The sequence below is a fragment of the Bradyrhizobium sp. RD5-C2 genome (assembly GCF_019972155.1).
In the GTDB taxonomy this organism is placed as follows: Bacteria; Pseudomonadota; Alphaproteobacteria; order Rhizobiales; family Xanthobacteraceae; genus Bradyrhizobium.
Genome location: NZ_BOVL01000007.1, coordinates 259906 through 314461, shown reverse-complemented (window position 1 = coordinate 314461; position 54556 = coordinate 259906). Strand labels below are relative to the sequence as shown.

The 54556-nt window shown below is 64.6% G+C and carries 58 protein-coding genes, 1 tRNA gene and 1 pseudogene (1 of these 60 cut by a window edge); 23 read left to right on the top strand and 37 right to left on the bottom strand.

Annotation, left to right across the window (positions count from 1 at the left end):
* From era to rpoZ, 7 genes are all read right to left on the bottom strand, one after another.
* Window positions 1–773: the 5' portion of a GTPase Era gene (gene era, locus BraRD5C2_RS07070; RefSeq protein WP_223967570.1), read on the bottom strand. It extends 151 nt beyond the left edge of the window; the window shows 773 of its 924 coding nt (coding positions 1–773); the start codon lies at window positions 771–773; its stop codon lies off the left edge, out of view.
* Window positions 766–1587 carry a ribonuclease III gene (gene rnc / locus BraRD5C2_RS07065; protein WP_050422613.1) on the bottom strand — a complete coding sequence of 274 codons (822 nt, stop codon included), beginning with the start codon at window positions 1585–1587 and terminating at the stop codon, window positions 766–768. Before rnc ends, era begins: the two co-directional genes overlap by 8 nt.
* Complete coding sequence (gene lepB, locus BraRD5C2_RS07060; protein WP_092114761.1) at window positions 1584–2345, bottom strand: signal peptidase I; 762 nt, start codon at window positions 2343–2345, stop codon at window positions 1584–1586. The genes rnc and lepB overlap by 4 nt, the downstream gene beginning before the upstream one ends.
* 283 nt (window positions 2346–2628) lie before the next feature.
* Window positions 2629–3045: a holo-ACP synthase gene (gene acpS, locus BraRD5C2_RS07055; RefSeq protein WP_223967569.1), complete on the bottom strand. Its 417-nt coding sequence runs from the start codon at window positions 3043–3045 to the stop codon at window positions 2629–2631.
* Window positions 3042–3815, bottom strand: coding sequence for a pyridoxine 5'-phosphate synthase (locus tag BraRD5C2_RS07050; protein WP_223967568.1), 774 nt, complete (start codon window positions 3813–3815; stop codon window positions 3042–3044). The genes acpS and BraRD5C2_RS07050 overlap by 4 nt, the downstream gene beginning before the upstream one ends.
* A gap of 93 nt (window positions 3816–3908) precedes the next feature.
* Entirely contained in the window at window positions 3909–6197 is a 2289-nt protein-coding gene (locus BraRD5C2_RS07045; protein ID WP_223967567.1) for a RelA/SpoT family protein, read from the bottom strand.
* 217 nt (window positions 6198–6414) lie between these two features.
* Window positions 6415–6807, bottom strand: a complete 393-nt coding sequence (rpoZ, locus tag BraRD5C2_RS07040; protein WP_016844003.1) for a DNA-directed RNA polymerase subunit omega — start codon at window positions 6805–6807, stop codon at window positions 6415–6417.
* 360 nt (window positions 6808–7167) lie between these two features.
* On the opposite strand from rpoZ, the gene BraRD5C2_RS07035 reads away from it, so the two are divergent.
* Both BraRD5C2_RS07035 and BraRD5C2_RS07030 read left to right on the top strand, forming a co-directional pair.
* Window positions 7168–7800 (top strand): LabA-like NYN domain-containing protein, encoded by a 633-nt coding sequence (locus BraRD5C2_RS07035; RefSeq protein WP_028340981.1) that lies wholly within the window; start codon window positions 7168–7170, stop codon window positions 7798–7800.
* Window positions 7781–8440 carry a uracil-DNA glycosylase gene (locus BraRD5C2_RS07030; protein WP_223967566.1) on the top strand — a complete coding sequence of 220 codons (660 nt, stop codon included), beginning with the start codon at window positions 7781–7783 and terminating at the stop codon, window positions 8438–8440. Before BraRD5C2_RS07035 ends, BraRD5C2_RS07030 begins: the two co-directional genes overlap by 20 nt.
* A 55-nt stretch (window positions 8441–8495) precedes the next feature.
* On the opposite strand, the gene BraRD5C2_RS07025 is transcribed toward BraRD5C2_RS07030, so the two are convergent.
* Genes BraRD5C2_RS07025 through dapA form a run of 4 tightly spaced genes read right to left on the bottom strand, consistent with a single transcriptional unit; the run spans window position 8496 to window position 10968 of the window.
* A complete protein-coding gene (locus BraRD5C2_RS07025; RefSeq protein WP_223967565.1) occupies window positions 8496–9077 on the bottom strand; it encodes a peroxiredoxin in 582 nt (193 codons plus the stop codon).
* A gap of 49 nt (window positions 9078–9126) precedes the next feature.
* Window positions 9127–9600 carry an SsrA-binding protein SmpB gene (smpB, locus tag BraRD5C2_RS07020; RefSeq protein WP_097673428.1) on the bottom strand — a complete coding sequence of 158 codons (474 nt, stop codon included), beginning with the start codon at window positions 9598–9600 and terminating at the stop codon, window positions 9127–9129.
* A 1-nt stretch (window position 9601) separates the two neighbouring features.
* Window positions 9602–10018: a large conductance mechanosensitive channel protein MscL gene (gene mscL / locus BraRD5C2_RS07015; RefSeq protein ID WP_223967564.1), complete on the bottom strand. Its 417-nt coding sequence runs from the start codon at window positions 10016–10018 to the stop codon at window positions 9602–9604.
* 59 nt (window positions 10019–10077) lie between these two features.
* Window positions 10078–10968: a 4-hydroxy-tetrahydrodipicolinate synthase gene (gene dapA / locus BraRD5C2_RS07010; protein ID WP_223967563.1), complete on the bottom strand. Its 891-nt coding sequence runs from the start codon at window positions 10966–10968 to the stop codon at window positions 10078–10080.
* 309 nt (window positions 10969–11277) lie between these two features.
* Between dapA and BraRD5C2_RS07005 the strand changes: the two genes are divergently transcribed.
* From BraRD5C2_RS07005 to BraRD5C2_RS06980, 6 genes are all read left to right on the top strand, one after another.
* Window positions 11278–13764 carry a transglycosylase SLT domain-containing protein gene (locus tag BraRD5C2_RS07005; RefSeq protein WP_374707967.1) on the top strand — a complete coding sequence of 829 codons (2487 nt, stop codon included), beginning with the start codon at window positions 11278–11280 and terminating at the stop codon, window positions 13762–13764.
* A 249-nt stretch (window positions 13765–14013) separates the two neighbouring features.
* Window positions 14014–14106: transfer RNA gene (locus BraRD5C2_RS07000), tRNA-Ser, on the top strand.
* Between the two features lie 234 nt (window positions 14107–14340).
* On the top strand, window positions 14341–14622 hold the full coding sequence (locus tag BraRD5C2_RS06995) for a hypothetical protein (protein ID WP_223967561.1): 282 nt from the start codon (window positions 14341–14343) through the stop codon (window positions 14620–14622).
* Between the two features lie 159 nt (window positions 14623–14781).
* Window positions 14782–14952: a DUF3606 domain-containing protein gene (locus BraRD5C2_RS06990; protein ID WP_223967560.1), complete on the top strand. Its 171-nt coding sequence runs from the start codon at window positions 14782–14784 to the stop codon at window positions 14950–14952.
* A gap of 308 nt (window positions 14953–15260) precedes the next feature.
* A complete protein-coding gene (locus tag BraRD5C2_RS06985; protein WP_223967559.1) occupies window positions 15261–15941 on the top strand; it encodes a hypothetical protein in 681 nt (226 codons plus the stop codon).
* Window positions 15942–16077: 136 nt separating this feature from the next.
* Window positions 16078–16341 carry a hypothetical protein gene (locus BraRD5C2_RS06980; protein WP_223967558.1) on the top strand — a complete coding sequence of 88 codons (264 nt, stop codon included), beginning with the start codon at window positions 16078–16080 and terminating at the stop codon, window positions 16339–16341.
* A gap of 142 nt (window positions 16342–16483) precedes the next feature.
* Here BraRD5C2_RS06980 and BraRD5C2_RS06975 read toward each other — a convergent pair whose 3' ends face one another.
* The 3 genes from BraRD5C2_RS06975 to BraRD5C2_RS06965 all read right to left on the bottom strand — a co-directional run bounded on the left by BraRD5C2_RS06975 (window position 16484) and on the right by BraRD5C2_RS06965 (window position 20105).
* On the bottom strand, window positions 16484–16708 hold the full coding sequence (locus BraRD5C2_RS06975) for a hypothetical protein (protein WP_223967557.1): 225 nt from the start codon (window positions 16706–16708) through the stop codon (window positions 16484–16486).
* A 471-nt stretch (window positions 16709–17179) separates the two neighbouring features.
* Window positions 17180–18907: a hypothetical protein gene (locus BraRD5C2_RS06970; RefSeq protein ID WP_223967556.1), complete on the bottom strand. Its 1728-nt coding sequence runs from the start codon at window positions 18905–18907 to the stop codon at window positions 17180–17182.
* Between the two features lie 292 nt (window positions 18908–19199).
* Window positions 19200–20105: a DMT family transporter gene (locus BraRD5C2_RS06965; protein ID WP_223967555.1), complete on the bottom strand. Its 906-nt coding sequence runs from the start codon at window positions 20103–20105 to the stop codon at window positions 19200–19202.
* Window positions 20106–20201: 96 nt separating this feature from the next.
* Between BraRD5C2_RS06965 and BraRD5C2_RS06960 the strand changes: the two genes are divergently transcribed.
* Window positions 20202–20990: an AraC family transcriptional regulator gene (locus BraRD5C2_RS06960; RefSeq protein WP_223967554.1), complete on the top strand. Its 789-nt coding sequence runs from the start codon at window positions 20202–20204 to the stop codon at window positions 20988–20990.
* A 10-nt stretch (window positions 20991–21000) separates the two neighbouring features.
* On the opposite strand, the gene gcvA is transcribed toward BraRD5C2_RS06960, so the two are convergent.
* Window positions 21001–21903 (bottom strand): transcriptional regulator GcvA, encoded by a 903-nt coding sequence (gene gcvA, locus BraRD5C2_RS06955; RefSeq protein WP_223967553.1) that lies wholly within the window; start codon window positions 21901–21903, stop codon window positions 21001–21003.
* A gap of 195 nt (window positions 21904–22098) precedes the next feature.
* Between gcvA and BraRD5C2_RS06950 the strand changes: the two genes are divergently transcribed.
* From BraRD5C2_RS06950 to BraRD5C2_RS06935, 4 genes are all read left to right on the top strand, one after another.
* Window positions 22099–22605 carry a PaaI family thioesterase gene (locus BraRD5C2_RS06950; RefSeq protein WP_223967552.1) on the top strand — a complete coding sequence of 169 codons (507 nt, stop codon included), beginning with the start codon at window positions 22099–22101 and terminating at the stop codon, window positions 22603–22605.
* Window positions 22602–23864, top strand: a complete 1263-nt coding sequence (locus BraRD5C2_RS06945; protein ID WP_223967551.1) for an MFS transporter — start codon at window positions 22602–22604, stop codon at window positions 23862–23864. Before BraRD5C2_RS06950 ends, BraRD5C2_RS06945 begins: the two co-directional genes overlap by 4 nt.
* Window positions 23865–23922: 58 nt before the next feature.
* A complete protein-coding gene (locus BraRD5C2_RS06940; RefSeq protein WP_223967550.1) occupies window positions 23923–24645 on the top strand; it encodes an AraC family transcriptional regulator in 723 nt (240 codons plus the stop codon).
* Window positions 24646–24718: 73 nt separating this feature from the next.
* The gene (locus BraRD5C2_RS06935) at window positions 24719–25483 is read left to right on the top strand and encodes a sulfite exporter TauE/SafE family protein (protein ID WP_223967549.1); all 765 of its coding nucleotides are present in this window, start codon (window positions 24719–24721) and stop codon (window positions 25481–25483) included.
* A 95-nt stretch (window positions 25484–25578) separates the two neighbouring features.
* Here the strand turns inward: BraRD5C2_RS06935 and BraRD5C2_RS06930 are convergent, their stop codons facing one another.
* The 8 genes and pseudogenes from BraRD5C2_RS06930 to gatC form a co-directional block, all read right to left on the bottom strand.
* On the bottom strand, window positions 25579–25845 hold the full coding sequence (locus BraRD5C2_RS06930; RefSeq protein ID WP_223967548.1) for a hypothetical protein: 267 nt from the start codon (window positions 25843–25845) through the stop codon (window positions 25579–25581).
* Between the two features lie 1503 nt (window positions 25846–27348).
* A pseudogene (locus BraRD5C2_RS06925) lies at window positions 27349–27905 on the bottom strand (Asp-tRNA(Asn)/Glu-tRNA(Gln) amidotransferase subunit GatB); the annotation flags it as partial.
* Between the two features lie 33 nt (window positions 27906–27938).
* Window positions 27939–29420: an Asp-tRNA(Asn)/Glu-tRNA(Gln) amidotransferase subunit GatB gene (gene gatB, locus BraRD5C2_RS06920; protein ID WP_223967547.1), complete on the bottom strand. Its 1482-nt coding sequence runs from the start codon at window positions 29418–29420 to the stop codon at window positions 27939–27941.
* A gap of 118 nt (window positions 29421–29538) precedes the next feature.
* Window positions 29539–30900 carry a patatin-like phospholipase family protein gene (locus BraRD5C2_RS06915; protein ID WP_223967668.1) on the bottom strand — a complete coding sequence of 454 codons (1362 nt, stop codon included), beginning with the start codon at window positions 30898–30900 and terminating at the stop codon, window positions 29539–29541.
* A 165-nt stretch (window positions 30901–31065) separates the two neighbouring features.
* On the bottom strand, window positions 31066–31347 hold the full coding sequence (locus tag BraRD5C2_RS06910) for a hypothetical protein (protein WP_223967546.1): 282 nt from the start codon (window positions 31345–31347) through the stop codon (window positions 31066–31068).
* A 3-nt stretch (window positions 31348–31350) separates the two neighbouring features.
* Window positions 31351–32826 (bottom strand): Asp-tRNA(Asn)/Glu-tRNA(Gln) amidotransferase subunit GatA, encoded by a 1476-nt coding sequence (gene gatA, locus BraRD5C2_RS06905; RefSeq protein WP_223967545.1) that lies wholly within the window; start codon window positions 32824–32826, stop codon window positions 31351–31353.
* Window positions 32823–33065: a hypothetical protein gene (locus BraRD5C2_RS06900; RefSeq protein WP_223967544.1), complete on the bottom strand. Its 243-nt coding sequence runs from the start codon at window positions 33063–33065 to the stop codon at window positions 32823–32825. Before BraRD5C2_RS06900 ends, gatA begins: the two co-directional genes overlap by 4 nt.
* A 23-nt stretch (window positions 33066–33088) precedes the next feature.
* Window positions 33089–33376 carry an Asp-tRNA(Asn)/Glu-tRNA(Gln) amidotransferase subunit GatC gene (gene gatC, locus BraRD5C2_RS06895; RefSeq protein WP_207829947.1) on the bottom strand — a complete coding sequence of 96 codons (288 nt, stop codon included), beginning with the start codon at window positions 33374–33376 and terminating at the stop codon, window positions 33089–33091.
* A 362-nt stretch (window positions 33377–33738) separates the two neighbouring features.
* On the opposite strand from gatC, the gene BraRD5C2_RS06890 reads away from it, so the two are divergent.
* Window positions 33739–33915 carry a hypothetical protein gene (locus tag BraRD5C2_RS06890; protein ID WP_212318696.1) on the top strand — a complete coding sequence of 59 codons (177 nt, stop codon included), beginning with the start codon at window positions 33739–33741 and terminating at the stop codon, window positions 33913–33915.
* 27 nt (window positions 33916–33942) lie between these two features.
* Here the strand turns inward: BraRD5C2_RS06890 and BraRD5C2_RS06885 are convergent, their stop codons facing one another.
* From BraRD5C2_RS06885 to BraRD5C2_RS06875, 3 genes are all read right to left on the bottom strand, one after another.
* Window positions 33943–34257 (bottom strand): NIPSNAP family protein, encoded by a 315-nt coding sequence (locus tag BraRD5C2_RS06885; RefSeq protein WP_223967543.1) that lies wholly within the window; start codon window positions 34255–34257, stop codon window positions 33943–33945.
* A 102-nt stretch (window positions 34258–34359) separates the two neighbouring features.
* Window positions 34360–35436 carry an NAD(P)H-dependent flavin oxidoreductase gene (locus BraRD5C2_RS06880; protein WP_223967542.1) on the bottom strand — a complete coding sequence of 359 codons (1077 nt, stop codon included), beginning with the start codon at window positions 35434–35436 and terminating at the stop codon, window positions 34360–34362.
* Between the two features lie 17 nt (window positions 35437–35453).
* Window positions 35454–36434 carry an NAD(P)H-dependent flavin oxidoreductase gene (locus BraRD5C2_RS06875; protein ID WP_223967541.1) on the bottom strand — a complete coding sequence of 327 codons (981 nt, stop codon included), beginning with the start codon at window positions 36432–36434 and terminating at the stop codon, window positions 35454–35456.
* Between the two features lie 116 nt (window positions 36435–36550).
* Here BraRD5C2_RS06875 and BraRD5C2_RS06870 point away from each other — a divergent pair, with 116 nt between their 5' ends.
* The 3 genes from BraRD5C2_RS06870 (at window position 36551) to BraRD5C2_RS06860 (ending at window position 38928) form a co-directional block, all read left to right on the top strand.
* On the top strand, window positions 36551–37441 hold the full coding sequence (locus tag BraRD5C2_RS06870) for a LysR family transcriptional regulator (protein ID WP_223967540.1): 891 nt from the start codon (window positions 36551–36553) through the stop codon (window positions 37439–37441).
* A 75-nt stretch (window positions 37442–37516) separates the two neighbouring features.
* Window positions 37517–37999: a Holliday junction resolvase RuvX gene (gene ruvX / locus BraRD5C2_RS06865; protein ID WP_223967539.1), complete on the top strand. Its 483-nt coding sequence runs from the start codon at window positions 37517–37519 to the stop codon at window positions 37997–37999.
* Between the two features lie 2 nt (window positions 38000–38001).
* Complete coding sequence (locus tag BraRD5C2_RS06860; protein WP_223967538.1) at window positions 38002–38928, top strand: AEC family transporter; 927 nt, start codon at window positions 38002–38004, stop codon at window positions 38926–38928.
* Between the two features lie 45 nt (window positions 38929–38973).
* Here the strand turns inward: BraRD5C2_RS06860 and BraRD5C2_RS06855 are convergent, their stop codons facing one another.
* From BraRD5C2_RS06855 to BraRD5C2_RS06825, 7 genes are all read right to left on the bottom strand, one after another.
* Entirely contained in the window at window positions 38974–40185 is a 1212-nt protein-coding gene (locus BraRD5C2_RS06855) for an ABC transporter substrate-binding protein (protein WP_223967537.1), read from the bottom strand.
* A 222-nt stretch (window positions 40186–40407) separates the two neighbouring features.
* Window positions 40408–41166 carry a CPBP family intramembrane glutamic endopeptidase gene (locus BraRD5C2_RS06850; RefSeq protein ID WP_223967536.1) on the bottom strand — a complete coding sequence of 253 codons (759 nt, stop codon included), beginning with the start codon at window positions 41164–41166 and terminating at the stop codon, window positions 40408–40410.
* A 65-nt stretch (window positions 41167–41231) separates the two neighbouring features.
* On the bottom strand, window positions 41232–42002 hold the full coding sequence (locus BraRD5C2_RS06845; protein ID WP_223967535.1) for a CPBP family intramembrane glutamic endopeptidase: 771 nt from the start codon (window positions 42000–42002) through the stop codon (window positions 41232–41234).
* 10 nt (window positions 42003–42012) lie between these two features.
* Window positions 42013–43656, bottom strand: a complete 1644-nt coding sequence (locus BraRD5C2_RS06840) for an isovaleryl-CoA dehydrogenase (protein WP_223967534.1) — start codon at window positions 43654–43656, stop codon at window positions 42013–42015.
* Window positions 43657–43790: 134 nt separating this feature from the next.
* Window positions 43791–44243: a hypothetical protein gene (locus BraRD5C2_RS06835; RefSeq protein ID WP_223967533.1), complete on the bottom strand. Its 453-nt coding sequence runs from the start codon at window positions 44241–44243 to the stop codon at window positions 43791–43793.
* Window positions 44244–44278: 35 nt separating this feature from the next.
* Window positions 44279–44689, bottom strand: coding sequence for a hypothetical protein (locus tag BraRD5C2_RS06830; protein WP_223967532.1), 411 nt, complete (start codon window positions 44687–44689; stop codon window positions 44279–44281).
* Between the two features lie 129 nt (window positions 44690–44818).
* Window positions 44819–45571 (bottom strand): M15 family metallopeptidase, encoded by a 753-nt coding sequence (locus BraRD5C2_RS06825; RefSeq protein WP_223967667.1) that lies wholly within the window; start codon window positions 45569–45571, stop codon window positions 44819–44821.
* Window positions 45572–45818: 247 nt separating this feature from the next.
* On the opposite strand from BraRD5C2_RS06825, the gene BraRD5C2_RS06820 reads away from it, so the two are divergent.
* From BraRD5C2_RS06820 to plsY, 3 genes are all read left to right on the top strand, one after another.
* Entirely contained in the window at window positions 45819–46772 is a 954-nt protein-coding gene (locus BraRD5C2_RS06820) for an aspartate carbamoyltransferase catalytic subunit (protein ID WP_097673398.1), read from the top strand.
* A gap of 4 nt (window positions 46773–46776) precedes the next feature.
* Window positions 46777–48078: a dihydroorotase gene (locus BraRD5C2_RS06815; protein ID WP_223967531.1), complete on the top strand. Its 1302-nt coding sequence runs from the start codon at window positions 46777–46779 to the stop codon at window positions 48076–48078.
* Between the two features lie 226 nt (window positions 48079–48304).
* Window positions 48305–48901 carry a glycerol-3-phosphate 1-O-acyltransferase PlsY gene (plsY, locus tag BraRD5C2_RS06810; protein WP_223967530.1) on the top strand — a complete coding sequence of 199 codons (597 nt, stop codon included), beginning with the start codon at window positions 48305–48307 and terminating at the stop codon, window positions 48899–48901.
* Window positions 48902–49016: 115 nt separating this feature from the next.
* On the opposite strand, the gene BraRD5C2_RS06805 is transcribed toward plsY, so the two are convergent.
* Entirely contained in the window at window positions 49017–50255 is a 1239-nt protein-coding gene (locus BraRD5C2_RS06805) for an amidase (RefSeq protein WP_223967529.1), read from the bottom strand.
* Window positions 50256–50370: 115 nt separating this feature from the next.
* Between BraRD5C2_RS06805 and dprA the strand changes: the two genes are divergently transcribed.
* Window positions 50371–51486, top strand: coding sequence for a DNA-processing protein DprA (gene dprA / locus BraRD5C2_RS06800; protein ID WP_223967528.1), 1116 nt, complete (start codon window positions 50371–50373; stop codon window positions 51484–51486).
* Window positions 51487–51639: 153 nt separating this feature from the next.
* On the opposite strand, the gene BraRD5C2_RS06795 is transcribed toward dprA, so the two are convergent.
* Window positions 51640–52038: a winged helix-turn-helix transcriptional regulator gene (locus BraRD5C2_RS06795; RefSeq protein ID WP_223967527.1), complete on the bottom strand. Its 399-nt coding sequence runs from the start codon at window positions 52036–52038 to the stop codon at window positions 51640–51642.
* Between the two features lie 99 nt (window positions 52039–52137).
* Here BraRD5C2_RS06795 and BraRD5C2_RS06790 point away from each other — a divergent pair, with 99 nt between their 5' ends.
* Window positions 52138–52746, top strand: a complete 609-nt coding sequence (locus tag BraRD5C2_RS06790) for an FMN-dependent NADH-azoreductase (protein WP_223967526.1) — start codon at window positions 52138–52140, stop codon at window positions 52744–52746.
* 57 nt (window positions 52747–52803) lie between these two features.
* Here BraRD5C2_RS06790 and BraRD5C2_RS06785 read toward each other — a convergent pair whose 3' ends face one another.
* A complete protein-coding gene (locus BraRD5C2_RS06785; RefSeq protein ID WP_223967525.1) occupies window positions 52804–52968 on the bottom strand; it encodes a hypothetical protein in 165 nt (54 codons plus the stop codon).
* A 156-nt stretch (window positions 52969–53124) separates the two neighbouring features.
* Window positions 53125–53898 carry an SDR family NAD(P)-dependent oxidoreductase gene (locus tag BraRD5C2_RS06780; RefSeq protein ID WP_223967524.1) on the bottom strand — a complete coding sequence of 258 codons (774 nt, stop codon included), beginning with the start codon at window positions 53896–53898 and terminating at the stop codon, window positions 53125–53127.
* Between the two features lie 109 nt (window positions 53899–54007).
* Between BraRD5C2_RS06780 and BraRD5C2_RS06775 the strand changes: the two genes are divergently transcribed.
* Complete coding sequence (locus BraRD5C2_RS06775; RefSeq protein ID WP_223967523.1) at window positions 54008–54481, top strand: winged helix-turn-helix transcriptional regulator; 474 nt, start codon at window positions 54008–54010, stop codon at window positions 54479–54481.
* Window positions 54482–54556: the final 75 nt, after the last annotated feature.

The following is a 54556-nucleotide window of genomic DNA, read 5'->3' as shown; positions in this document are numbered from 1 at the left end:
GTGGCGCCGCCCTTGCCGAGCACGATCTTGCGCTGGCTCTCGCGCTCGACAAAGATCGTCTGCTCGATGCGGATCGACTTGTCCTTGCGGTCGGTCCAGCTGTCGGTCTCGACCGTCGACTGGTACGGCAATTCCTGGTGCAGATGGCTGTAGATCTTCTCGCGGGTGATCTCGGCCGCCAGATGCCGCATCGGCGCATCCGACATCTGGTCCTCGGGATAGAGGAACGGTCCCGCGGGCACCAGCTTGGCCAGCGCCTCGCGCAGGTCGGCAACGCCGTCGCCCGACAGCGCCGAGATCATGAAGGTGTGCTCGAAGCGCATCCGCTCGTTGGCGGCCTGCGCCAGCGCCAGCAGCTTCTCGCGCTGCACGAGGTCGACTTTGTTCAGCACCAGGATCTTCGGATGCGCGACGGTTTCGAGCTTGGCCAGGATCGCGTTGGCCTCCTCGTCGATGCCCGACTTCGCATCGAGCAGCACGCAGACGAGATCGGCGTCGTGGGCGCCGCTCCAGGCGGTCGACACCATGGCGCGGTCGAGCCGGCGCCGCGGCGCGAAGATGCCGGGCGTGTCGACCAGGATGATCTGCGCGTTGCCCTCGATCACGATGCCGCGGATCAGCGCACGCGTGGTCTGCACCTTGCGCGACACGATGGTGACCTTGGAGCCCACCAGCGCGTTGACCAGCGTCGACTTGCCGACATTGGGCGCACCGATCAGCGCGACGAAGCCACAGCGCGTCGCGTCTCCCTGCCCTTTGGCTTCGTCAGTCATTGGTGCCGACGCCTTCACGCTCGATCATCGCGGATGCTGCTGCTTTCTCGGCCGCCCGCTTGTTGCCCCCGAGGCCTTCGGCGGAGGCCAGGCCCGGCAGGTCAACCGCAACGCGGAATTGTGGATCGTGGTGCGGGCCGGTGCGTTCGACCTCGCGATAGACCGGCGTCGGCAATCCCTTGCCTTGCGCCCATTCCTGCAACACGGTCTTGGGATCGCGCAGCGGGCGGCGCAGCTTGTGCATCCGCTCGGTCCAGTTACGCTCGACGAACTGACGCGCGGCCTCGTAGCCGCCGTCGAGAAAGATCGCCCCGATCACCGCCTCGCAGATATCGCCGAGCACGGATTTGCGCAGCCGCGCGCCCTCGACCGCCTTCACCATGCCGAGCTTGATGTCCTCGAGCAGCCCGAGCGACTTGGCGACGTCGGCGCAGCTTTCCTTGCGCACGAGATCGGCGAGCCGCTTCGACAACTCGCCCTCATCGGCCTTCGGGAACGCCCGGAACAGCATGTCGGACACGATCAGCCCGAGCACGTGGTCGCCGAGGAATTCCAGCCGCTGGTAGCTGTCGGCGCGGTTGCGGGTGGCGGGCTTCAGCGCGGAGACGTGGGTGAACGCGGTGGTCAGCAGCGCGGCATCCGAGAACGTATACCCGATGCGCGCCTCGGTGCCGGCGATCGCGGCCTTCTCTTCAGCCGCCTTGGCAGCCTTGCTGCGCCGCTTCTTCGGCGCGGCCGTGCTCTCGGCGGCGGGCGTCTGGCTCGGCTCGCCGGTGGGCGCTTGATCGTTGATGGCTGCGGTATCGTCGTTCATCGCACGATGGAGAATAGGCGATTCCACCGCACGGCGAACGGCCAGCGCCAGATCATCCAGGCCTGCTCGCCCTCGGCGATCGAGAAGAAGATCATCTGGGCACGCCCGATGATGTTCTCGAACGGCACGTAGCCGACCTGCGACAGGAAGCGGCTGTCGGTGGAGTTGTCGCGGTTGTCGCCCATCATGAAGAAATGCCCGGGCGGAACGGTGTAGACGATGGTGTTGTCCATGTAGCTGTTGTCGGTGCAGTCGAGCGACTCATAGCTGACGCCGTTCGGCAGCGTTTCCTTCCAGCGCTTGACCCGGGCGGTGGCGTCCGCCGAGCCGCAGGGATCCTCGCCGACGAAATCGCTCAGCCGCTCGCGCTTGATCGGCTCATCGTTGATATAGAGCAGCCCGTTCCGGACCTCGATGCGGTCGCCCGGCAGTCCGATGACGCGCTTGATGTAATCGGTGGAGTCATCCCGCGGCAGGCGGAACACCACGATGTCGCCGCGGTTCGGCTCCGAGCCGAAGATGCGCCCCGAGAAGATGTTCGGCGAGAACGGGATCGAATAGTGGCTGTAGCCATAGGAATATTTCGAGACGAACAGGTAGTCGCCGACCAGCAGCGTCGCCTTCATCGACCCGGAGGGGATGTTGAACGGCTGGAACAGGAAGGTGCGGATGACAAGCGCGATCAGAAGGGCATGGATGACGACGCGGATGGTCTCGCCCAAGCCGCTCTCAGATTTGGTCCCGGTGGTCGCGCTCATTGCTTTCCCAATTCCCGCGGGCCCAGATGCCCACGCGGTGGCAGAACGTTCTCTCCACGCGAAGCGTTCGACCCTCCGCGTGAGGAAAATGGCCTTGATTCTGATCTTGAGGGCAAATTCCGGCCTGAACCTGGAATCCGCGTCTCGCTCGATACCCTGCGGCGTTTTAGACGGTTGTTCGCAGGGGCGCAATCAAGCGCCGCCTCAAAACTTCGCAATTCATTGAAATGTCAATGATTTTTTAGTTTGCTGAAGTTTTCTGGCAGATTCTGGCGCCGCCCGCTCATCTGGCGGGAGCAACCGCCGAAATTATGACGAAGGCCTGCGCCAGCGGCCAATCGTCCGTGATCGAAAGGTCGATCTGCGCCTGCATGCCCTCGGGCGTCAGCTCCTGGAGCCGGGCCAGCGCCCCGCCGGTCAGCAGCATCGACGGCCGCCCGCCCGGCAGGTTCACCACCCCCATGTCCTTCCACCACACCCCGCGCCGGATACCGGTGCCGAGCGCCTTGGAGCAGGCCTCCTTCGCGGCGAAACGCTTGGCGTAGGTTGCGACCACCATCTTCTCGCTGTTGGCACGGCGCAACGCTTTGGCGCGTTCGGCGTCGGTGAAGATGCGATCGAGGAATCGTTCGCCGTGCCGCTCGATCACCTTCGCGATCCGGGTGATATCGATCAGGTCGGAGCCAATGCCGATGATCATGCGCTGACGGCGCCTTGCGCCCTGGCGCGGCCGCGGTCCATTGCCGCACGCATCTCGCGCACCGTGGCGGCGATGCCGACGAACAGCGCCTCGCCCATCATGAAATAGCCGATGTTGAGCTCGCGGATTTCTGGCAGCGCAGAGATCGTCTCCGCCGTCTCGTAGTCGAGCCCGTGGCCGGCATGGACCTCGAGCCCGGCCGCCTGCGCGAGCCTGGCGCCGGCGACGATGCGCTTCCACTCGGCCTCCGCCTTGTCCTTGTGACCGTCGACCACGGCGTCGCACCAGCCGCCGGTGTGGATCTCGATCACGGGCGCCTTCAGCTGCGCGGCCATCTCGATCTGCCGGGGATCGGCGGCGATGAACAGCGAGACCCGGATGCCGGCATCATTGAGCCGCGCGATGAACGGCGCCAGCGCATTGTGCTGGCCGACCACGTCGAGGCCGCCTTCGGTGGTTAGCTCCTGGCGCCGTTCCGGCACCAGGCAGACCGCATGCGGCTTGGTGGCGAGCGAAATCCGCAGCATGTCGTCGGTGGCCGCCATCTCGAAATTCAGCGGCTTGGAGATCTCGGCCTTGAGCCGCGCCATGTCCTCGTCGCGGATATGGCGGCGATCCTCGCGCAGATGCGCGGTGATGCCGTCGGCGCCGGCCGCGATCGCGGCAAGCGCCAGCCGCACCGGGTCGGGCCGCGCGCCGCCCCGCGCATTGCGCAGGGTCGCGACGTGATCGACATTGATACCGAGACGGAGTGGAGGAGCCTTCGACATGTCTCTAACCTGCAATTCTAGCGTGTCATGCACGGGCATAGCCGTCCGACGGACGGCGTCGCGTCCACTCGCCGATGCCCTGCGCATCCACCTTTACCCATTGACGCGCTCGACCTTGGCGACGACGGCCTTGGCGCGCAGCTGCGCGATGATAGCGCTGAGATGCTTGAGGTCATAGACCTCAAGATCGACGGTCAACTCCGTGAAGTCCGGCGACTGGCGCGACATGTGGATGTTGTCGATATTGCCGTCGTGCTCGGCGATCACGGTCGCGATCTGGGCGAGGCTGCCCGGCTCGTTGACATTGTGGATCAGGATGCGCGCGGGGAAGCGCTGCGGCATGGTCTCGTCGATGTCCCAGCGCACGTCGAGCCAACGCTCCGGCTCCTCCTCGAAATCCTTCAGCGCCGGCGACTGGATCGGATAGATCGTGATCCCCTCGCCCGCCGTGACGATGCCGACGATCCGATCGCCCGGCACGGCGCCACCGTTTGGCGCGAACTTCACCGGCAGGTCGGAATTGATGCCGCGCACCGGGATCACCGAGGCGGCGCGTGCCGGATGCGCCGCCGGCTGCGTCTTCAGCTTGGCGGCCATACCCTTCGCGCCGTAGCGCAGCAGCCGCTCTTCCTTGTAGTCGGGATACATCGCGCGCGCGACGTCGGAGGCCTTGATCTCGCCGCGTCCGACCGAGGCCATCACGTCCTCGATCGAGGTGCGCGCGAGCCGCGGCAACGCGCCCTTCAGCTTGTCGTCGGCATATTCGATCTTGGCGCGGGCAAACAGGCGGTCGACGATGCGGCGGCCGAGGCCGGCATACTGGTCGCGCACCGCATCGCGGGTGGCACGCCGGATCGCGGCGCGCGCCTTGCCGGTGCGGGCGAGCGCTTCCCAAGCCGACGGCGGCGCCGACTGCGCCTTCGAAGTCAGCACCTCGACCTCGTCGCCGTTCTGCAACTCGGAGGACAGCGGCGCGAACTTGCCGTTGATCTTGCAGCCGACCGCGCTGTTGCCGACGCCGGTGTGCACGGCATAGGCGAAGTCGATCACGTTGGCGTTGCGCGGCAGCGCGATCAGCTTGCCCTTCGGCGTGAAGCAGAACACCTGGTCGTGGAACAGTTCGAGCTTGGTGTGCTCGAGGAATTCTTCCGGGTTGGAACTCTCCGAGAGGATGCCGATGGTGTGGCGCAGCCAGGCGAAGGCGTTGGACTCGTGCTTCAGCCGCTCATGCGGCGAGCCCGCCCCTTCCTTGTAGAAGGCATGCGCGGCGATGCCGAACTCGGCGATCTGGTTCATCTCCTCGGTGCGGATCTGCAGCTCGACGCGCTGCTTGCCCGGCCCGATCACGGTGGTGTGGATCGAGCGGTAGTCGTTCTGCTTCGGCGTCGAGATGTAGTCCTTGAAGCGGCCCGGCACCACCGGCCAGGTGGTGTGGACGATGCCGAGCGCGCGATAGCAGGCGCCGACATCGTCGAGGATGACGCGGAAGCCGTAGATGTCGGACAGCTGCTCGAAGCCGACCGACTTGCGCTCCATCTTGGTCCAGATCGAAAACGGCTGCTTGCGGCGGCCGAACACCCGCGCGGTGATGCCGTTCTTCTGCAGGTTCTTGGAGAGCTGGGTTTCGATCTCGCCGATCAGGTTGCGGTTGCGCTCGGCCAGTGAATCGAGCCGCTGCTTGACCACCGCATAGGCTTCGGGATCGAGCACAAAGAACGACAGGTCCTCCAGCTCCTCGCGCATCTCCTGCATACCCATGCGGCCGGCCAGCGGCGCGTAGATATCGAGCGTCTCCTCGGCGATGCGGCGGCGCGAGGCCGGCGGCACGAATTCCAGCGTGCGCATGTTGTGCAGGCGGTCGGCGAGCTTGATCAGCAGCACGCGGACGTCGTCGGCGATCGCCAGCAGCAGCTTGCGCAAATTCTCGGCCTGCTTGGCCTCGCGCGACACCAGCTCCAGCCGCTTCAGCTTGGTCAGTCCTTCGACCAGCGCGCCGATCTCATGGCCGAACACATGGTCGATCTCGGCCCGCGTCGCCTCGGTGTCCTCGATCGTGTCGTGCAGCAGCGCCGCCACGATGGTGGCGTCGTCGAGCTTGAGGTTGGTGAGGATCGCGGCGACCTCAAGCGGATGCGAGAAATAGGGATCGCCGGAGGCACGCGTCTGAGTGCCGTGCGCCTTCATGGCGTAGACGTAGGCCCGGTTGAGCAGGTCTTCGTTGGTGTCGGGGTTATAGGAACGGACGCGTTCGACAAGGTCATATTGTCGCATCATTCGAGTCCGCGGCTTGGCCGGCCTCTCCGCCGCGGGCGACGCCGGCGCAACCGCGACCGTTTCGGTTGCAGCCTGCATCTGGATGGAACTGCGGCGTCGATACGCCATGAACTCGCTGCCTCTCGCGCGGGACCGGAACGTCCCGTCTCCTCAATCTAGTGCGCTTTCGAACGAAGCTGCACCCCGCGCGGGCCCTGGAACCATTCAATTTCCCGCGCCCGCATAGGACGCACCGTAACAGCGAAATTGTCAACAAAAGCAAAGGCCCGGAGCAATCTCCGGGCCTTTGGCAAATTGATCCGAGATGCGGAGCCGAACGACGAGCCTACTCGTCTTCCTCGGGCTGCTCTTCCGGGGGCGCCAGGCCCTCGAGGCCCTTCAGCAGCTCTTCCTCGGTCATGCGCTCGACCGCGACCTCGGTGTCGTCGGCGTCGACGCTGGCACCGGCGGAACCGATCAGCGGCACAGTGTCCGGCTCGGGCTCGTCGACCTCGACGAACTTCTGCAGGGAGTGCACGAGTTCCTCTTTCAGGTCCTCCGGCGAGATCGTCGAATCGGCGATCTCCCGCAGCGAAACGACCGGGTTCTTGTCGTTGTCGCGATCAACCGTGAGTTGCGATCCCGACGAGATCATCCGGGCACGATGCGCAGCCAACAGGACAAGGTCGAAACGATTGTCGACCTTATCAATGCAATCTTCGACGGTGACGCGAGCCATCTCGAGGCGCTCCGTGGTAAAAGGGACCAAACATGTAGGTTATGAGGGTTAGTTATAGGGCTAGTCCCCGTTTCGCAAGGTAAAATTTGTGATTTGCCTTCCCAACAGGCTCTGATAACCCCCTCTGCCGGGGCCAGAACGGCCGGAGCGTCTGACGACATGGCTAGGTTGCTGTCCCAGGCAAGTAAATCTCTTCATTGCAATGTCAAAGGTCTAGGCTTTTTGCCCTCGCCTCACCATAATTGCGGTGGTGACTGTCGTGGGGAAAGATTCACAGAACTTTAGGCAGCAACGCCGGAAATTACGCGCGGTTGATCACCGCCGCGCTAAGAACACTAACAACCACGCGAGAACACTTTGATGTCGTCACCTGTTTCCAACAAGATCGCGCTCTTCATCGATGGAGCCAATCTTTATGCAACTGCAAAGACGCTCGGCTTCGACATCGACTACAAGCGCCTTCTCAAGGAATTCCAGAGTCGCGGCACGCTGCTTCGTGCGTTCTACTACACGGCGATCATCGAGGATCAGGAGTATTCGTCGATCCGTCCGCTGATCGATTGGCTCGACTACAACGGCTACACCGTGGTCACCAAGGCGACCAAGGAATTCATCGACGCCAGCGGCCGCCGCAAGGTGAAGGGCAACATGGACATCGAGCTTGCCGTCGATGCCATGGAGCTGGCCGAGCACATCGACCAGATGATCCTGTTTTCCGGCGATGGCGACTTCCGCTCGCTGGTCGAGGCCGTGCAGCGCCGCGGCGTTCGCGTCACCGTCATCTCCACCATTGCGAGCCAGCCGCCAATGATCGCCGACGAGTTGCGCCGCCAGGCCGACGTCTTCACCGACCTCGTCGAGCTGCAATCCAAGCTTGGCCGCGATCCGTCCGAACGTCCGGCCCCGCGCGAACCGCGTCACCACTCCCCGCAATTCCTGCAGCGCGCGACCACCATGGCCCCCCGGGGAGCCGATGACGAATTCGACGAGTAATCTCGTCGCCGCCCCGACGCGTCCCGACAGCAACTGTCAGCTCTGTCCAAGGCTGGCCGATTTCCGCGCAGAGGCCCGCGCGCGCAACCCCGACTGGTTCAACTCGCCGGTGGAATCGTTCGGCGATCCGAGTGCGCGGCTGCTGATCGTCGGGCTCGCGCCGGGCATGCAGGGCGCCAACCGCACCGGCCGTCCGTTCACCGGCGATTATGCCGGTGACCTGCTCTACGCGACCTTGCTCGAATATGGTTTTGCCAGCGGCGTCTATCGGGCGCGGCCCGACGACGGCATGAAGCTGGTCGACTGTCGGATCAGCAACGCGGTGCGCTGCGTGCCGCCGCAGAACAAGCCGCTGCCGGTCGAGATCAACACCTGCCGGCAGTTCCTCCGCGCCACCATCGCCACGATGCCGAAGCTGCGCGCGATCGTGCTGCTCGGCCGAATCGCCCACGAATCAACATTGCGGGCGCTGGATGTTCGTTTGGCTGCCGCGCCCTTTGTGCACGGCGCCGTGCATAGCGCGGGCACTTTCAAGCTCTACGACAGCTACCACTGCTCGCGCTACAACACGAACACGGGCGTGCTGACGACCGACATGTTCCGCAAGGTCTTCGCGACCGTACGCAAGGAGCTCGGCTAGCGCCTTCTGCCGTATCCACTTCGCGAAGCGCGTATCCAGGTCGTTCGAAAACGTCTTAGCCCTTCGGCGGATTGTCCTTCAGCCATTCCAGCACGTCGCCGGCGTTCCGGTCGGGCGGGAACACCGGATAGAACACGTGCGTGATGCGCGCATCGTCGATCACAAGCGCGAGCCGCTTGATCAGCGTCAGGCCCGCCACCGACATCGTCGGCAATCTCAGCGCGTGCGTCAGTTCCAAGGCTTCGTCGGACAGCACCGGGAACGGCAGATGCAGGCGCGACGCCATCTCGGTCTGGTACGCATTGCTCTGCGTCGACAGCCCGAACACCTGGGCGGCACCAGCCGCCTTCAGTTCGGCGAACAGGTCGCGGAAAGCGCAGGTCTGCGGCGTACAGCCGCGGGCCCCCGGAATCATGTCCCAATCGTCGACCAGCCCGATCTTGCCGGGCTCGCCGGTTCGCGGATAGGCGAACACCACGGTGCGGCCCTCGAGCGCCGACAGCGCCACCGAGGTGTCGTCGGTGGCGCGCAGTCTGACCGGCGGGATCGTCATGCCGGTCAGATGCGCCGCGCCGCCATCGTCCGTGGGCGCCGGGATCTTGCTCCAGTCAACGTCGGTGAGGCTGCTCTGGTTCATCGGACCAATCTCCATCCGCCATCGTCGCAGTGACGGGACTCGGAACGCCCTAGCCCCGCGCCCGCATCAGGCGGCCCTTTTCGCGGCCCCAGTCACGCTTCTTCTCGGACTCGCGCTTGTCGTGCAGCTTCTTGCCCTTGGCGACGGCGAGCAGCAGTTTGGCACGGCCGCGCTCGTTGAAGTACAGCTTCAGCGGAATGAGCGTCATGCCCTCGCGGTCGACGGCCCCAAGCAGCTTGTTGATCTGCTTGCGATGCAGCAGGAGTTTTCGCGGCCGCTTCGGCTCATGGTTGAAGCGATTGGCCTGCAGATATTCCGGGATATTGGCGTTGATCAGCCATATCTCGCCGTCCTTGGAATCCGCATAGGATTCCGCGATCGTGCTCTTGCCGCTGCGGATCGACTTCACCTCGGTGCCGGTCAGCGAAATGCCGGCCTCGACGGTATCCTCGATGGCGTAGTTGAAGCGGGCCTTTCGGTTTTCAGCGACAACCTTGATCGGACGTTCGTTCTTGTCGGCCACGTTAGCCCTTCTTGAGGAGGTCGCGGATTTCCGTCAGCAGCACGACCTCGTCGGACGGCTTCGGCGGCTCGGCGGGCTTGGCCTCATCCTTGCGCTTGAACTGGCTCATGACGCGAATGACCATGAACAGCACGAAGGCGACGATCAGGAAATTGAGCGTCAGCGTGAGGAAATTGCCCCAGGCCAGCACCGCGCCCTGCTTCTTGGCGTCGGCCAGATTGGTCGCCGTCACGGTCTTGGAAAGTCCGGTGAAATAATTGGAGAAGTCGAGGCCACCCGTGATCGCGCCGATGATCGGCATGATGACGTCGCCGACCAGCGAGGTGACGATCGCGCCGAAGGCTGCACCGATGATGACGGCGACCGCGAGGTCGACGACATTGCCCTTCATGGCGAAATCGCGGAATTCCTTCAGCATGCCCATCCCCTTCTGTTCAACATTGCGCACAGTATTGTTCAAGGCGGTACCGGCCCGGTTCAGTTGATCAGGCCGGCATGCACCATGGCGCTGCGGACGGCCTGGCGGGTCGATTCAGAGACCGGCACCATCGGCAGGCGCAGCTTCTCGTCCAGCTTGCCGAGCAATGACATCGCATACTTCACCGGCGCAGGATTGCTCTCGATGAACAGGTTGGTGTGCAGCGGCATCAGCTTGTCGTGGATCTTCAGCGCGGTGGTGACGTCGCCCTTCTGCCAGGCGGTCTGGAACTCCGAGCACAGCCGCGGCGCGACGTTCGAGGTCACCGAGATGCAGCCGTGGCCGCCATGCGCCATATAGCCGATGATGGTGGCATCCTCGCCGGAGAGCTGGTTGAAGTCCTCGCCCATCGCGGCGCGCTGCTGCGACACCCGCACCATGCTCGCGGTCGCATCCTTGACGCCAGCGATGTTCTTCAGCTCGAACAGCCGCGCCATGGTGTCGACCGACATGTCGATCACCGAGCGCGGCGGGATGTTGTAGATGATGATCGGAATCCCGATCGCATCGTTGATGGCCTTGAAGTGCTGGTACATGCCTTCCTGGGTCGGCTTGTTGTAATACGGCGTCACGACCAGCACCGCATTTGCCCCGGCCTTCTCGGCGTGCTCGGCGAGCTCGATCGCCTCCTTGGTCGAATTCGAACCGGCGCCGGCGATCACGGGGACCCGGCCCTTGGCCTCCTCGATGCACCACTCGACCACGCGCTTGTGCTCGTCATGGCTCAGCGTCGGGCTCTCGCCCGTGGTGCCGACCGGCACCAGGCCGTGCGTGCCCTCGGCGATCTGCCAGTTAACGAGGCCGCGGAACGCCGCCTCATCCACCGCGCCGTTTTTGAAGGGCGTCACCAAGGCAGTGAATGATCCCCGGAATTTTGTCTTGGCTGCCATGGACTTCCTCCAAACGCTTCAGGCTAAAGGCTAGGTCGACGGACCCTTGTTGTTGTCTTGCTTCACGTCCGTGCAACCGGCATCCGGTTGATGCGAAACGCCATGAAAGGCAATTCATATCGGGTCTGACCGACAGGCGAAAGGGCCGTACCGAACCTATTCCCAGCCGGTTCCAGCCGCGATTTCGCCGTTGTGCTGGCGCAAACAGCCGCACCGGCAGGCTTCTTAGTATTTTGTCTACGTTTTCAATCAAATAAGAACCGATGGCCCAAACGACCAGATGATTCGGGGCCGCGGAGGACTTCTGTGATCCGTTCCGCCCGCGCAGGCACATTGCGATCGACGGCGCTGGCGACGAGCCTCGCGCTCGTCGTCGGCTTGGCCGTCATCACGGCCGATGCATGGGCCGCCGAGGATGTTCCAGTCGCAACGCCGGCCGCCCACGACGCGGCCTCCAAGACGGCTGCCTCGAAGAGCGCGGCTTCCAAGGGCGCCGCTGCCAAGACCGACGCTTCCAAGGCCGGCACCTCGAAGGCGCATGCTGCAAAGCCAACCGCCGCCAAGACCGGCGAGACCAAGACCGGCGGGACCAAGACGGATGCCGCCAAGGCGACTTCTTCGAAATCCGGCGCCGCGAAGGCCGACGGCGCCAAGGCCGCTTCTTCCAAAACCGACGCTTCGAAGGCCGCCGCGTCAAAAAGCATCACGTCCAAGTCCACTGAGGCAAAGACCACTGCGTCGAAGCCCGCTTCTCCTGCTGCGACAGGAAGCCTGCCGAACAAGCCGGCGCCCGTCCGCGCTGCCGCCCCCGCGCTGGTTCCGGCGACCCGCCAGCATGCCGCGCCGCTCGCGCGCAAGCCGGTGCTGCCCGCGGCCGTGGCCGCGACATCGTCGACGTCGCAGTCCGACAAGGAGGCGCTTGCGAGCGTCGTCGAGCTGCTACGCAAGCGCAAGACGGCAGACGCCACCGAGGCCGAGGCCTCGATCTCCGATCCGGTTGCGCGCAAGCTTGCCGAATGGCTGATCCTGCGCAGCGAGGACAATGGCGCCTCGGTCGAGCGCTACCGCGCCTTCCTCGACGCCAATCCGAGCTGGCCCTCGCAGACCTTCCTGCGCCGCCGCATCGAGGCATCGCTATGGGACGACCATCGCGACGATTCCGCGGTGTGGGCCTGGTTCCAGAATGAATCGCCGGTCTCGGCCAAGGGCCGGCTCGCACTCGCCAAGGTGATGATCGGACGCGGCGACCGCGGTAATGCCGAGCGCCTAGTGCGCGAGGCCTGGCGCAACGACCCGATGAGCGAGGACACCGAAAGCACCGCGCTCGACCTGTTCGGCTCGTTCCTGACCGCCGGCGACCACAAGGCGCGCATGGACACCATGCTCTACGGCACCGACAACGAGGCCGCCGGCATCCGCGCGGCCAGGCGTCTCGGCTCCGGCTATCTGGCGCTCGCCAAGGCGCGCATCGCCGCCAACCGCAAGGGCTCGAACCTGCGCGCGCTGCTCGAAGAGGTGCCGCGCGAACTCTCCGGCGACGCCGGCTATTTGTTCGCCAGGATTCAGCTGCTCCGCCGCGAGGAGAAGTTCACTGAGGCCGCGCAGCTGATGCTGAGCGCGCCGAAGGACGCCGCGCGGCTGTTCAACGTCGACGAATGGTGGGTCGAGCGCCGCCTGCTGGCGCGCAAGATGATCGACGTCAACGAGTTTCGCACCGCCTATCTGATCGCGCGCGACGCGGCGCTGCCCGCCCGCGACATCTACAAGACCGAGCAGGAATTCACCTCAGGCTGGATCGCGCTGCGCTTTCTCAACGACCCCGCCCTCGCCTCCCAGCATTTCGCGCGGATCGGCGTCGGCAGCGCCAACCCGACCGCGCTGGCGCGTGCCGGCTATTGGCAAGGCCGCGCCGCGGAAGCCGCCGGCCGCGGCCAGGAGGCGCGCGCCGCCTACGCACGTGCGGCCGAGCAGTCGACCAGCTATTACGGCCAGCTCGCGCGCGCCAAGCTCGGCCTGCCGCAGATCGAATTGAACAGCGCGCCGCGCGGCCGCGGCGCCGACCGGCTGGAAATCGTGCGCGCGGTCGGGCTGCTCTACGAAATCGACGCGCGCGAGCTCGCGATCCCGATCTTCGGCGACATGGGCGACAATGGCGATCCGGAGGCGCTGGCCGGCCTCGGCGAACTCACCGCGCGCCATGGCGATGCTCGCGGCATGCTGCTGATGGGCAAGGCCGCGCTCAATCGCGGACTGCCGTTCGATCATTACGCCTATCCGGTGAACGGCATTCCATCGTTCCGCCAGGTCGGACCGGAGGTCGAGCCGAGCGTCGTCTACGCGATTGCGCGTCAGGAGAGCGCGTTCAATCCGGCGGTGGTGTCGCCGGCCCAGGCCTACGGCCTGATGCAGGTGACGCCGGACGCCGGACGCTACGTCTGCAAGCGCGCCGGCATCGGCTTCGACCTGAACCGGATGAAGACCGATCCGGTCTACAACGCGATGCTCGGCGCCGCCGAACTCGGCGGCCTGCTCGAGGACTATCGCGGCTCCTACATCCTGACCTTCGCCGCCTACAATGCCGGCCGCGGCAGCGTGAAGAAGTGGATCGAGCGCTATGGCGACCCGCGCGATCCCAAGGTCGACGCGGTCGACTGGGTCGAGCTGATTCCGTTCTCGGAGACGCGGAACTACGTCCAGCGGATCATGGAGAACCTGCAGGTCTACCGCGCCCGCTTCGGCGGCGGGACCAGATTGCAGATCGACGCCGACCTGCGCCGCGGCGCCAGCGTGGAATGAGCCGGCGCGGCCGGTTTTCAACAGTCTTGCGAGGGGCTGCGTTCAAGCCCGGCGAAAAATCACACTAACCCATTGTTCTATCTATCGTTTCATCCATCAATCGGTCCCACGCCTGCAAGCCGCTACCCTATATGGAGGCTCTGCGCCCGCTCCAGGGCGGCCGGCGGCTGAGTTGCCACCAAATCACCTTGTCGCAATCTGAATCTGCCGCTTGCGGCTCAGCGCCCACTCGGGCATATCGGCGCCATTGGAGAGGTGGCCGAGTGGCTGAAGGCAACGCTTTGCTAAAGCGTCATACGGTCTCAAGCTGTATCGAGGGTTCGAATCCCTCCCTCTCCGCCACCCTTCGCCTGTTGGCCAGGCCCCGGAAGCGTCTGCAGACCGGGTGCCGCTGATATCCGACACCCCACTTTGATCCGATGGTTCGCTAGCCGCCCAAGCCCCCGTTTGGCGCTGACTGGTCGTCACCTCCGCGTGAACGAAACATCATTCCCGGTGCGTTGAAGCGAGCGCGAAACAAACCGCGCGCAGCATTCGCTACGTTTTTCATCACCTGAATGTTTCCGGAGTAAAGCCATGCAGCAGGACAGTGGCATTCAATTCCAGGATATCGCCCAGGTTTTGCGTAACGCCCAGCTTCGCCGATCCGCCGATCTGGCTCCCTGGTTACGGCAACGCTTCTCATCCAAGGCCCGCAGGTTCGTCATCGCAACTTCGCTGGCTTGCATGGTTGTTGTGCTGGCGATCGTTGCTGCCCCACGGCCGGTCTCGAGCGCTGCGCTTGGCAGCGATTGGCAATGCAGCAAGGCAGCGTTTGTCATGACGACCTGTCGTCAATCCGACCCGGCGCGCTCCTAGCAGGCGCCGGCGGCGTTGATGGAACGTTGCCCTTAGCCCGGCGTTGCGTAGGCGGCGACGGGACGCTCGCGAGGGCAAACGGTCCCCTCGTCGACCGATCGATGTCGACGCAATGCCGCAACATCGCGAGCAACTTATGTCCTTTGCGAGCCGAGCCCCATGAACAAGCACAGGCAAACCTATTTTCGCAATTCGCTGGATCTGCGCGACAAGGTCCAAGTCAAAATATTGAGGAAGCGCCTCAAGGTCTCCGATCAACAATTTGCTTCAATCGTTCGAAAATCGGGTCCCTCAATTGCCGCTATCACCAAGGAAGCAAAGGTGACCTGAGCCAACAGTTCGAAGAGGTCGGACGGTCGCGACGTCAATTGGCTGGCGAAACCACCTGGCCGGCGACACCGTAGCTGGACAGCCGGCCGCATTCTTCCATTTTGGTCCTGTGGGCCGGCTGAGGCCGTTCGGTCTGTCCCAGTCACGGACGGCCTCACTTTTGAGTTTCATCGATGAATTGCGTCCGGGAGAGCCGAGGTGGAAGTCACAGCTTCCCCTCGGCTTGATTATTTGGCATCAAATCATCATGGAGCCCGCACGAAGTATCCGCCGGCTGGTCGAGGTCGGGCTGAAGGCAAAGACACAAAATGGACGGCCCGAGTCGTGCTCTCAGGTTAGCGGTCTGCTTCGCACTGGCGGTTGTCCTGCCTGCTGCCCAGTCGCCGCCAGCCGTGCATTCGCCGGACGAGCGGCGTGTGGTCGACAAGGAATGTCGTGATGTCCTGCCTGCGCAGGCAAAGATACAGGCATGCCTCAACCTGCTGAGCGATCGTCGGCTCTCGACTGCCTATATTGTGCCGATTAACGGCGAAATATCGAGCACCTTCCAAAGCCTGCGGGACTACGACAACGCCATCAAATACAAGAAGATCGAAATTGAACGCGCGCACAGCGCGGCGAAGCAACCTGCTTCTTCGGCCGAAGCACTTCCTGCAAGTTTCGGCGCGATGTCTCAACGTTACACCGAACTTGGAACACTCCAGGCGCTCAATCGCCTGACCAGCTTCAACAGTCAGTCGGATGAAGCGCGCCGAGGCGCCGCTGAGGAGCAAAGCAACTACAATATGGCGCTTCAGTACAACCCGATGAACTACAGGGCATATCGATACCGGGCGGAAATTCACAGCCTGTTCTGCGATAGCGCGTCTGCCTCCCAGGACATGGAGGCAGCGGTCAAGTTTGCTGAACAATCCGGAGATCAGAATGCCGCTCGAGACTACAAGCGCGTCACGCTAAGCGCTTGCGTACCGGCTTGGCGCCGGGAATAGCCTGCGAGACCCATCGGATTTTCGTCCGGCCGTATTCTTACGGCCCCGCTCCTGGCAGGCGACTTGCGATGTGCCCGTGAATAGTTCGGCGCCGGCTGTTCGCGGTGTACCGAACTCGGACATTCGGAGCACGCACATGAACATGCATCATCGTTTTGAGACAGCTCGCGCAAGCACCGGACGAGAGTCGACGGTCAGGAAGATGCTGTCCGATCTTGTCCTGGCCTGCCAGCAGATCGAAGCCGACATTGCGACCGAAGAAGCGCGCGCGGGAATTCATGATCGATCGGACACAAGGTATCCGATTTTGGCAAGGTCGCTCCACGAGCGGCACGACAATCTCAAGGGAACCATCGCCATGCTCGAAGAGCGTGTCACGAGCGATCTCTGCACAAGCTGATCACCGACGCAGCATCGCTCGATCCGTTGACCAACCTCCTGTTCGATGGAAGAGAGGTATCCGTCCGTCTCCGCTAGCCCCTTTGCAACCGGTACAGGATCTCAGAAGCAAAGGGGCCTGCCTGAAGCAGGCCCCTGCCACCTCACTGCACTCCGAAGCACTGCCGCTTGCCGTCGTTGGGGCAGTAGAAGCAGGCTTTCGACGAGTAACCCGACAGGTCTCCAGCCTTGTTCAGGGTATAGTTGCATCCTGCGGTTCTGTCGCACGCCTTCACGACTGCACCGATGGGGGCGGCGGAAGCCGACTGACCGAACGTGAACAGAGCAATCGCGGTTGCGACGGCGAAGCTCAGTGAAACTGAACGCATGATTTACCCTCCTCCACAATTGGGCCGACGCACCATTGCATCGCCTTGGCCGACACGCTCCCAAAACTGCTCTGCGAGCGATGTGAGGCGGGTCACTCAGCGACGCGGCACCGGCGTCAGCCGCTACCACGGGTGGATGGATCGAGATTCCGGTTCTCGCCTGGCGGGATCGGCCCGTAGCCGGGATATCTGTACCAGCCAGGTGCGACCACCTCTTCGCTCGGACGAATGATGAGGTGTTGTCGCACACGCCGATGATGTGCAGGTGCCGAGTCGGCAACCGCACTCCACAGGATCACAAGAGGCAACGTCAAGACCAAGGCAACACGCATTGCGATCACTCCGTTTCACCGAACAAGTGACCGCCGACCGCGGCGCTCTATTCTGGCCCGGCCCTTCACATGTGATCAAAACCGCGAGATCGCTGATGTAGAGCCTGCGCGTTATCACGCAGAGTGAGCCCGCTGACGTCTAGGGGCGCGCCTCTGCCGAGCGAGGCGTTGATGCCCATTCTGCCCAGTACTTCAGGAGCGGGATCGCGCTGCCAACCCAGCCTCCCGCCATCTTGGCCTCTTCCTCGCGATCCAACATGCCCGCGGCAGCAGAAAGTTCGCCGATGGAATAGCGCCGTGATGGACACAGGATTTCGCTCGCTTGCGCCCAGCAATCCCACTCGCCAATCGTTACGCCACCCAGCGCCCCCGTCTTGCGGTTATAGAGAACTGCCTTGGGTGATGAATTGGAGACGATGGCAAGCCAGTTTGGGTCGCTCGCTATGCCGGTCGCGTAAAAGGTCGACTCGTCGCCAAACAAGTCTCCGCGGGCGGGCATCGTCAACAGCGTGCCGTCACTCGCCGCCAGCGCGCCATAGGCTGCACGCACAGTCTTGTCGAACATCCGATAGCTCGGCGCATCGAACTGGACGGATCCGCGCGACATCACCGAGGGGTATCGAAATCGCGATTGATCAGCGATGTAGTTCCATCGTGGGTATCCGAACTCGAAAGAGGTTGTCACGGTTCCGCTGATAGCGACGAGCCTGTCCTGGTAGGTGGACAGAATATAGACTGCGTCCTTGTCCCGATAGGCACAGAACGGCGCGGACAGATTTGCATGGGTCGGACCGTTCGCGCCGAACACGTCCTTTAACTGAAAGCCCTTCGTCATCGTGAAAACGACGCCGGACATTGGATCCGAACCGATCAGATCGCCTGTGCTTTCGTCTTCGTTGATGCAAGTGGCAAATTGAATGGGCCAGGAGCCGATATTTGCAGTCCTGGCGAGCTCTTGCCCGGTTTCAATCGACAGCTTGACAATGCTCGCCTGACCTGAGGCGAAGACCTCATCTCCGATAATCGTGATGCCGTGAGAGGCCAGCAGATCCCGCTTCCAGCGCGGAATCCATTTATCGTCCACGCGTTCGAACATGGACACCACGTTGCCGTCGTAGTCCGCCACGCCCATGAATCGACCTCCTCGCGAGATCGCCACTCCCTCCGCTCCCTTGATGCCGGCATCCGCTATCCGCTCGGTTAAACGAAGCTTTGCACCGGACGGCGTACGCTCGAGCTGGGCGACGATAATGTCCTCTCCAACGTAGTTCGCGATGAAGATCCTGTCGTAGAAGGCCGAATAGAACACGGCCGTTGGACTCCAGACAGGCAGTGCGACGTCGATCTCAAGCGGTACCGCGGTGCGCCGATCCTGGTCGAAGAGAAAAACATCCCGGTAGTTGGCGATCAGAAATTCTCGCGCCGAGATCTTGGTCATGGAGACCGGTGTCATCGGTGCATATTCGCTTTGAGGCAGCGAAACTTGGATCGAATTGCCCTGCAGATCGGGCGCAGGCTGACCGCGCTTCTGCGTGTCGATCACCGCACCAATATCCGCCCGCTGCTTGTTGACGGTCTGCTCCAGCTGATTTGCGGTCTGCTCCAGCTTGTTTGCAGCCTCGTCCTGCTTACTCGCAGCCTGCTCCTGCCTGCTCGCGGTCTGCTCTTGTCTGTTCGCCGTCTGCTCTTGCTTGTTCGCGGCCTGCTCCTGCGCGTCCAGGCGGCTGATGATGGTAGCTGTGCGTTGACCGCTGAAGAGCAGCGTCTCCGTCAGGAGATTTGCGGCGATCCTGATTTTGTGCGCGAACAAAGCCAGGACGATTGCGCCAACCAGAATCGCACCATACGCGATCTTCTTCTTTTTCATTACTCGCTCAAGATAACTATCGATGACGCGAGCAAACCGTCACGACTCGAAGTGAGAAGCTAGATATTCTTTAGTTTGATCGCGCTCGATGTGAAGCTCATGATCCAAATGGGCTATCAAACAAGCCGATTGGTAGTGATCGAACATCACTCAGAAAAGATTGGAAACATTTTCTCGCGTGTGGAGCTCTCGAGTTGTGCCCGCGCGATGTCACGCCGCCCGTACAGCGGAAAATGGATCAGTCATCACTGTGACGATAAGTCACAGCGATGGGATGATCGCGTCGTCATGCTCAAGCACGCTGCGCTCGCAACAGCGGCCGCGGAAACGCCTGCGCGCAGGCGACGCCGAGCAGCGCGAGGCCGCCGCCGATAACGTGGAAGGACCTGACGGGCTCACCCAGCATTGCGATCGCGGCCGCGGCGGTCAGCACCGGCAACAGGTTCATGAAGATCGCGCAGCGGTTCGGTCCAAGCTGCGCGACCCCGCGGATCCACAGGAACGGCAGCACCACCGAGGCCAGCGCGCCGGCATAGACGATCAGCGGCCAGGTCGCCGCGTTAACCTGCCGCAGCGGCGTCGGTGTCGCGAGGAACGCGGGAAACATCACGGCCAGCGCGCACAGTGCCTGCATGTAGGTGGATTGCCACCCTGTGATCGGTAGATTCCAGCGCTTCAAAAGCACGCCGTACAACGCATAGACGATCGCGGCCAGCAGCATCAGTGCGTCGCCCGCATGCACGCCGTTCTGCAACAGCGACGACAATTCGCCGCCGCTGACGAGATAGACGAGGCCCGCGAACGACAGCGGCGCGCCGCAGATCATGCCAAGCGTCGGCTGCTCGCCGAGCAACGCGGCGCTGAGCGCGACCGTCAATAGCGGCGTCAGCGCGGTGAACACGGCCATGTTGGTCGCAGTGGTGGTCTCGGCCGCGAGATACGACAGGCTCTGGAACAGGCACATCGCAAGGAAACCGAGGATCGCGAGCGGCCCGAGATGCGGCCAGATCGCGCGACGATTGCGCCAGGCTGCGCGCGCCACGAACGGAGACATCAAGAGCACCGCGACCAGCAGGCGATAGAAGGTAATTGCCTGCGGACCGATCGTGTGGGCAGAGAGACGCGAGACGATGACGTTGCCGGCCCACAGCACGATGGCAACGAAGGGATAGAGAAGTGCAGCATTCTTCTTGAGCATGGTCCGGCAGCGCGTTGGTGAAGGACGCACCAGCAACTACCTGTCGCGCCAAAGTCCGTCTCACGCTAGAATGACCTCACCTAGCGAGATTGGGACATGCGAGATGAAGACGTGTTGGACGAGCTGATCACACGGCACCTCGATTATCACGCCACGGCGCGGCCGATGGCGGCGATGGAGATCGACTATCCGGGCGGCACATCGACCGGCCTGCATGCGCATCCGCGCGGCCAGCTGCTCTATGCGATCGAAGGCGTGATGATCGTGCGCTGCGCCGAGGGCACCTGGGTGGTGCCGCCCAATCGCGCGGTGTGGCTGGTAGCCGGTCTCGCGCACGAGGTCCGGATGTGCGGCGCGGTCAAGATCCGCACCGTGTTCGTCGATGCCGACGCGGCTCCCAATCTGCCACAGACCAGCTCCGTGTTCACGGTCTCGCCGCTGCTGCGCGAATTGTTCGTCGCCGCGATGGCGGTGCCGCTGGATTATGCGCCCGCGACGTCCGACGAGCGCCTGATGCGCGTGCTGCTCGACCAGTTGCGCGAGATCGACGTGCTGCCGCTGCATCTGCCGATGCCGCGCGACGCAAGGCTGGCGCGGATCTGCGCGGCGCTGGTGGCCCGCCCGGACGATGCCTCCACCGCCGAGCAGTGGGCGCGCCGGCTGAAGCTGACGTCGAAGACGATCCATCGCCTGTTCGCCAGGGAGACTGGCATGACTTTCGGCGAGTGGCGGCAGCAGGCCCGCCTGCTGTTCGCACTCGAACGCCTCGCGCGCGGCGCGCGGGTGGTCGATGTCGCGCTCGATGCCGGCTATGCCAGCCAGAGCGCCTTCACCGCGATGTTCCGCAAGCATTTTGGCGTGCCGCCGAACGCGTTCTATCGATAGAGCGCGGCGGCTAGCGGTCCCCAAGCGCTGACTGCGCCGCCGGCCCCAATATCCATTCCCTGAACGCCGCGATCTTCGGAAGCCCCTGCCGGTTGTCGGGGCAGACGAGATAATAGGCGAACTCCTCCAGATGCGCGGTCTCGAGCAGCTGGATCAGTTCGCCGCTCTCGATCTCATTTGCGACCATCGCCGCCGGCAGCAGGCCCGCGCCCTGCCCGGTCAGCACAGCCTTCAGCAGCAGACCGCTGTCGTCGAACGAGGGACCGCGCGGCGTGCGCACCTCGGCGATGCCGTTGGCCTGAAACCACAGGCTCCACCCCTTGCGATCGGCGTCATGAACCTGCGGCCAGCCTGCGAGATCGCTGGGAGATGCCGGCCGTCCGAGACGCGCAGCCAGCGACGGCGAGGCGACCGCCACCATCTCGACCGTGACGACGCGATCGCTGCGCAGCCCCGGATACCGGCCGAGGCCGTGGCGCACCGCGACATCGACGCCGCTGCGCGAGAAATCGACCAGCGTGTTGCTGGTGACGATCTGCAGATCGATCTCGGGATGCGCCCCCTGGAACGACGCCATGCGCGGCACCAGCCAGGCCGACGCAAAGAACGGAGTAACGCTCACCGTCAGCGTACCGACGTCGACCGATGCAGCGACGCGGCGCGAGGCTTCCGCGATCTGGCGAAACGCATTGCGGATCGACGGCAGATAGTCGCGCCCGGCGTCGGTGAGATAGATGCCGCGCGGCACCCGCTCGAACAGCTTGACGCCAAGATGGGCCTCGAGCGTCTTGAGCATCTGGCTGACCGCGCCCGGCGTCACGCACAGCTCCTCGGCCGCGAGCTTCACCGAGAGATGGCGGGCGGCGGACTCGAACGCCTTGAGCGCGTTCAGGGGTGGAAGCCTGCTCTCCATGATTTAGATTTCCTAATCTGAATCGCGCAGCAAATCTGGTTTGCCAACGGGGCCTTCCCGGCGCTCAATCAGCCTAATGTAACGCTGAGAGCCGCGTCAACTCAGAGAAATCCGGGTCAGTAAAGTTAGATTTTCTAATCTTTATCACGGCTCGCAACGGCGACTCTTGGTTCCCTGATGGAGCCGGAACAGGACATGACCGAGGTCCCAAACAGACTCGCTTTGCACGAGATCGGTGCAGGCAGCGATACCCGCCAACGCATCGACCGTATCAACGCATCGCAAGCCGGCAGCCTGCCCGGTCTGCTGAACTTTCGATGGCTCGAAGCCGAACGCGGCCATATCCGCGGCCGCTTCGAGATTGCCGGGAAGCACTTCTCGCCGCACGGACTCTTGCACGGCGCAAGCATCGTCGCGCTGGCGGACACCGCGTGCGGCTTCGGCTGCCTCGCCTCCTTGCCGGACGGCGCGACCGGCTTCGCCACCGGCGAGCTGAAGACGAACTTCATCGGCGCCGCGCGCGAGGGCGGCGTCAGCTGCGAGGCACACCTCGTTCACGCCGGCCGCACCACCCAGGTCTGGGATGCCGAGATCCGCAGCGAAGCGACCGGCAAGACCATCGCGCTGTTTCGCTGCACGCAGATGCTGCTCTATCCGCCGGCCAAGGCAGGCGGCGGCGCGTCACAGGGAGAACGATCATGAGGAACGCCGTCATGCATGCCGGGTATCAGAGAGCAAAGCCGTTCTATGGCTGGTATGTCGTCGCAGCAGCTTTCGTCGTGACCTTGATCGGCTTCGGCAGCGCCTACACGTTCTCGTCCTTTGTCGAGTCATTGCAGCGGGAGTTCGGCGCCTCACGCGGCTCGGTCTCGCTGGTGTTCTCGTTCGCGGGCTTCCTGTATTTCGGTCTCGGCATCGTCTCCGGCCCGCTTGCCGATCGCTGGGGCGCACGCAGGCTGGCAGTCATTGGAATGGCGCTGGTCGGTCTCGGCATGGTGCTGGCGGGACAGGCGCAGACCATCCTTCAGGTCTATGCCGCCTACAGCATCGGCATCGGAGCCGGCGTCGGTTGCGCCTATGTTCCGACCTTGGGCGCCGTGCAGCGCTGGTTTGTGCGTCGGCGCGGTTTTGCGTCGGGCCTCGCCGTCAGCGGGATCGGGGTCGGGACGCTGGTGATGCCGCCGCTCGCAACCTGGCTGATCACGAGCCTCGGCTGGCGCGATGCCTATGTCGTGTTGGGCGTTGTTGCTGCCGTCGCAGGGATCGGCGCATCGCTCCTTATCGCCGACGATCCGCGCCGCCATGGCACCGGACCGGATGGCGATCCGCTTGAAGCGGCTTCGGGCGCGCCGCTCCGCCAGGGCGTCTCGATCCGCGGCGCGGTGCGAACTGGCCGGTTCGCCGGGCTCTATGCGGCCTGCCTGATCAGCGCGTTCGGGGTGTTCGTACCCTTCGTGCACCTGGTGCCCTTCGCCGTCGACCATCAGGTGGCGCCGACGCTCGCGGTGCTGCTGCTCGGGATGATCGGCGTCGGCAGCACCGCCGGCCGCTTCTTCCTCGGCGGCATCGCCGACCGGGTCGGACGCGACGCATTCCTGATCGCGATGTATCTCGGCATGGCCGTCTCTCTGGCGATCTGGGCGATGGCCGGCAGCTTCTGGTCGCTCACGGTCTTCGCGCTGCTGTTCGGCGTGTTCTATGGCGGCTGGGTCGCGATCCTGCCCGCAGTGGTCACCGACCATTTCGGCGGCCGCAATGTCGGCGGCATCATCGGCATCCTCTACACCAGCGTCGCTTTCGGCACGCTGCTGGGTCCGAGCGCCGCCGGCTTCGCGTTCGACGTCAGCCACAGCTACTTCATCCCGGTGGCAATCAGCGCAGCCGCCAACCTCGTTGCCGCCCTCATCGCCGTCGCGACGATGCGAACGGCCTCACCGATGGCTTCAGTCGCGCAGCCGTGACGGTCGGTGACCCCCGTGCTACGCTCGGGGATCACTCACCCGCCGGTTCGAGACTTCTGTGATCACCCGGTTCGCCATGACCAAAGCCTGGAACTACCGGCGCGCCGACCGTGACGACATCGTCGAGCTGGCGTCGTGGCGCGGTGCCGGCTCGCTCAGCCTCCGACCGCACTTCCATGACGAGAGCCAGATCGTGCTGGTGCTCTCGGGGTCGCGCGCCTTTCGCATCGACGGCGCGACCGTCACCGTGCCTGCGGGCCATGCCGCGCTGATCCCGGCGGGAATGCTGCACGCACCGGTGGCGACACCGGGTGAGGAGACGGTTTGCCTGAATGCCTATGTTCCGGCGGGCCGCACCTGCTCGTCGCTCCGGATCATCAATGTCGGGGACCGCTGGCGGAGCATCGACGAGATATCGCCGGAGCACATCAGCGAGATCGCCAACGACATCCTGTCGCGCGAGGCGCCCGGTTCGACCGAGCAGGCCGGCAGAGCCAAGCTCGGCACGGCCTTGACGGAGAGCCCCGAGCCGATCGGCGAGATCGCCGCGAGCTTCGGGCGAAGCCGCGAAGGGTTCAGCCGCATGGTGAGACGCGAGCTCGGCGTCGCGCCGCATGCGTTCCGGCTCCTCGCCCGGCTCAATCTTGCCCGGCAACTGCTGCGCGCAGGCGAGCCGATCGCAGCCGTTGCGGCGGATGCCGGCTTTTCCGATCAGAGCCACCTCACCCGTCTGTTCCGGCGCACCTTCGGCACGACGCCGGGCGTCTACTGGCGCGATTGAGGCGGCGTCACAGACGTTCCAGACCGGCCGCTGCTCCGCCCGCTAGCCTGCTCACCCTGCAAAGGGGTGAAGGATGGATACCGGAACAAGTCTTCTGCTGCTCGCGGCCGGCTGCGCCGGAGGCGTCATCAACGCATTGGCCGGCGGCGCCACGCTCATCACCTTTCCGGCGATGCTTGCCGCGGGCCTGCCGGCGGTCATCGCCAATGCGTCGAATGCGGTGGCGATCTCGCCGGGGCATTTGATCGCGGCGCTCGCCGATCGCGGCAAGCTGCCGCCGCCGACCCGGCGCACGATCAGCTTCGTCGCCGTCTCAACGATTGGCGGCGCGGTCGGTGCCGGCGTCCTCTTGTTGCTTCCCGAGCGGCTGTTCGTCCTGCCGGTGCCGGCCCTGATCGCATTCGCAACGCTGCTGTTTGCCTTCGCGCCACGGATCCAGACGTGGACCACCGGACATCAGAAGGCCGCAGCTCTGCCCTCGACCGGCGCGAGCAGTGCTGTCCTGGGACTGGCGTGTGTCTATGGAGGGTTCTTCGGTGCCGGGCTCGGCATCATCCTGACCGCGGTGCTGTCGATCACGGAACCCAACGACATCAGGGCGATCAAGGCATTGAAGAACCTGCTCGCGACCTGCGTGTCGCTCGCCGCAACGCTGATCTTCATCGTGCAGGGCGCGGTACGGTGGCCGGAGACATCTGTGATGCTGCTCGGCGCCATGGTCGGCGGCTATGCCGGAGGCCACCTGATCCGGATCCTGCCGGCTCACATCGTCCGGCAGTTCGTCATCGCCGCCGGAGCGTTGATGACCGTGATCTACGCCGCGCGATACTGGTTCTAGATGGAGCGAGGGAGCCGAGGCTCCCAGCTCGAGCTGCGCGGTTTCGAGCGAAGTGGATTACGGTTCGCGTGAAGAAAACGCGCCAAAACGAAAGCTTAGTGCGTCGTCATCCAGGCGCGGGCTTCGCGCTGGGCGGCAGCGATCTCGACGTCGGACATCTGCTCGGCGACTTCGCGGCGGTGCGCGATCGCGTCGGTACGTCCCTTGAGCGCCGCCAGGTTGAACCATTTGTGCGCCGCGACGAGGTTGACCACGCCGGAGCGGCCGCTCGCCCAATACATGCCACGCTCGAACAGCACGTCCTGGATTGCAGTCGCAGCAACCGGGACAGCGCCTTCGTGATCGATGACCCCCTGAAACATTGTCGTCATTCCCCTTTTTGTTGTTGGCCGCCCTCCCCCGAGCGCGGCCCCCGTCCACTGTTGAAACGCCCTGTCATTCCCGCGCTGACCCTTGGGGATCATGCGCTCGCCGTTTGCCGGCTTGTTGGGATGATCATGGCCCATCAAATTTGAAGAGCGGTTTAAGTATCGCGATGAACGGGATGTAAATCGGGGTCGCCGGGCGTGTTCGCCGGAATCGCAGAAGTGCCTGTGCCGCAGGCATTTCCGTGCATTCGTGAATGCCGGTTTACCCTGGTGCTTCGGACATCGATAACCATCGCGGACAATGGCCGCGGGTGCCGGCCGGTCCCGGCCGCCGACGCATCCGATCAGTCGATGAGTTGACGGCGGGCTGCCACGCCTGGCGCACGGTCCGCGAGGCCGCGGTACGGTCGCGCACGCAAAGAAACGCGAGCCCCTCAGGCCCGACGTCGATCCGGAAAATGGGATGTGGAAAGTGGCTGCCGGGCGCGGACTGCGCGGGCCGCCGGAACGAGGGGGTCGGCGAACACGTCAGGACCAGATTTCAGCTCGGCATTCTCGCCGGTGAAATTGCGGAACCAAGCCGGCCCCGCACCGAACGAAGAAATCTCTGTTTCTTCTGCCGGACCGCTTTTGGGAGGGTTGCCCTCTCCGAAATTCGATCCAGCCGTTTGACCTGATGTCTCGCCGACACCCTCTTTCGTCAGCCAGAGCCTTGGGGTGGGATGTGCCTCTCAGCAGTCCGTCCGCTGGCTCTCGCGACGTGCCGGCATCAAGCCGCCGGCAATCCTCTCAAGGCGAGAGGCTTACTTCTTCTTGGCGACCTTGCGGGTCTTCTTCGCAGTCTTCTTCACTGCGCTCTTCGCCTTCTTCGCCTTCTTCGCCTTCTTTGCCTTCTTAGCCATGTTGCCCTCCAGTATGTGAGATGGCTCTCGCTGCGTGCACTCGGGAATCGATATGCACTACTTCCCGAATACACCAACAGACTGAAAAAAACAGTGTCCCGCTTAAGGAAGTGTTGACGCAGCGGTGGCAGTGCGCACAGCGCGCGGCGCCGATCAAATCGGCATTGCGTTCACGCGACGATGCAAGAAGTGCAAGAGCTGCCGACATCGGCATTTGTCAACGTTGCAGGAAACGCCTGTATTGCAGGCACTTCTTGAATTCGCATTCGAACGATCGACGCGTGACCGTCATTGCGTTGAGTCGCAAGCCGTGACGAAAAGCGGCGCCACGCCAACGCCGAGTCGTAATTTTTGGCAACGAAAAAATTTTCGTGGGTAAGACGACTTTTGCCTCGTTTGAGGTCACCCGGACCGGATTCGCGAACGAATCGCAGATTCGGCGATTCGGCGCGGAAGGCGTCAGTGCGACCGTCGAGCGAGGGTGTGAGGCAGGATCACGCCGCGTTCACGCGCGCGCGACGACGCCGATGGTGACGGCACGAGAGCATGATCCGGCTGGATCATGCGCCAAGGACAACATCATTGTCCTGTTCGTTCAGACGCCGAGCTTGGACTTCAAGAGCTCGTTGACCGCCTTCGGGTTCGCCTTGCCACCCGACGACTTCATCACCTGACCGACGAACCATTGAAGGGCTGCGGGCTTCGCCTTCGCCTGCTCGACCTTGTCGGGATTGGCCGCGATGATGTCGTCGACCACCTTCTCGATCGCGCCGAGGTCGGTGACCTGCTTCATGCCGCGCGCCTCGACGAGCGCGCGCGGATCGCCGCCCTCCTGCCAGACGATCTCAAACAAGTCCTTGGCGATCTTGCCGGAAATCGCTCCTCGCCGATCAGATCGACGATCGCGGCGAGTTGCTCCGCCGACACCGGCGAGGCTGCGATCGCCACGCCCTCCTTGTTGAGACGGCCGAACAGCTCGTTGATCACCCAGTTGGCGGCGAGCTTGCCGTCACGCGCCTTGTCGGCGAGACGAGCGAGCACCGTCTCGTAGAACTCCGCGCTCTCGCGCTCGGCGACCAGCACGCTCGCATCATAGGGCGACAGGCCGAAGCCCGTAATAAAACGGGACTTCTTCTCGTCCGGCAGTTCCGGTTTTGCGCGGGGCTCCTTGGGAGACGGTCCCTCTTAGATACCCAACTTCTCTTTCAGCATATCGCTTACTAGCTGCGGATTTGCTTTTCCGCCCAACCGCTTCATGACTTGGCCGACAAACCATCCAAGCATCTGCGGCTTGGCTTTAGCCTGCTCAACCTTCTCAGGATTTTGCAGACATAGCACGTCGATCTGTACCTGGACTTGGCTCCGGTCCGTAACTTGCCGAACCCCCAACCGCTCAATGATCTCACCGGGTTCGCCGCCGCCCTCCTTCCACATGACGTCGAAGACCATCTTCGCTGAGCTCGTCGAGATCGTATCCGTCGCTATGGCCATCAGCAGGCTCCCAAGCTGCCAGTCCTTTACCCGAGAATCCTTGATATCGAGCCCGTCCTTATTGAGCCGACCGAACAGCTCGTTAATGACCCAGTTTGCTGCTGTTTTGGCGTTAACTCCCTCGTGCTCTGCGACAACTTCAAAGAACGTGGCTATGTCCGGATGCGCAACCAAAACGGACGCGTCGTAGGGCGTGAGGCCATACTTGTTGATATACTTTGACTTCTTTTCGTCCGGCAGTTCCGGCAGCTGCGCCTTGAGTTCGTCGACGAAGGCCTGGCTGAATTCGAGCGGCAGCAGGTCGGGATCGGGGAAGTAACGGTAGTCGTGCGCCTCTTCCTTGGAGCGCATCGAGCGCGTCTCGCCCTTGTTCGGGTCGAACAGCCGGGTTTCCTGGTCGATCGAGCCGCCGTCCTCGATGATCTCGATCTGGCGCCGCGCCTCGTACTCGATCGCCTGGCCGATGAAGTTGATCGAGTTCATGTTCTTGATTTCGCAGCGGGTGCCGAGCGTGGTCTCGCCGTGGCGGCGCACCGAGACGTTGACGTCGGCGCGCAGGCTGCCCTTCTCCATGTCGCCGTCGCAGGTGCCGAGGTAGCGCAGGATCGAGCGCAGCTTGGTGACGTAGGCCTTGGCCTGCTCGGCATCGCGGATGTCGGGCTTGGAGACGATCTCCATCAGCGCGACGCCGCAGCGGTTGAGGTCGACATAGGACATCGTCGGCGACTGATCGTGCAGCAACTTGCCGGCGTCCTGCTCCAGATGCAGCCGCTCGATCCCGATGGTGACGCTGCGGCCGCCATCGAGCTCGAGCACCACCTCGCCCTCGCCGACGATCGGCGACTTGTACTGGCTGATCTGGTAGCCCTGCGGCGAGTCCGGATAGAAATAGTTCTTGCGGTCGAACACCGAGCGCAAATTGACCTGCGCATTCAGCCCGAGACCGGTGCGCACTGCCTGGCGGACGCACTCCTCGTTGATCACGGGCAGCATGCCCGGCATCGCGGCATCGACCAGCGAGACGTGGGAGTTGGGCTCGCCGCCGAACGCGGTCGACGCGCCCGAGAACAGCTTCGCGTTCGAGGTGACCTGGGCATGGACCTCCATGCCGATCACGACCTCCCAATCGCCGGTGGCGCTCTTGATCAGTTTGTGAGGGGCAGCAGATGCGGTCATGGATCTCGGTTTCCGGACATGTGATATCTGGGATGGATTGGGCTTCGCGCAACCGATCGCGCCAGTCAAGCCGCCTTGCAATCCCCTTGCAACCCGTACCGGCGCATTGGGGCAGAGATCAGAGCCCGCGCCGGAACTGCTGATAGGCCTTGCTTGAGCGCAGCGCGTCCGCGCCGCCTGTGATCAGCTGGTCGACCTGCTCGGCCGGCAGCGAAAGCCGCGTCGGGATGGCGTTCAGGATGCCGGCACGCTCCGGTCCGAGCCGGTCGAAGCCGAGCCGCTCGACATAGATCGCGACGTCGCCGCACTTCCAGCCGGCGCCGACGCCAAGCCTGGTGCGATCCGCCGCCGACAGGCCGCAGCGCCAGCGCTTCAACTTGCCGGACCAGTCATTGGCGAGCGACGTGAAGGCGGCGTAGCTCGAGCGCACGCTTGCATCGATCGCGGTGTCGGCGGCCGCCGACACCAGCTCGACGCCGCTCGGCCCTTCGAGCGTCTGCACGAAGTCGCCGGAGATGCCGCGTCCGGCGTCGACCACCAGGAACAGGATGCGCCTGAGCTTGGCCGCCTGCCGTTCGCTCAGCGGCTCGTAGGGGCGTTGCGCGGCGAGCAGGCCGATGCTCAGCCCTGACAGGCCGTAGTTATCAACCAGGCCGCCATCGAGCAGCTTGACGTAGCGCATCGAGCCGTCGCGGTAGCGCGCCTGGGCCTCGGCATAGGAGCGCAGCAGCGGCTGCTCGTTCGGATCGTTGCGCACCCGGTCCAGCCAGGGCGGCAGCGGCGCGGAGCAGCCGCCGGGATAGGTCTGCAGCACGATCGGCGCGAAGGCCAGCGGCACCGCCGCGGAGGCCGCCACCGCTTCGGCGACACGATAGGAGCGGATGTCGCTGCACAGCGCATCGAACGACGTCTTGCCGAACACGAACGGCGTGCGGTTGTAGATGTCGGACGCGTTGATCCAGACCCGCGGCCGGCGGTCGTCCGGCAACGCTTCGAACCGCGCGCCGTCGAACAGGTTTTGATCGAGCCAGTCGGTGAACTGGCTGTCGTTGACGCCGCCGCCCAGCGCGCGCCCGATATTGCCGAGCGAGATCCTGGTCTTCAGTCCCTCCTCGGCGTTGCGCAGCAGGAAGCGTTCGCGAAAGTCATCGAGTGCCGCGCGCCGCTTCAATCCGAAATAGGCCGCCGTGACCGATCCGCCGGAGACGCCGGAGACGAAGTCGACGCGATCGAGCAATGTCTTGGTGCCGGCAGCGCTGGAGCGCACCCGGTCGAGCTCTTCGAGCACGCCGAACGAAAACGCCGCCGCGCGCGTGCCGCCGCCTGAGAACGACAGCGCAAGCAGCAGGTCATCTTCGTAAGTCGGAATATCGCTGACACCGTTGGTGTCGGCCGCCGCGGCGCCGAGCGGCACGTTGCCCGGGAGATTGTACACGGTTGCGCAGCCGGCAAGGCCCACCGCCACCGCAGCCACCAGCAATGCTGACAGCCATCCCCCTATGCCCGACCCACGCACGAATACTCTCTTTGCCGCTGGCCCCCGCCCGGTTCCACCAGCCTATCACGGCCAATCTGGGCGGCGGCATGGCGGCCGAAACAAGGTTAACGCTCGCGGTGCCAAGACACCGCGCTTGGCACCGGTTGTTCAGACCAAAAGTGTGGAGACGATCCGCTCCCACTCGGCCTCAACTGTGTCCTTTGCGACCGGCTGGCCGGCCCGGCGATACCAGTAGCCGGCATTGCCGAGATCGCCCTCGACACGATGCAGGTAGGCATGCACCCAGGCCGAATTGGCGTCGCTCTCGTCCTGCACGATCTTGTGCGCCTGATCCCAATCGCCCTTCCTCGCCCACCACAATGCGGCGAGCGGTGGCGACAGCGCGCTATCCGGCGCAGCGTCAGCGAGACTGGCGCGGAAATCCGCCATCGCTCACCACCATTTGGGCGCCGGGAAGCGGCCGGCCGCCTGCTCGATCACCTCGCCGAGCGAGAACAGCGTCTCCTCGTCGAACGGACGGCCGATCAGTTGCAGCCCGAGCGGCAGGCCTTGCGTGTCCTTGCCCGCGGGCACGGCGATGCCCGGCAGGCCCGCCATGTTCACGGTCACCGTGAAGATGTCGTTGAGATACATCTCGACCGGATCGGCACCGCCCTTCTCGCCGATGCCGAACGCCGCCGACGGCGTCGCCGGCGTCAGGATCGCATGCACGCCCTTGGCGAAGCAGTCCTCAAAGTCCTTCTTGATCAGCGTCCGCACCTTCTGCGCACGCAGATAATAGGCATCGTAGTAGCCGGCCGAGAGCACATAGGTGCCGATCAGCACGCGGCGGCGCACCTCGTCGCCAAAGCCGTCGGCGCGGGAGTTCTCGTACATCTCGATGATGTTCTTGGCCGGCTCGCGCAGCCCGTAACGCACGCCGTCATAGCGCGCGAGGTTCGACGAGGCCTCCGCCGGCGCCACGATGTAATAGGCCGGCAGCGCGTATTTGGTGTGCGGCAGCGACACTTCGACGAGCTCGGCGCCTGCGGCCTTCAGCCACTGCGCGCCCTCGCTCCAGAGTTTCTCGATCTCGGCCGGCATGCCGTCGAGGCGATACTCCTTCGGGATGCCGATCTTCATGCCCTTCACGGACTTGCCGATCGCGGCCTCGTAATCCGGCACCGCGATATCGACCGACGTGGTGTCCTTGGGATCGTGACCGGCCATCGAGCGCATCAGGATCGCGGCATCGCGCGTCGTGCGCGCGATCGGGCCGGCCTGGTCGAGCGAGGATGCGAAGGCGACGATGCCCCAGCGCGAGCAGCGGCCATAGGTCGGCTTGATGCCGACGGTCGCGGTGAACGCGGCGGGCTGGCGGATCGAGCCGCCGGTATCGGTCGCGGTCGCGCCCATGCAGAGCAGTGCCGCCACGGCCGAGGCCGAGCCGCCGGACGAGCCGCCCGGCACCAGCGTGGTGTTGGAGCCTTCGCGCCGCCACGGGTTGGTGACCGGGCCGAAGCACGAGGTCTCGTTCGACGAGCCCATCGCGAACTCGTCATTGTTGAGCTTGCCGAGCAGCACCGCGCCGTCGCGCCAGAGCTGCGAGGTCACCGTCGACTCGTAGGGCGGAATGAAATTGCCGAGGATCTTCGAGCACGCCGTGGTCCTGATATCGCGGGTCGCGAACAGGTCCTTGATGCCGAGCGGGATGCCGGCCAGCGGCCCGCCCTCACCCTTTGCAATTTTCTCGTCGGCCGCCTTCGCCATTTCGCGGGCGCGGTCCGGCGTCTCCAGCACATAGGCATTGAGCACGCGCGCGGCCTCGATGGCGGCGAGATGCGCGTCAGTCAGTTCGCGGGCGGTGAAAGACTTGCTCGCCAGGCCCTCGCGGGCCTCGGCGATCGTCAGCGATGTCAAATCGGTCATTTATTGATCGGGCTGCAGAAGAACGGAGACAGGGTCTTGTCGTTGGCGGGGTCGTCCTGCCGGGGGCTCATATTTCTCCGGGCATTTTCCTTGGCGCGGGCGGCATCGAGCGCCTCGAGATGGTCGAGCACCGCGTCCATCGCCGCATTGGGATCGGCGACCTTCCCCTTGCGCTCCATCGCATCGAGGAAGTCCATATAGGCCTTGTAGGCCTTTTCATCGTCGCAGAGCAGACACATCGGGACCGTCCAAGAACAGAGAACTACTCGACCACCTTCGGCACCAGGAAGAAGTGGTTGGTCGTATCGGGCGCATTGCGGACGATGTCGTCGGCGATCTCGCCGTCATTGACCACGTCGGCGCGCTTCTTCATCTCCATCGGCGTCACCGAGGTCATCGGCTCGACGCCGTCGACATTCACCTCCGACAGCTGCTCGACGAAGGCCAGCATCGCGTTAAGTTCGCCCTGGAGATGGGGAACTTCGGCGTCGCTGACCGCGATCCGCGCCAGATGCGCGATGCGGCGGACGGTCGTGGCGTCGACGGACATTATATAGGGCCTCGGGGCTGAAAGGTCAGCCCGCCGTATAGCAGAGGCCGGTTTTGCGCCGCAACCGCGCGAATCCCTCTGCCCCGGGGGCTTCGGCACCCTGCCGGGCATCCGGGCGAGCCATTCCGGCGCGCATTCGGGCCGCAAAAGCCTGCGACGAAACCACTTTGCGGCTGCCACGAAGTGGTGCCGAAACATTCGGGGCGCCTACTCGCTCCAAATCAAAAAGTTCGGAGTGCGTCATGCAAACGCTGGAAAACCGTCCCCGGCCGGAGGGCTGGGACCCCGCCCTTTGGTCGATCGGCACGGTGCTGGGGATTGCGATCCTCTACGTAGCCTGCCTGGTCTGAGCGAGGCGAGCGATGGCCAAGTCCCAGGCAAAAGCTCTGCAGGAAAAGGCCGAGATGTTCGAGCGCCGCGCCGAGCGCGCCGCGGATCCGATCTCCCGGCAGCATTACAGGGAAATGGCCGCGCATTATCGCAGGCTCGCGACCGAGCATCTGGAGATCAACCAGAGCGAGCCCGCACGCCAGGCCTGAAAGTGCGATCCGGCCCGCCGCGGTCGGCTAGGCCTGCTTCGGCAGCAACGGCCGAAAGAACGACCGCTCATAGCGGACAAAGCAGCGTGTTTCCCTCGCGAAGGCGATGGCCTTCTGAACGTCGGGATCGAGCGCTGAATCCTTGCGGTACTGTTCGTAGGCCGCAAAGCTCGGAAAGCTGAAAATCGCCAACGCGACGTCGCTGGCGCCCTCGGACGGCAGGAAATAGCCGTGATGAGTGCCGCCAAACCGCGGCACCAGCTCCAGCCACATCACACCATAAGCCTCGAACTCGGCGAGCTTGTCCGGACGAACTTCGTATCGCAGATAACAGGTGATCATGCCGTGGTGCTCCTGCGCCAATTGAACTGCCGTCTCTCGATAGCCGGATATCGGAGGCGGCAGTCCGGGGCATACACCGAAATTGCGCAGATGGAGGTGAAATCAGCCCGCCATCTTGCCCATCCGCGCCAGCGCGGCGCCCGCCAGCGCGCGGGTCAGCTCGGCGGCCGGCATCTCCTTGCCCATCCGCACCGCCTGCCCGGCCCAGAGGTTGGTGAAATCGACCTTGCCTTGTTTTTCGGCAGCCGCCTTCAGCGGCCCGAGGGCGGTCGCCGCATGCGGGAACGCCGGCGCGTCTGGTGAGATCGGGCCGACCTCGCGCATCACGCGGTTGGCGACACCGCGCGCCGGGCGGCCGGTCATCACATTGGTGATGACGGTCGATTCATCGCTGGCCTGCGCCAGCGCGACACGGCCCTGCTCAGACACCTTGGATTCCGGACAGCGCAGGAACGCCGTGCCGATCTGCACGGCAGAGGCGCCGAGCGCAAAGGCCGCCGCGATCCCGCGTCCGTCGGCGATGCCGCCGGCCGCGACGACCGGCACCTTCACCGCATCGACCACCTGCGGCAGCAGCGAGAACGTGCCGGGCTGCTCGGCGATGTCATCGGTCAGGAACATGGCGCGATGGCCACCGGCGTCGGCGCCTTGCGCGATGACGACGTCGGCACCGTTCTCCTCGAGCCAGATCGCCTCCTTCACCGTGGTCGCCGACGACATCACGATGGCGCCCGCTGCCTTCACCTGCTGCAACAGCTTCGGCTCCGGCAGGCCGAAATGGAAGCTGACGACTTCGGGCTTCAGCTCCTCGACCACGGCGCAGAAGGCCGCATCGAACGGCGCGCGGTTCGCCGCATTGATCGGCGCATCCGGATCGAGGCCGTGTTCGCGATAGTACGGCCCCAGCCGCTGCCGCCATGCCGCCTCGCGCGCCGGATCGGCGTCGACCGCCTTGTGGCAGAAGAAGTTGAGGTTGACCGGCGCCGACACGCGCTGGCGGATGATGTTGACCTGCTCACGCGCCTTCTCGGCCGACAGCATCGCACAGGGCAGCGAGCCGAGCCCGCCGCCCTGCGCCACCGCGATCACGAGCTCCGCATCCATCACGCCGGCCATCGGCGCCAGCACGATCGGGAATTCGGTCTTGAAACGATCGATCAATCGACGGTCCGGCCACATGGTGTGTCTCGCGCTGTTCAGGACAAAGAGGAAAGAGAATTGCGCCGGCCCTGCAACGTCTGATCGGCCTCGGCGACGATGCGGCCGACGATCTCGGCCGCGGGAACGATATCATGGATCAGCCCGACGGACTCGCCGGCGAACACCGCGGCAACGTCGAAATTGGCCGCGGCCCTCGCGGCGGCGTATTCGACCGCAACCTCGTCGGCGCGCTGCATCAGCTCGATCTCGCGGCCAGACCAGCGCCGCAGATGATCGTTGGAGAGCGAGCGCGCGGTGAACGGCGCCGGCCACATCAGCTTGCGCGACCAGTCCATCACCACGCCGCGCACCGTCTCGCCGCTCTTCGCCGCGCGGATCCGCTGCTTCGCCGGCTCGGGCGCGTCGGCCTCGGCGCTGGCATAGAACCGCGTTCCCATCAGCACGCCGGATGCGCCGAGCATCATCATCGCCGCGAGGCCGCGGCCGTCAGCGATGCCGCCGGCCGCGACGACAGGGACGCGCCCTGCCGCGAAATCAATGATCGCAGGCACGATGTCGAGCGTGGTGCGCGACGCACCGTGACCACCCGCCTCCGTGCCCTGCGCAATCAGGATGTCGGCGCCGCAATCCAGCGCTTGTTGCGCCATCTCCTCGCTCTGCACCTGGCAGATCAGCAGCGCGCCCGCGGCCTTGATCCTGGGCGCGAACGGTGCGGGATCACCGAATGACAGCATCACCGCGCGCGGCCGCGCCTCCAGTGCGATCTCGATCAGCTCCGGCTGCTTCGCAAGGCTCCAGGTGATGAAGCCGATTCCGAACGGGCGGTGATATCGCCTGAGCACCGCAGTCTCCGCCTCGAGCCAGGCCCGATCTCCGTAGCCGCCACCGAGAATGCCGAGGCCGCCGGCGTCGCTCACCGCCATGACCAGCCGGCTTCCCGTGATCATCGCCATCGGCGCCGCCAGGATCGGATGCGCGATGCGAAGGCGTGCCGTCAATTCGGTGCCGATCGGCATGCGTTGCTCCCTGTTCTGGACTGCTGTTCTGGACTCGCAGCCTAAGCGGGCCTAACATTCTCGGAAAATGAATACTAGAGAACGCTACCATCTCTAAAATGAAACGGTGGTCCCAGATGGAATTGACCGACCTGCTCACCTTTTCCACGGTCGCCCGGCTTGGCGGCATCACGAGGGCCGCCGACGAGCTGAATACCGTGCAGTCCAACGTCACCCAGCGCATCAAGGCGCTGGAAGCCGAGATCGGCACGGCACTATTCGAGCGTCACAGCCGCGGCATGTCGCTGACCGGCGCCGGCCGCCGCCTGTTGCCGTACGCCCAGCGTATGGCGGCGCTGTCGCGCGAAGCCGTGCTCGCCGCGCGCGACGATGGCGAGCCGAAGGGGCCGCTGTCGATCGGCTCGATGGAGACGACCGCCGCGGTGCGGCTGCCGACGCTGCTTGCCGAGTTTCATCGCCGCTATCCGGCGGTGCGCCTGACCTTGCGCACCGCACCGACCGCTGACCTCGTCGCCGCCGTGCTCGACGGCTCGCTCGACGGCGCCTTCGTCGCCGGTCCGATCGAGCACGCCGAACTGTCGGCGACATCGGCCTTCACCGAGGAACTGGTGCTCGTCACCGCGCAGTGCTGGAAATCGCTCGCCGCCTTGCGCGCCGGCACGCCGGAGTCGGGCCCGACCGCGCTCGTGTTCCGCACCGGCTGCACCTACCGGCAACGGCTCGAACAGGTGTTCACCGAGTTCGGCTGGCCGTCGGCCGCCCGCTTCGAGCTCGGCACGCTCGACGGCATGGTCGGCTGTGTCGCCGCCGACATGGGCGTCACCTTGCTGCCGCGCGCGGTCGTCGAGCGCGACCACGTCCAGCGCGACATCAAGATCCACAAGCTCAGTCCGCAGCATGCGCATGTCGAGACGCTGTTCATCCAGCGCCGCGCCACGCACCAATCCAGCGCGTTGCAGGGACTTGCCGCATGCCTTTCCGGCGACGATCGGGTGATCGCCGCCTGACCGGCGTTTTCGCATGGACCGCTGCTTGCCGCCGGGCTTTGCCTCGGCGCGCGGGTGCGTGCTAAGCGCTGGGTCATGGCTGCCCCCATCCTTCCCCTGATCGAAGCTGCGCCGCACTGGCCCGAGCGCGGCGCGCTTGTTGGCCTCGACCTCGGCACCAAGACCATCGGCGTCGCCGTCTCCGATCCGGACCGGCGGCTCGCGACCGGCGTCGAGACCATCCACCGCAAGCAGTTCAAGGCCGACGCGGCCCGGCTGTTCGCGATCGCGGCCGAGCGCAATGCCGTCGGCTTCGTGCTGGGCCTGCCGATCAACATGGACGGCAGCGAGGGCCCGCGCGCGCAATCGACCCGGGCATTCGCCCGCAACCTCGCAGGCCTCACCACGCTTGCGATCGGGCTGTGGGACGAGCGGCTGTCGACCGCAGCCGTCGAGCGCGAGCTGATCGGGATGGATGTCAGCCGCGCCCGGCGCGCCGAGGTAATCGACGAACACGCTGCGATCTTCATCCTGCAGGGCGCACTCGACCGGCTGGCGAAGCTGCGCGGAGACCGCTGACGATGGCGGTGGTGATCGCGGCGCTGTTGCCGGTATTTTTGCTGATCGTGCTCGGCTTCATCCTGAGACGCACGCTGATGCGGCTCGACACCCAATGGCACGGGCTGGAACAGCTCACTTACTACGTGCTGTTCCCGGTGCTTTTGGTACAGACGCTGGTCAAGGCCGATCTGACCAAGGTGCCGGTCGCGGGCGTCGGCGGCGCGCTGCTGCTCGCGGCGCTCGTGATGTGCCTGCTCTGTCTTGCGCTGCGCGGCCCGCTCGCCCGCGCCGGGGTCGACGGCCCTGCCTTCTCCTCGATCTTCCAGGGCGCCACCCGCTGGCAGACCTATGTGGCGCTGTCGGTGTCGGGCAATCTCTATGGCAAGGTCGGGCTGGCGCTGGCCTCGGTGGCGATGGTCGCGATCATTCCGCTGGTCAACGTCTTCAGCGTCGCCGTGCTGGCGAAATATGCCTCATCCGGGAAGCGGTCCGCGGGCGCCATCGTGATGACGGTCGTGAAGAACCCGCTGATCTGGGCCTGCGTCATCGGGCTCGCCATCAATGTCACGCATGTCCCGCTGCCGAAAATCTGGCACGACGTCGCCGACGCGCTCGGCGGCTCGTCGCTGGCGATCGGCCTGCTGGTGACCGGCGCCGGGCTGCATTTGACAGGCATCTTCCGTCCCAGCCTCGCCGCCAGCATCGCGCTGGTGCTGAAGCTGGTCGCGATGCCCGTCCTGACCGTCGCGCTCGCGGTGTGGTTCGGCGTCACCGGCGCCAATCTCGCCATCGTCGCGGCCTGCGCCGCGGTGCCGACCTCGCCGTCAGCCTATGTGCTGGCGCGGCAGATGGGCGGCGACGCCCCCCTGCTCGCCCAGATCATCACGCTGCAGACGATTCTGGCCGCGATCACGATGCCGATCGTGATTGCCGCGGTCGGACCGTAGCATGCGGCCTGCGCTCGCAGGCTCGGCTCGCAGTGCTGATCGTCGCTACTTCCCACTCGAACCGGTGAATGCCGTATCGAGCACATCGCCGATCGGCTGCCAGCTGCGGCCATCAAACTGCAACAACCGCAATTGCTCGACCGGTCGGAACTGACCGCTGTTGATCTTGATGCCCGGCAGCAAGGCGGACGCCTGATAATCCCTGAGCGCCGCGGCCTGCCTCATGACGTTTTCGCGCGACAGGTCGTTGCCGCATTGCCTGAGCACCTGGACCATCGTTTCGGCCTCCGCGTAACCATAGACTGCGGCTGCATCGTCCTTGCCGCCGGCCTTCGTATACTTGTCGAGGAAGCTGTGCCAGGCGCCCTGCTCTTCCCTCCAGGCCGGATCGCTCGCATCCTTCAGGAAGGCGGCGGTGATGACGCCGGTTGCATTCTCCGTGCCGGCCGGCTTGAGCACCGTCTCGATCGATGACGCCATCTGGTTCACGACAAACACCGGCCGCCAGCCGTGCTCGGCCGCCGCCCGGATCACCTTGGTGGCATTTTCCGGCACTCCGGCAAACACAAAGACCTCGGCGCCCGATTGCTTCAGGATCGAGATGTGGCCGTCCAGATGCTGGTCATCGACATCATAGGCAATGTCGACCCTGATGTTGTGGGCGACGTCACCCAGCCCCTGCACCAGCCCCTTGAACAATTCCCGCCCGAACTGATCATTCTCCCAAAGCGCCACGATCTTCTTTCCGGGATAGAAAGCCTGGATGTAGTTGGCGTAGATCCGTCCCTCCTCGCGGTACGAGGGCTGCCAGCCCATGGTCCAGGGATAGAGAGACGGCTCGCTGAGGTCCTGATCGCCGGAGACAACAAAGAGTTGGGGGATCTTCAGTTCGTTGAGATACTTCCGCACCGCGAGATTCCCGGGCGTGCCGAACGAACCGAACATCAAGAGCACATTGTCGGTCTCGACCAGAATGCGCGTCAGGTCCATGGCGTTGGACGCATCCGACAGATCGTCGTAGGACATGAAACGGATCTTGCGGCCATTGATGCCGCCGCGTTCGTTGATCATCTCGAAATAGGCGGCTTCCGCCTTGCCGATCTGGCCGAAAATCTCCAGTGCGCCGCTGTACGGCATCAGGTTGCCGATGCGGATTTCGGTATCGGTAACGCCCTGATCGCGCACCTGCTGCGTGATGGCGCCGAGGGACGCCAGCGCGACGACGCTGGCCAAGAGCGTTCGGATCAACCTAGCCATGACAAGAGCTCGCACGACGGCAGCCGCCGCTGCCTAGTTTCGGTCCGGCCCGCGCTCGTTCATTGATCTAGATCATAGCACTGTGAGGGGGCCGCCTGCATCCCCCTCAGTCGGGTTCCCAATGGGCGGCGACGCGCGGCTGCTGGTTCCGGACCATCACGCTGCAGACGATCGCGGCGACCACTACGATGCCGGTCGCAACTTCCTTGGTTGCAGACAATCCTAGGTGTAAGGGCCCGTCGAGAGAAACGCGACAATGTTCATGGCCGAATGAGCAATGACCGTCAGCCAGGTCGAATTGCTGCGCCAGCGGAAATGGCCGAGAGCAAGACCTGAGACGAATATCCAGAAGCGCCCAAACCAATCGTACTGAGTGTGGATCATCGCCCACGCGATTGATGTAAGGACGATGGCTCCCGTCGGACCGAGGAATGACTCCGACCAACCGCGAAACGTGAATCCACGAAAGATGAATTCTTCCATGATCGGCACGGCAATGCACACAGCAATGAGGAGGGCCAGTAACCCGCCAGGTCCTTTGACAATCAGGAATGAATCGGGCGTACCAAACTCTGAACCAATGAGGAGTCCGCTCAGGGTCTCGGCGCCCATAATGATGGCAGAGATCAACAGGGCGCGAACTACCTCACCCCTGCTCGGCCAGTTGAGCGCAAGATATTCGGCAAACCCGCGGCCAGCCTTCCGGATCGCGATCCACAGCACGGCGATGGTCAACGGGCTCGCAATGGCAATGACCGGGCCGAACCATCTCCCTTGCGATGCGAAATCCTGGAATTGAGCCGGCGACATCTTGGCTACGCCGTCTTGCAGCCCGACGATGAATGTCGCGGCTAGACCTCCTGCCAGCATATAAACGCCGTAGGCAATCAGGGTGACGAGTGTCGTCTCCCAGAAGTCCCAGGTCCGCAGTGGCGGCGCCGAAGCAGATGTCCGCGCACCGGCATTTTCGAAGTTCGACATATGGATTTTTCTGCAACAATTTTGCAGCGAAGGTGGGCCTGAGCTCAACCTAACATACGGGACAGCTAGCCCGCCAGCCACCAGGTCTGCAGCGTCGCCGCAAAATTGTTCAGCCCGTGCAGCAGGATGGTCAGCCAAGTCGAGCCGGTGCGGAAGCGCAAATAGCCGAACAGGAACCCGATCGACAACACCTCGCAGAGGAAGAACCAGTCGTACTGTAGGTGCATGAAGGTCCAGACGATCGACGACAGCAGGATCGCGCCATAGGGGCCGAGCCGGGATTCCGACCAGCCGCGATAGAGCCAGCCGCGCGCGAACAATTCTTCCCAGAGCGGCGCGGCCACGGCAAAGGCGATCACCAGAAGCCACAGCGCGCTGTGCTCCTGTGCCGATTTCAGCACGTCGCCCATGAAGCCCGGCGTCACCTCGCGGCCGGCGGCGCGGGACACCATGTCCCAGGCGCCGACCAGCACGCCGAGCGCGACGACGCCGATGATCACATTCTTCCACGACGTCCCGCGCAGCCCGAGGTAATCGGCGAACGGGATCCCGGTCCGGCGGATCGCGAACCACAGCACCAGCAGCACCATCGGCAGGCCGGCGAGGACCGAGAGCGAGATCGTCAGACCGTCGGCGACCACATGGGTGATGCCGGCCGCCGACAGTTCTCCGCCCTGCGCAATGATGCGGTAGACGATGACCGCGACCTGGCCGAGGAACATCGCGGCGAAGATCAGAAGGCCCCACAGCGCGGTGCCCCAGAACTTCCACACCCGAGGGGGACGTGGCGGCGGTTCGATAGCAGCCGGCGGGGTATCGGGATTGAGTGCGTCCATCAGCAAACTTTCATGGCAGCGCCCGCGCCAGCAGCGCGCGCTGATCGGCATCGGAAAGGTCCACCGCGCCGTACATGCCGGCGTGGCGTTCGGCAAGCCGTGTCGCCGCAAACAATTCGGCGTTCCCCGGCGAGACCTGGTTGAGCGCCGCGGCGGCGGCCAGCAGCGCCAGCTTCTCGACGGCAAGCCGCGCGATGCGCTCGCTGTCCGGCCGGCGAAAGGATTGTCCAATCGACGTAACCGCCTCGGCGGCGCCAGGCAGGCCCCTGGTCTCCTCGGCGAGTGCACGCAGCACGGCGAGCGCGGCATCGGCCTCGCGGCCGAGCGCGCGGAGTACGTCGAGACACATCACGTTGCCGGAGCCTTCCCAGATCGCATTGACCGGCGACTCCCGGTAATGCCGCGCCAGAATGCCCTCCTCGACATAGCCATTACCGCCGAGGCACTCCATCGCCTCGTAGAGGAAGCCGGGTGCGCTCTTGCAGGTCCAGTATTTGATCGCCGGCGTCAGCAGCCGCATATAGGCGGCCTCGCCCGCATCGGTGGGTGCGCGATCGAAGGCGCGGCAGAGCCGCATCACCAGTGCGATCGACGCCTCGACATGCAGCGCCATGTCCGACAGCACCGCCTGCATCAGCGGCTGGTCGGCGAGATGCTTCTGGAACACGCTGCGATGCCGCGCGTGATTGAGCGCATGCGCCAGCCCCGAGCGCATCAGGCCGGCGGAGGCGATCGCGCAATCCTGCCGCGTCAGCTGCACCATCTGGATGATGGTGCGGATGCCCTTGCCCTCCTCGCCGATCAGCTCGGCGTAAGCATCGTGAAATTCGACCTCGGACGATGCGTTGGAGCGGTTGCCGAGCTTGTCCTTCAGCCGCTGGAAGTGGATCGCGTTGACCGTGCCGTCGGGCGCAAAGCGTGGCATGAAGAAGCAGCTCAGCCCCTGCTCAGCCTGTGCCAGCACCAGGAACGCGTCGCACATCGGCGCCGACATGAACCATTTGTGCCCGGTGATGCGCCAGGCGTCGCCATCGCGCTCGGCGCGCGTCATGTTGGCGCGCACATCGGTGCCGCCCTGCTTTTCCGTCATGCCCATGCCGAGCGTCATGCCGCGCTTGGTCCACCACGGCGCAAAGCTCGGATCGTAGGCGCGCGTGGCGATGACCGGCATCGTCTTCGCCAGAATGTCCGGCTGCGAGGCCAGCGCCGCGACCGAGGCGCGCGTCATCGTGATCGGACAGAGATGACCGGTCTCGACCTGGGACGCGATATAGAACCTTGCCGCGCGCACCACCTCGGTGGCCCCGCCGGCCGGCTTGCCGTCGGCGGTCCAGGTCGAGTTGTGCACGCCGGCATGGGCCGAGTGCGCCATCAGCTCGTGATAGGCCGGATGAAACTCGACCTCGTCGCGGCGGTTGCCCCTGGCATCGAAGGTTCGCAGCTTCGGCGTGTTCTCGTTGGCGACGCGGCCACGCTCCGCCATGACGGCCGATCCCCAGTGCTTGCCGAAATCCGACAGCTCCGCTGTGGCGCGCGCCCCGCCATTGGCGACGACGGCGGCAGCGAGCGGCGCGTCCGCCGTGAAGAGGTCGACATCCCAAAATGGCGACGACTGGTTGAACACATCGTGGGTGGCGAACGGAGCCTGCGTCATGGTCTCCCCGGCGATTGGTCGCACTGCGCGCGATGCCCGGACAACGGTCTTCGTTGGCGGCAGCAGCACCGTAACTGGAATCGGGGGATCATAAGCCTGCAAGCCGGCACGGGGCAGCGAAAAGTACACGTCCGCTAGATGCTTCCATGCTTCGGCGCATGACGGCCGAGCCAGCGGTCGACCCAGTCATTGGCGCGGGTCCGGTTCGCCTCCCTCCTGGAAGCCTGGACCGGAAAAATGTCGCCGCGGCTCAGTTGCCGGTTATCCGGATATTCAGCCAGTTGCAGGTTCGATTCATGCGCGGCCCCGTCCGCCGGAGAGATGTAGGCAAACCGGATCTCGATCTTGTGCTTGATGTCGGAGCCCTGCCATTTCGGATGGTGGCGCGCCAGAAGTTCGGTGAGTTCGCAAGGCAACAGATCGGAGGTCGAGCTCCGATTGTCCTCGGTCTTCTCCAAATAGCATTGCTCCTTGACGCTGCTGACGCGCGCGTCGATCGGACGGAAGTTCATCCGCTTGTCGAGCTCGATGTAGGCATAGAGGCCCGCAACGCCGATCGCGATGATGCCGTAGAGCCCCAGACGCATAGTCGAACTCCCATCCTGTCGGACCGCTGTGACGGTCAGATCATGCGCGTCTTGTCTGCCTTGGTCTTGGAGGCCAGTACCGGAAAAACCTCGCCGGCGCGCAGCGGCTTGCCGCTGGGGAAGTACGACATCTCCAGGCTCGACTGATGCGAGACGCCATCGACGGGCGAGACATACACGACGCGCACCTCGATCTTGTGCATCACGTGATAGCCCTGCCACTTCGGATGCTCCTTCCGCAGCAGCTCGGCGGTTTCGCAGCGAGTGAGGTCCGACGTAAACGTCGTCTTGGTGACGACGCCACGCTCGACCTTTTCCAGATAGCACTGGTCATTGACGCTGCTGATGCGCGCATCGACGCGCTGATAGTTCGCGCCCTTGTCGTACTGGTCGTAGATCGCGATGCCGAACGCACCGACGGCAACAATGACAACAGCCCAACGCATGTTTTCTGCTCCCGCAATGCCCGCACTTCATACGGCCACAATTAAGGAGTGTTGAAAGCGCATTCGGCTACTTTTGCGATGGCAAGCCTTGTCTTACGAAAATGTCCCGGATTTGAAGAAAATCCTGCACTAGCGCGCCCGCGCGATCGGGAAATCATAGGCTGCCGCGCTCGCTCCCGGCAGCGAGAAATGCCACCATTCCTTTGAATAGTTGGCAAAACCCTGGCGGGCCATCGCCGCGACCAGAAGGTTGCGCCAGCGTCGCTGCGCCGGTGTGATCGCGCCGGAGGCGGTATGGCCCTTCGCATCGGAGCAGTCATAGCCGGTGCCCATGTCGACGCTGCCCTCGGGGGCGCGCGCGGCGACCGGCGCGGTGCAGTCGGCATAGTCCTTGGCCGGATCGAACTTGCGCGAATTGTCCGCGGTCAGGTCAACCAGTGTGAGATCGACCGCGGCGCCGGTCGAATGCCCCGAATGCGTGGCGATGTAGCCGAGGCGGAACAGATCCGCCTTCGAGAACGCCGGGTTGTAGCGCCGCTCGGCGGCGGTCTCCTTGCCGTTCCTCGACCACGCCACCATGTCGGCGACCGCGCGGGCCGGCCGGTAGCAATCGAACATCTTCAGCGACAGGCGTTGCCGCGCCAGTTCCTGCTGCACGGCCTTGAGCCGCAGCCCCACGTCCCGCTTCACCACGCACTCCGGCGCGCCATAGCCCGCGATCGGCCGCCCCATGAAATTATTGGAGGTCGCGTAGCGGAAGTCCTGGATGATGGTCGGATCGATGTCGCGCAGGAACGCGAAGTCGCCGGGCAGGTTCTGAGCGAAGGCGGACGAGATCGCCCCCGAGATCACCTCGAAGACCAGCAATGCGATCACGGCGATTTTCACGAATTCTCGCTCCGCTGTCTTGCCTGCATGGCCGTCCGAGGACCACCTCGCCTATGCTCCGCCTGAACCTAGCCGTGCACGTCTTGTTCCCGAAAAACCAGCAAAAGCAAGGCCCGGACAGCTCGCAACAAGCCCGGGCATGTCTGCGGAGAAACCCAGCCCCATCTTACTCGGGGAAAACTCCTGCGGGCCCTCTTCGCGCTTGCCCCACCGGCCATCCGCGCCTATAGCTCTCGCTTTAATGACCCCATCATTGAAATCGACTTTTGTCCTCGGTCACCGGCATCTGCTGGGCATCGAGGGCCTTTCCGCTGACGACATCACGGGCCTGCTCGACCTCTCCGAGGAGTATGTCGAGCTCAACCGCCAGGTCGACAAGAAACGCGCCAGTCTGCGCGGCCGCACCCAGGTCAATCTGTTCTTCGAGGCCTCGACCCGGACCCAGTCCTCGTTCGAGATCGCCGGAAAACGCCTGGGCGCCGACGTCATGAACATGTCGGTGTCATCGATGTCGACCCGCAAGGGCGAGACCTTGATGGACACCGCGGTGACGCTGAACGCGATGCACCCCGACATCCTGGTGGTGCGCCACCACGCCTCCGGCGCGGTCGAGCTGCTGGCGCGCAAGGTTGACGGTTCCGTGATCAATGCCGGCGACGGCGCCCACGAGCACCCGACCCAGGCGCTGCTCGACGCGCTGACCATCCGGCGCAACAAGGGCCGGATCGAGGGGCTGACGATCGCGATCTGCGGCGACGTGCTGCATTCGCGCGTAGCGCGTTCCAACATCTTCCTGCTCAACACCATGGGCGCCCGCGTCCGCGTGGTGGGCCCCTCCACGCTGCTGCCGCGCGGCATCGAGCGGATGGGCGTCGAGGTCGCGCGCGACATGCGCGAGGGGCTGAACGGCGCAGATATCGTGATGATGCTGCGCCTGCAGCGCGAGCGCATGAACGGTTCCTTCGTGCCGTCGAGCCAGGAGTATTTCCACTATTTCGGCCTCGACCAGAAGAAGCTCGGTTACGCCAAACCCGATGCGCTGGTGATGCATCCGGGCCCGATGAACCGTGGTGTCGAGATCGACACTTTCGTCGCGGACGGCGCGCAATCGCTGATCCGAGAACAAGTCGAAATGGGTGTGGCGGTGCGCATGGCAGTGCTCGAAGCGCTCGCCCGCAACCTGCCGAACGCGTGACGCCATGCTGACTGACCGCCGCCCCATCCTGCTCGCCAACGCCCGCGTCATCGATCCGTCCCGCGACTTCGACGGTCCGGGCGACGTCCTGATCGCCGACGGCGTGATCCGTGATGCCAAGCGCGGCATCGGCGCCGCCGGCGTCCCCGAAGGCACCGACATCGTCAATTGCGCCGGCAAGATCGTGGCGCCCGGCCTGATCGACATGCGCGCCTTCGTCGGTGAACCCGGCGCCAGCCACCGCGAGACCTTTGCATCCGCGAGCCAGGCCGCCGCCGCCGGCGGCATCACCACCATCATCTGCCAGCCCGACACCTCGCCTGTCATTGACAATTCGGCGACCGTCGACTTCGTGCTGCGCCGCGCCCGCGACACCGCGATCGTCAACATCCATCCGATGGCAGCGCTGACGAAGGGCATGCAGGGCCAGGAGATGACCGAGATCGGCCTGTTGAAGGCCGCCGGCGCCGTCGCCTTCACCGATGGCGACCGCAGCGTCACCAACGCCCAGGTGATGCGACGCGCACTGACCTATGCCCGCGATTTCGACGCGCTGATCGTGCACCACACCGAGGACCCGAATCTGGTGGGCGAAGGCGTGATGAACGAGGGCGAGTTCGCCACGCGGCTCGGGCTCGCCGGGATCCCGACCGCCGCCGAGGCGATCATGCTCGAGCGCGACATGCGGCTCGCGGGGTTGACCGGCGGCCGCTATCACGCGGCGTCGCTGACCTCGATCGAGTCATTGGAAATCCTCAAGCGTGCCCGCGACAACGGGCTCCACGTCTCGGCCTCGGTCTCGATCAACCACGTCACGCTGAACGAGAACGACATCGGCCCCTACCGCACCTTCCTCAAGCTGGCGCCGCCGCTGCGCACCGAGGAGGACCGCAAGGCGCTGGTCGAAGCCCTCGCCTCCGGGCTGATCGACGTCGTGATGAGCGATCACAATCCGCAGGACGTCGAAGTCAAGCGGCTGCCGTTCGCGGAAGCGGCGAGTGGCGCGGTCGGCCTGCAGACCATGCTGCCGGCAGCGCTGCGGCTGATCCACAACGGCGAGATGGACTTCAAGACGCTAATCCGGGCGATGTCGACGCGGCCGGCGGAACTGCTCGGCCTGCCCGGTGGCACGCTGCGCGCCGGCGCCCCCGCCGACGTGATCGTGATCGACGCCGACACCCCCTGGGTGCTCGACCGCGACGACCTCAAATCGCTATGCAAGAATACGCCGTTCGACGACGCCCGCTTCTCGGGCCGCGTGACCCGGACGATCGTCGGCGGACGGACGGTGTACGAACACGTCTAAGTCGGCGCGGAACTCAGCGCGCCGCGAGTTGCGACATTGCTTCCATCGTCGTTCCCACGACGATGGCCGCGACGTAAACGACAAAGAAAACCTGCTCCAGCCGCCTGCGAACAGAAGCCATGATAAGGTCCCTCATTTCCAAGGCCATGGTGCGGATCGATGGTTAATATTTCATTGACGGGATTGTCCAAAATGGACCTAACCGACCGTCCGGGGAGCCACCGCGATGTCCGCTGACGCGATGCTGCTGGCCGCCTTCCTGATCGGCTATCTGCTGGGCTCGATCCCGTTCGGCATGATCCTCACCAGGCTCGCCGGCACGCAGGATCTGCGCACCATCGGCTCGGGCAATATCGGCGCCACCAACGTGCTGCGCACCGGCCACAAGGGCCTCGCCGCGGCGACGCTGATCGGCGACATGCTCAAGGGCACGGTCGCCGTCATCATCGCGGGCTCGATCGACGGCCCGAACGCGGCAATGCTCGCGGCGCTTGGTGCATTCCTCGGCCACCTCTTCCCGGTCTGGCTCAGGTTCCATGGCGGCAAGGGCGTCGCGACCTATCTCGGCGTACTGCTCGGCCTGTTCTGGCCGGCGGCGCTGATCTTTGCCGTGATCTGGATCGGCACCGCCACCACCACGCGCTACTCGTCGCTGTCGGCGCTGATCGCCGCGTTCGTGACGCCGCTGTTCCTGTGGTGGTTCGGCCACAACGCGCTCGCCTCGCTGTTCGCCGTGCTGACGCTGCTGCTGTTCTACACGCACCGCGAGAACATCAAGCGCCTGCAGGCCGGCACCGAAGGCAAGATCGGCGAAAAGAAATAACTCTCTCCGTCATTCCGGGGCGATGCGCAGCATCGAGCCCGGAATCCATTGGGCCGCATCTTCGCTGTGAAATGGATTCCGGGTTCTCGCTTCGCGAGCCCCGGAATGACGGCGGTTATTTCCTCAGCGCATCCTCGACAAAACTCGCCGCCGCCAGCGCCCTGGCATCCGCGCCAAAGCCCGCGATCACGGTCACGCCGACCGGCAGTCCGCCCTCGGCGGTCAGCGTCGGCACGTTGACGCAGGGCATGCCCATCAAGGTCCAGAGCCGGTTGTAACGGGGATCGCCGGTCGAGGCCAAACCGTTCGGCGCAGCGCCCGGCGCCGACAGCGTCAGCAGCACATCGACCTCGCCAAGAATCGCTGACAGCGCCTGCCGCGCACGCAGCGTGACGTCCATCGCTGCGTCGTACTCGGCGGGCGTGTCGCCCTTGCTCTCGTCGAGCCGGCCGCGCAGCAGCGGCGGCATCGCATCGTAGTTCTGGCCATACTCCCAGGCGAGCGACTGGTGTGCCTCGAACTCCTGCACCACCGGATGGATCCGCCACGCCTCGGCGATGATCTCGGGCACCGCAAGCTCGCGCACGGTTGCGCCCGCCTGCTCCGCCGCCCGCGCGGCCTTCTGCAACGCCTCCGCGCCGGATGGTTCCGGCGCGCCGGCGAAGCCTTGCGTCACCACGCCGATGCGCGGGGCCGCAATCTGCGACGGCACCACCAGGTCAGACCGTTTGGTCATCGCAGCCAGCCCCAGCGCGACATCGCGCACGCCGGCGCCGAACAGCCCGACCGTATCGAGCGTCCACGAAAAACACTTCACGCCGACGGTCGGCAGCAGCCGGTAGCTCGGTTTGATCGCGGCGACGCCGCAGAATGACGCCGGCCGGATCACCGATCCGCCGGTCTGCGTACCGAGCGCTAGCGGGATCATCCCGGCGGCGACCGCGGCTGCCGAGCCCGACGATGATCCGCCCGGCGTATGCGCGTGATTGTGCGGGTTGAGCGTTGCGGTCGGATCATTCGCCGCGAACGCGGTGGTCGTGGTCTTGCCGATGATGGTGGCGCCGGCCTGTTTCAGCGCCATCACCACAGGCGCATCGGCGCGCGGTTGATGGCCGCGATAGATCGCAGCCCCCATCTCGGTCGGGAAACCGGCGGTATCGATGATGTCCTTGATGCCGACAGCAATGCCGCGCAGCGGCCCGGCATCCTGCGCGCGCGCCGTGGCGTCATGGCGGACGAACGCTCCGATGGTCTTGTCCTGCGCCGCGATGGCGTCCTGCGTTTGCATGATAGCGGCATCGGCGGACAATTCGCCGGAGGCGATGCGGCGTTGGAGATCGGCAAGCGAAATCATCGGCAGACTTCCTGTTTCTTGACGGCTTCTTGGCAAGCGCTTGTAGCGCGCCGCGCGTCGCTGCGCCAACGTCGCAGTTGATCACAATCCCAGGTTGGGCGAAGCTAGTCCCCGCATGCATGACCGGTCTCCCAGCACCACTGAACTCACCGACACCGAACGGCTCAACCGGCTCCGGTTGATCCGCTCCGACAATGTCGGCCCGCGCACCTTTGCATCGCTGCTCCGCCATTTTGGAGATGCGGCGCATGCGCTGGAGCGCCTGCCTGATCTCGCGCGCCGCGGCGGCGCATCGGGACCCGGGCGCATCACGAGCGAGGCCGATGCCGCCGCGGAGCTCGCGGCCTGCGCCAAATTCGGCATCGACCTCGTCGCGCCGGAGGAAGTCCACTATCCCGCGCGGCTTGCCACCATCGACGACGCGCCACCGCTGCTTGCCGTGCGCGGCGCGCGCGACACGCTGATGCGACCGATGATCGCGATCGTCGGCTCGCGCAATGCGTCCGGCGCCGGGCTGAAATTTGCAGGCCAGCTGGCGCGCGATCTCGGCGATGCCGGCTTTGTCGTGATCTCCGGCCTCGCCCGCGGCATCGACCAGGCGGCGCATCGCGCGACCATTGCAAGCGGCACGGTCGCCGTGCTGGCCGGCGGCCATGACAGAATCTATCCGCCGGAGCATGAGGATCTGCTCGCTGCCCTGGTTGCGCGCGGCGCGGCGATCTCGGAGATGCCACTCGGCCACGTGCCGCGGGCGCGCGACTTCCCTCGCCGCAACCGGCTGATCTCGGGCGCATCGCTCGGCGTCGTGGTGGTGGAGGCCGCGCACCGTTCGGGCTCGCTGATCACGGCGCGGATGGCCGCCGAACAGGGCCGCGAGGTGTTCGCGGTGCCGGGCTCGCCGATCGATCCGCGCGCCGCCGGCGCCAACGATTTGATCAAGCAAGGCGCCACGCTGGTCACCGAAGCCGCCGACGTCATCAACGCGGTCACGCCGATCATGGAGCGACCCGTCATGCTGTCCGCGCGCGAAGACGACGAGCCGCTGGATTTTGCCACCGATGCGTCCGATCGCGCCCGCATCATCAATCTGCTCGGACCGAGCCCGATCAGCCTCGACGATCTGATCCGGATGGCCGATGTCTCGCCCGCCGTCGTCCGTGCGGTGCTGCTCGAACTCGAGCTCGCCGGCCGACTCGAGCGTCACGGTGGCGGGCTGGTGTCGATGATCTGACGCAGCAGCTTGGGTGACTTATTCCAATCCGTCACCGTCATCCTGAGGAGCCTGCGCAGCAGGCGTCTCGAAGGATGCACGGCCCGGCTGGTGGCCGTCGACCCTTCGAGACGCGCGCAAGAGCGCGCTCCTCAGGGTGACGGATAACACTCCCTACTCGTTGCGTCCGTCAAACCGTGTCCGCGCGCCCTCGATCTCCGGCAGATGCGCGAAGGCCCATTCGCCGAGCGCCTTCACCGGCTTCGCCAGGCCGCGGCCAAGATCCGTGAGCTCGTAATCGACCCGCGGCGGGATGGTCGGAAACACCGTGCGCGTGACAAGGCCATCGCGCTCGAGCCCGCGCAGCGTGAGCGTCAGCATCCGTTGCGAGATGCCGTTGATCATGCGCTTCAGCTCGTTGAAGCGCTTCGGCCCCTCCATCAGCATCATGATCACGAACACGCTCCATTTGTCGCCGACCCGCGCCAGCACGGAGGCGACGGCGCGGCAATCGCTGTGATCCTGGTCAGGCAGGGGCGGAAGGGCAGGTACACGGATGTACTCGGGTCTCATTTTTGTGCTCGGGTTTCAAAAATGTGCGTTCTTGCGGACATTTAGGGCAGTCACTCATATAGCGCCAGTTACAAACCTATACCAAAGGTGACCCCAGCCATGAAACTTCTGCACATCGACTCCTCAGTCCTCGGCCCCCACTCCGTCAGCCGCCAGGTCTCGGCCGCCGCCGTCGAGCGGCTGCGCCAAGCCAATCCGGGCCTGGTCGTGAGCTACCGCGATCTCACCCAGACCCCGCTCGCCCACCTCTCCGGCCTGCACCTCGCCGCCGGCCAGGGCGCGGCGCCGGACCCGTTGGTGCGCGATGACATCGCGACCGGCCAGGCGGTTCTCGACGAGTTCCTTGGCGCCGACATCGTCGTGATCGGCGCACCGATGTACAATTTCACCATTCCCTCCCAGCTCAAGGCCTGGATCGACCGCATCGTGGTCGCTGGCAAGACCTTCAAATATGGCGCTGCCGGCGTCGAGGGACTGGCCGGCAACAAGCGCGTCATCATCGCGATCTCGCGCGGCGGCTATTACGGCGCCGACACGCCGATGGCCGCGCTCGAGCACCTCGAGACTTATCTGCGCGGGGTATTCGGCTTCATCGGCGTCAAGAATCTCGAGCTGATCCCCGCCGACGGCATCCAGGTCGGTCCCGAGCATCGCGAGAAGGCCGTTGCAGGCGCGCTGCAGGCCGCCGGCAGCCTGAACGCCGCCTGACGTGATCACATTCCTGCCGTCACCTCGGTGGCGGCAGGCCGCTTCGGGTGGATGAAGTCAGAGCCAGACGCCTTGAATGCCGAAGATGACGGCGACGAGCGAGATCAACAAACCGATGCCGGAAAACAGCGCGACCGTCACAAACTGCGCTGAGTCTGAATTTTCATTTTCGGACGTAGACGAAACCGGGATCGGCGTCGCAATGCGGGCTGCTTTCGGCATGAAGGAACTCCAAAATGATTCCGTGGTGAAAAAATTCCCGCCCATTCAGGAGTCCGGCGAGTACGTCAAAGGTTCAATACGCGCGATAGTAGTCGCGCGCGAAATCGGCCGGTGTGAACTGCTTCACACCGGCCGTTCGTTACAATGCGAAACAAACTAGCCGCGATAGATCGGCGCGCCCGCGGGCGATGCCGTTGCACCGCCATCGATGAACAGTTCCTGCCCCTGCACGTGCGCCGCGTCGTCGGACGCGAGGAACAGCACGGTCTTCGAGATGTGATCGGGTTCACCGATACGTCCGAGCGGCGTGGACTTGCCGATGCGCTGCTCGAACGCCTTTTCCGCTTCGGGCGTTGCGATCGCCGCGCCCCAGATCGGCGTCCGCACCGCGCCCGGTGCCACTACGTTGACGCGGATGTTGCGCGGCGACAGCTCTGACGCCATCACACGCGCCATCGCGCGCACACCGGCCTTGCTCGCCGCATAGGCCGAATAGCCGGGATTGCCGAGCACGGAAATCACCGAGCCGTTGAGGATGATCGACGCGCCGTCGTTCAGATAAGGCGCGACCGCCTGCACCGTGAAGAACACGCCGGTGAGATTGGTGCGGATCACATTTTCGAATGCGGCGAGCGTGGTGCCGCCGACCGGCGTCTGGCCGGGAATGCCGGCATTGGCGAACAGCACGTCATACTTGCCGAACTTCTCCGCGCCCTGCTTCACCGCGGCTTCCAGCGCATCGATATCCGTGGCGTCAGCCACCACCGCGAACGCGTTCGGCCCGAGCTCCCGTGCCGCCGCCGCGAGCGTCTCCTTGTTGCGCCCGGTGATGACGACCTTGGCGCCTTCGGCGACGAACAGCCTTGCTGTCGCAAGCCCGATGCCGCTGTTGCCGCCGGTGATTAACGCCGTCTTGTTTGCCAGTCTCATGTCCGCCTCCAGTTGGTTGCATTATTAAACTTCGTTGCTTACCTAGGGCATCAGGTTTAATATTGCAACCACACAAGACCGTGATGGCCCAACTTTCGGAGCGTGCGTCGTGAAACGAACCAGCCTTGCAGGCGACAGCTGTCCGGTGGCCCGCGCGCTCGACGTGTTCGGCGACTGGTGGTCGCTCCTGATCATCCGCGACGCCAGCCTCGGCCGGCGCCGCTTCGGCGAATTCCAGGCCAGCCTCGGGCTTGCGAAGAACATCCTCACCACACGGCTGCGCACGCTGGTCGAGCGCGGCATCCTGAAGACGGTCCCCGCCTCCGACGGCAGCGCCTATCAGGAATATGTCCTGACGCCGAAGGGCCACGGCATCTTTCCGATCCTGGTCGCGCTCCGGCAGTGGACCGAGGAGTTCGACGACCATCCGGACGAGATCGCGACCATCATGGTCGACCGCGACAAGGGCAAGCCGGTGAAGAAGCTCGCGCTGTTGTCGCAGGACGGGCGCGTGTTGGGTGCGGCCGATACCACGTTGAAGCCGCGGCCTGCCGTGAAGCGCGCGCGGCGCGTATCGGCGTAAACGCCATCCTTCGTCATCGTCGCGAGAGCGCGAAGCTTGGCCTCATCCACAACTGTCATCGCCCGGCCTGTGCGC

Coding starts and splice junctions, on each gene's coding strand:
- BraRD5C2_RS06985 (WP_223967559.1), top strand. CDS start 15,261: ATGGACGGCCCGAGTCGTGCTCTCAGGTTAGCGGTCTGCTTCGCACTG.
- BraRD5C2_RS06840 (WP_223967534.1), bottom strand. CDS start 43,656: ATGACGCAGGCTCCGTTCGCCACCCACGATGTGTTCAACCAGTCGTCG.
- rnc (WP_050422613.1), bottom strand. CDS start 1,587: ATGAACGACGATACCGCAGCCATCAACGATCAAGCGCCCACCGGCGAG.
- rpoZ (WP_016844003.1), bottom strand. CDS start 6,807: ATGGCTCGCGTCACCGTCGAAGATTGCATTGATAAGGTCGACAATCGT.
- BraRD5C2_RS06945 (WP_223967551.1), top strand. CDS start 22,602: ATGAGGAACGCCGTCATGCATGCCGGGTATCAGAGAGCAAAGCCGTTC.
- BraRD5C2_RS06845 (WP_223967535.1), bottom strand. CDS start 42,002: ATGGACGCACTCAATCCCGATACCCCGCCGGCTGCTATCGAACCGCCG.
- gatA (WP_223967545.1), bottom strand. CDS start 32,826: ATGACCGATTTGACATCGCTGACGATCGCCGAGGCCCGCGAGGGCCTG.
- BraRD5C2_RS06975 (WP_223967557.1), bottom strand. CDS start 16,708: ATGCGTTCAGTTTCACTGAGCTTCGCCGTCGCAACCGCGATTGCTCTG.
- gatC (WP_207829947.1), bottom strand. CDS start 33,376: ATGTCCGTCGACGCCACGACCGTCCGCCGCATCGCGCATCTGGCGCGG.
- gcvA (WP_223967553.1), bottom strand. CDS start 21,903: ATGGAGAGCAGGCTTCCACCCCTGAACGCGCTCAAGGCGTTCGAGTCC.
- lepB (WP_092114761.1), bottom strand. CDS start 2,345: ATGAGCGCGACCACCGGGACCAAATCTGAGAGCGGCTTGGGCGAGACC.
- BraRD5C2_RS06890 (WP_212318696.1), top strand. CDS start 33,739: ATGGCCAAGTCCCAGGCAAAAGCTCTGCAGGAAAAGGCCGAGATGTTC.
- ruvX (WP_223967539.1), top strand. CDS start 37,517: ATGGCTGCCCCCATCCTTCCCCTGATCGAAGCTGCGCCGCACTGGCCC.
- BraRD5C2_RS06990 (WP_223967560.1), top strand. CDS start 14,782: ATGAACAAGCACAGGCAAACCTATTTTCGCAATTCGCTGGATCTGCGC.
- BraRD5C2_RS06790 (WP_223967526.1), top strand. CDS start 52,138: ATGAAACTTCTGCACATCGACTCCTCAGTCCTCGGCCCCCACTCCGTC.
- BraRD5C2_RS07035 (WP_028340981.1), top strand. CDS start 7,168: ATGTCGTCACCTGTTTCCAACAAGATCGCGCTCTTCATCGATGGAGCC.
- BraRD5C2_RS07030 (WP_223967566.1), top strand. CDS start 7,781: ATGACGAATTCGACGAGTAATCTCGTCGCCGCCCCGACGCGTCCCGAC.
- BraRD5C2_RS07025 (WP_223967565.1), bottom strand. CDS start 9,077: ATGAACCAGAGCAGCCTCACCGACGTTGACTGGAGCAAGATCCCGGCG.
- mscL (WP_223967564.1), bottom strand. CDS start 10,018: ATGCTGAAGGAATTCCGCGATTTCGCCATGAAGGGCAATGTCGTCGAC.
- BraRD5C2_RS06910 (WP_223967546.1), bottom strand. CDS start 31,347: ATGGCGGATTTCCGCGCCAGTCTCGCTGACGCTGCGCCGGATAGCGCG.
- BraRD5C2_RS06935 (WP_223967549.1), top strand. CDS start 24,719: ATGGATACCGGAACAAGTCTTCTGCTGCTCGCGGCCGGCTGCGCCGGA.
- BraRD5C2_RS06950 (WP_223967552.1), top strand. CDS start 22,099: ATGACCGAGGTCCCAAACAGACTCGCTTTGCACGAGATCGGTGCAGGC.
- dapA (WP_223967563.1), bottom strand. CDS start 10,968: ATGGCAGCCAAGACAAAATTCCGGGGATCATTCACTGCCTTGGTGACG.
- BraRD5C2_RS06815 (WP_223967531.1), top strand. CDS start 46,777: ATGCTGACTGACCGCCGCCCCATCCTGCTCGCCAACGCCCGCGTCATC.
- BraRD5C2_RS06785 (WP_223967525.1), bottom strand. CDS start 52,968: ATGCCGAAAGCAGCCCGCATTGCGACGCCGATCCCGGTTTCGTCTACG.
- BraRD5C2_RS06780 (WP_223967524.1), bottom strand. CDS start 53,898: ATGAGACTGGCAAACAAGACGGCGTTAATCACCGGCGGCAACAGCGGC.
- BraRD5C2_RS06960 (WP_223967554.1), top strand. CDS start 20,202: ATGCGAGATGAAGACGTGTTGGACGAGCTGATCACACGGCACCTCGAT.
- BraRD5C2_RS06870 (WP_223967540.1), top strand. CDS start 36,551: ATGGAATTGACCGACCTGCTCACCTTTTCCACGGTCGCCCGGCTTGGC.
- BraRD5C2_RS06885 (WP_223967543.1), bottom strand. CDS start 34,257: ATGATCACCTGTTATCTGCGATACGAAGTTCGTCCGGACAAGCTCGCC.
- BraRD5C2_RS06930 (WP_223967548.1), bottom strand. CDS start 25,845: ATGTTTCAGGGGGTCATCGATCACGAAGGCGCTGTCCCGGTTGCTGCG.
- acpS (WP_223967569.1), bottom strand. CDS start 3,045: ATGATCATCGGCATTGGCTCCGACCTGATCGATATCACCCGGATCGCG.
- BraRD5C2_RS06850 (WP_223967536.1), bottom strand. CDS start 41,166: ATGTCGAACTTCGAAAATGCCGGTGCGCGGACATCTGCTTCGGCGCCG.
- BraRD5C2_RS06805 (WP_223967529.1), bottom strand. CDS start 50,255: ATGATTTCGCTTGCCGATCTCCAACGCCGCATCGCCTCCGGCGAATTG.
- BraRD5C2_RS07045 (WP_223967567.1), bottom strand. CDS start 6,197: ATGGCGTATCGACGCCGCAGTTCCATCCAGATGCAGGCTGCAACCGAA.
- BraRD5C2_RS06835 (WP_223967533.1), bottom strand. CDS start 44,243: ATGCGTCTGGGGCTCTACGGCATCATCGCGATCGGCGTTGCGGGCCTC.
- BraRD5C2_RS06795 (WP_223967527.1), bottom strand. CDS start 52,038: ATGAGACCCGAGTACATCCGTGTACCTGCCCTTCCGCCCCTGCCTGAC.
- BraRD5C2_RS07050 (WP_223967568.1), bottom strand. CDS start 3,815: ATGTCGAAGGCTCCTCCACTCCGTCTCGGTATCAATGTCGATCACGTC.
- dprA (WP_223967528.1), top strand. CDS start 50,371: ATGCATGACCGGTCTCCCAGCACCACTGAACTCACCGACACCGAACGG.
- BraRD5C2_RS06995 (WP_223967561.1), top strand. CDS start 14,341: ATGCAGCAGGACAGTGGCATTCAATTCCAGGATATCGCCCAGGTTTTG.
- BraRD5C2_RS06980 (WP_223967558.1), top strand. CDS start 16,078: ATGAACATGCATCATCGTTTTGAGACAGCTCGCGCAAGCACCGGACGA.
- BraRD5C2_RS06900 (WP_223967544.1), bottom strand. CDS start 33,065: ATGTGTCTGCTCTGCGACGATGAAAAGGCCTACAAGGCCTATATGGAC.
- BraRD5C2_RS06830 (WP_223967532.1), bottom strand. CDS start 44,689: ATGCGTTGGGCTGTTGTCATTGTTGCCGTCGGTGCGTTCGGCATCGCG.
- BraRD5C2_RS06860 (WP_223967538.1), top strand. CDS start 38,002: ATGGCGGTGGTGATCGCGGCGCTGTTGCCGGTATTTTTGCTGATCGTG.
- BraRD5C2_RS06820 (WP_097673398.1), top strand. CDS start 45,819: ATGACCCCATCATTGAAATCGACTTTTGTCCTCGGTCACCGGCATCTG.
- BraRD5C2_RS06880 (WP_223967542.1), bottom strand. CDS start 35,436: ATGTGGCCGGACCGTCGATTGATCGATCGTTTCAAGACCGAATTCCCG.
- BraRD5C2_RS06965 (WP_223967555.1), bottom strand. CDS start 20,105: ATGCTCAAGAAGAATGCTGCACTTCTCTATCCCTTCGTTGCCATCGTG.
- BraRD5C2_RS06875 (WP_223967541.1), bottom strand. CDS start 36,434: ATGCCGATCGGCACCGAATTGACGGCACGCCTTCGCATCGCGCATCCG.
- plsY (WP_223967530.1), top strand. CDS start 48,305: ATGTCCGCTGACGCGATGCTGCTGGCCGCCTTCCTGATCGGCTATCTG.
- BraRD5C2_RS06855 (WP_223967537.1), bottom strand. CDS start 40,185: ATGGCTAGGTTGATCCGAACGCTCTTGGCCAGCGTCGTCGCGCTGGCG.
- gatB (WP_223967547.1), bottom strand. CDS start 29,420: ATGACCGCATCTGCTGCCCCTCACAAACTGATCAAGAGCGCCACCGGC.
- BraRD5C2_RS06970 (WP_223967556.1), bottom strand. CDS start 18,907: ATGAAAAAGAAGAAGATCGCGTATGGTGCGATTCTGGTTGGCGCAATC.